Annotated in this window: 54 protein-coding genes (2 of these 54 running past the window's edge); 41 read left to right on the top strand and 13 right to left on the bottom strand. The window is 47.5% G+C overall.

Going from position 1 to position 57,671, the window contains the following annotated elements; genetic code table 11:
- Positions 1 to 3 carry the 5' portion of an Rrf2 family transcriptional regulator gene (locus ACHWTJ_RS10790; protein ID WP_023467786.1) on the bottom strand. The gene continues 438 nt to the left of window position 1, outside the view, so 3 of the gene's 441 nt are visible here — the first part of the coding sequence; it begins with the start codon at positions 1 to 3; its stop codon lies beyond the left edge, outside the window.
- A gap of 140 nt (positions 4 to 143) precedes the next feature.
- On the opposite strand from ACHWTJ_RS10790, the gene ACHWTJ_RS10785 reads away from it, so the two are divergent.
- Positions 144 to 941 (top strand): hypothetical protein, encoded by a 798-nt coding sequence (locus tag ACHWTJ_RS10785; RefSeq protein WP_294747276.1) that lies wholly within the window; start codon positions 144 to 146, stop codon positions 939 to 941.
- Positions 942 to 1,002: 61 nt separating this feature from the next.
- Here the strand turns inward: ACHWTJ_RS10785 and ACHWTJ_RS10780 are convergent, their stop codons facing one another.
- The gene (locus ACHWTJ_RS10780) at positions 1,003 to 2,247 is read right to left on the bottom strand and encodes an MDR family MFS transporter (RefSeq protein WP_394679701.1); all 1,245 of its coding nucleotides are present in this window, start codon (positions 2,245 to 2,247) and stop codon (positions 1,003 to 1,005) included.
- Between the two features lie 402 nt (positions 2,248 to 2,649).
- Between ACHWTJ_RS10780 and ACHWTJ_RS10775 the strand changes: the two genes are divergently transcribed.
- From ACHWTJ_RS10775 to ACHWTJ_RS10765, 3 genes are all read left to right on the top strand, one after another.
- Complete coding sequence (locus ACHWTJ_RS10775) at positions 2,650 to 4,230, top strand: peptide chain release factor 3 (RefSeq protein WP_035408673.1); 1,581 nt, start codon at positions 2,650 to 2,652, stop codon at positions 4,228 to 4,230.
- 125 nt (positions 4,231 to 4,355) lie between these two features.
- Positions 4,356 to 4,829, top strand: coding sequence for a general stress protein (locus ACHWTJ_RS10770; RefSeq protein ID WP_394679700.1), 474 nt, complete (start codon positions 4,356 to 4,358; stop codon positions 4,827 to 4,829).
- 119 nt (positions 4,830 to 4,948) lie between these two features.
- Entirely contained in the window at positions 4,949 to 6,037 is a 1,089-nt protein-coding gene (locus ACHWTJ_RS10765) for an MBL fold metallo-hydrolase (RefSeq protein WP_394679699.1), read from the top strand.
- A gap of 165 nt (positions 6,038 to 6,202) precedes the next feature.
- Here ACHWTJ_RS10765 and ACHWTJ_RS10760 read toward each other — a convergent pair whose 3' ends face one another.
- Positions 6,203 to 7,441: a purine/pyrimidine permease gene (locus tag ACHWTJ_RS10760; protein ID WP_394679698.1), complete on the bottom strand. Its 1,239-nt coding sequence runs from the start codon at positions 7,439 to 7,441 to the stop codon at positions 6,203 to 6,205.
- Between the two features lie 107 nt (positions 7,442 to 7,548).
- On the opposite strand from ACHWTJ_RS10760, the gene ACHWTJ_RS10755 reads away from it, so the two are divergent.
- Genes ACHWTJ_RS10755 through ACHWTJ_RS10745 form a run of 3 tightly spaced genes read left to right on the top strand, consistent with a single transcriptional unit; the run spans position 7,549 to position 10,214 of the window.
- On the top strand, positions 7,549 to 8,370 hold the full coding sequence (locus ACHWTJ_RS10755; RefSeq protein ID WP_294749938.1) for a LysR family transcriptional regulator: 822 nt from the start codon (positions 7,549 to 7,551) through the stop codon (positions 8,368 to 8,370).
- A 32-nt stretch (positions 8,371 to 8,402) separates the two neighbouring features.
- A complete protein-coding gene (locus ACHWTJ_RS10750) occupies positions 8,403 to 9,587 on the top strand; it encodes an RtcB family protein (RefSeq protein ID WP_394679697.1) in 1,185 nt (394 codons plus the stop codon).
- A 27-nt stretch (positions 9,588 to 9,614) separates the two neighbouring features.
- A complete protein-coding gene (locus ACHWTJ_RS10745) occupies positions 9,615 to 10,214 on the top strand; it encodes a hypothetical protein (protein WP_394679696.1) in 600 nt (199 codons plus the stop codon).
- A 34-nt stretch (positions 10,215 to 10,248) separates the two neighbouring features.
- On the opposite strand, the gene ACHWTJ_RS10740 is transcribed toward ACHWTJ_RS10745, so the two are convergent.
- The gene (locus tag ACHWTJ_RS10740) at positions 10,249 to 10,743 is read right to left on the bottom strand and encodes a hypothetical protein (protein ID WP_294742347.1); all 495 of its coding nucleotides are present in this window, start codon (positions 10,741 to 10,743) and stop codon (positions 10,249 to 10,251) included.
- A gap of 257 nt (positions 10,744 to 11,000) precedes the next feature.
- Between ACHWTJ_RS10740 and acnA the strand changes: the two genes are divergently transcribed.
- The 10 genes from acnA to ACHWTJ_RS10690 all read left to right on the top strand — a co-directional run bounded on the left by acnA (position 11,001) and on the right by ACHWTJ_RS10690 (position 22,280).
- The gene (acnA, locus tag ACHWTJ_RS10735) at positions 11,001 to 13,727 is read left to right on the top strand and encodes an aconitate hydratase AcnA (RefSeq protein WP_023467797.1); all 2,727 of its coding nucleotides are present in this window, start codon (positions 11,001 to 11,003) and stop codon (positions 13,725 to 13,727) included.
- 55 nt (positions 13,728 to 13,782) lie between these two features.
- Positions 13,783 to 14,253 (top strand): DUF3939 domain-containing protein, encoded by a 471-nt coding sequence (locus ACHWTJ_RS10730; RefSeq protein WP_394679695.1) that lies wholly within the window; start codon positions 13,783 to 13,785, stop codon positions 14,251 to 14,253.
- A 186-nt stretch (positions 14,254 to 14,439) separates the two neighbouring features.
- Positions 14,440 to 15,147 carry a hypothetical protein gene (locus ACHWTJ_RS10725; RefSeq protein WP_294742344.1) on the top strand — a complete coding sequence of 236 codons (708 nt, stop codon included), beginning with the start codon at positions 14,440 to 14,442 and terminating at the stop codon, positions 15,145 to 15,147.
- Positions 15,148 to 15,223: 76 nt separating this feature from the next.
- Complete coding sequence (locus ACHWTJ_RS10720; RefSeq protein ID WP_394679694.1) at positions 15,224 to 17,467, top strand: AAA family ATPase; 2,244 nt, start codon at positions 15,224 to 15,226, stop codon at positions 17,465 to 17,467.
- Positions 17,468 to 17,479: 12 nt separating this feature from the next.
- Complete coding sequence (locus tag ACHWTJ_RS10715; protein ID WP_294742340.1) at positions 17,480 to 17,917, top strand: thioesterase family protein; 438 nt, start codon at positions 17,480 to 17,482, stop codon at positions 17,915 to 17,917.
- A gap of 237 nt (positions 17,918 to 18,154) precedes the next feature.
- On the top strand, positions 18,155 to 19,186 hold the full coding sequence (locus ACHWTJ_RS10710) for a D-alanyl-D-alanine carboxypeptidase family protein (RefSeq protein ID WP_394679693.1): 1,032 nt from the start codon (positions 18,155 to 18,157) through the stop codon (positions 19,184 to 19,186).
- Between the two features lie 17 nt (positions 19,187 to 19,203).
- A complete protein-coding gene (plsY, locus tag ACHWTJ_RS10705) occupies positions 19,204 to 19,818 on the top strand; it encodes a glycerol-3-phosphate 1-O-acyltransferase PlsY (protein ID WP_294742338.1) in 615 nt (204 codons plus the stop codon).
- A 191-nt stretch (positions 19,819 to 20,009) separates the two neighbouring features.
- The gene (locus ACHWTJ_RS10700) at positions 20,010 to 20,774 is read left to right on the top strand and encodes a DeoR/GlpR family DNA-binding transcription regulator (protein WP_056060593.1); all 765 of its coding nucleotides are present in this window, start codon (positions 20,010 to 20,012) and stop codon (positions 20,772 to 20,774) included.
- A gap of 25 nt (positions 20,775 to 20,799) precedes the next feature.
- Positions 20,800 to 21,462, top strand: coding sequence for a copper homeostasis protein CutC (locus ACHWTJ_RS10695; protein ID WP_294742337.1), 663 nt, complete (start codon positions 20,800 to 20,802; stop codon positions 21,460 to 21,462).
- A gap of 182 nt (positions 21,463 to 21,644) precedes the next feature.
- Positions 21,645 to 22,280, top strand: coding sequence for a DUF975 family protein (locus ACHWTJ_RS10690; protein ID WP_294742335.1), 636 nt, complete (start codon positions 21,645 to 21,647; stop codon positions 22,278 to 22,280).
- Between the two features lie 51 nt (positions 22,281 to 22,331).
- Here the strand turns inward: ACHWTJ_RS10690 and ACHWTJ_RS10685 are convergent, their stop codons facing one another.
- Positions 22,332 to 23,213, bottom strand: a complete 882-nt coding sequence (locus ACHWTJ_RS10685; protein WP_294742333.1) for an NAD(P)-dependent oxidoreductase — start codon at positions 23,211 to 23,213, stop codon at positions 22,332 to 22,334.
- Positions 23,210 to 24,955 carry an ABC transporter ATP-binding protein gene (locus ACHWTJ_RS10680; protein ID WP_394679692.1) on the bottom strand — a complete coding sequence of 582 codons (1,746 nt, stop codon included), beginning with the start codon at positions 24,953 to 24,955 and terminating at the stop codon, positions 23,210 to 23,212. Before ACHWTJ_RS10680 ends, ACHWTJ_RS10685 begins: the two co-directional genes overlap by 4 nt.
- Before the next feature lie 124 nt (positions 24,956 to 25,079).
- Between ACHWTJ_RS10680 and ACHWTJ_RS10675 the strand changes: the two genes are divergently transcribed.
- From ACHWTJ_RS10675 to ACHWTJ_RS10660, 4 genes are all read left to right on the top strand, one after another.
- The gene (locus ACHWTJ_RS10675) at positions 25,080 to 25,511 is read left to right on the top strand and encodes a YaiI/YqxD family protein (protein ID WP_294742328.1); all 432 of its coding nucleotides are present in this window, start codon (positions 25,080 to 25,082) and stop codon (positions 25,509 to 25,511) included.
- An 83-nt stretch (positions 25,512 to 25,594) separates the two neighbouring features.
- Positions 25,595 to 27,229, top strand: coding sequence for an ATP-binding protein (locus ACHWTJ_RS10670; protein ID WP_294742326.1), 1,635 nt, complete (start codon positions 25,595 to 25,597; stop codon positions 27,227 to 27,229).
- A 32-nt stretch (positions 27,230 to 27,261) separates the two neighbouring features.
- Positions 27,262 to 29,016 carry an EAL domain-containing protein gene (locus ACHWTJ_RS10665; protein ID WP_294751518.1) on the top strand — a complete coding sequence of 585 codons (1,755 nt, stop codon included), beginning with the start codon at positions 27,262 to 27,264 and terminating at the stop codon, positions 29,014 to 29,016.
- 61 nt (positions 29,017 to 29,077) lie between these two features.
- The gene (locus ACHWTJ_RS10660; protein ID WP_294742322.1) at positions 29,078 to 29,344 is read left to right on the top strand and encodes a hypothetical protein; all 267 of its coding nucleotides are present in this window, start codon (positions 29,078 to 29,080) and stop codon (positions 29,342 to 29,344) included.
- Positions 29,345 to 29,420: 76 nt separating this feature from the next.
- Here ACHWTJ_RS10660 and ACHWTJ_RS10655 read toward each other — a convergent pair whose 3' ends face one another.
- Together ACHWTJ_RS10655 and ACHWTJ_RS10650 are read right to left on the bottom strand one after the other, a co-directional pair.
- Complete coding sequence (locus ACHWTJ_RS10655; protein WP_294742320.1) at positions 29,421 to 30,386, bottom strand: DUF4003 family protein; 966 nt, start codon at positions 30,384 to 30,386, stop codon at positions 29,421 to 29,423.
- A gap of 54 nt (positions 30,387 to 30,440) precedes the next feature.
- Positions 30,441 to 30,956, bottom strand: coding sequence for a DUF1836 domain-containing protein (locus ACHWTJ_RS10650; protein ID WP_294742318.1), 516 nt, complete (start codon positions 30,954 to 30,956; stop codon positions 30,441 to 30,443).
- 112 nt (positions 30,957 to 31,068) lie between these two features.
- Here ACHWTJ_RS10650 and ACHWTJ_RS10645 point away from each other — a divergent pair, with 112 nt between their 5' ends.
- From ACHWTJ_RS10645 to ACHWTJ_RS10625, 5 genes are all read left to right on the top strand, one after another.
- Positions 31,069 to 31,716, top strand: coding sequence for a hemolysin III family protein (locus ACHWTJ_RS10645; protein ID WP_023467814.1), 648 nt, complete (start codon positions 31,069 to 31,071; stop codon positions 31,714 to 31,716).
- A gap of 118 nt (positions 31,717 to 31,834) precedes the next feature.
- Positions 31,835 to 33,559, top strand: a complete 1,725-nt coding sequence (locus ACHWTJ_RS10640; RefSeq protein WP_394679691.1) for a M3 family oligoendopeptidase — start codon at positions 31,835 to 31,837, stop codon at positions 33,557 to 33,559.
- A 42-nt stretch (positions 33,560 to 33,601) separates the two neighbouring features.
- Positions 33,602 to 34,300 carry a ribose-5-phosphate isomerase RpiA gene (gene rpiA, locus ACHWTJ_RS10635; RefSeq protein ID WP_294742312.1) on the top strand — a complete coding sequence of 233 codons (699 nt, stop codon included), beginning with the start codon at positions 33,602 to 33,604 and terminating at the stop codon, positions 34,298 to 34,300.
- A gap of 21 nt (positions 34,301 to 34,321) precedes the next feature.
- Positions 34,322 to 34,582: a hypothetical protein gene (locus tag ACHWTJ_RS10630; RefSeq protein WP_294742310.1), complete on the top strand. Its 261-nt coding sequence runs from the start codon at positions 34,322 to 34,324 to the stop codon at positions 34,580 to 34,582.
- Between the two features lie 2,502 nt (positions 34,583 to 37,084).
- Positions 37,085 to 37,639 (top strand): hypothetical protein, encoded by a 555-nt coding sequence (locus ACHWTJ_RS10625; protein ID WP_035408597.1) that lies wholly within the window; start codon positions 37,085 to 37,087, stop codon positions 37,637 to 37,639.
- A gap of 150 nt (positions 37,640 to 37,789) precedes the next feature.
- Here ACHWTJ_RS10625 and ACHWTJ_RS10620 read toward each other — a convergent pair whose 3' ends face one another.
- Genes ACHWTJ_RS10620 through ACHWTJ_RS10610 form a run of 3 tightly spaced genes read right to left on the bottom strand, consistent with a single transcriptional unit; the run spans position 37,790 to position 39,546 of the window.
- Positions 37,790 to 38,194 carry a DUF350 domain-containing protein gene (locus tag ACHWTJ_RS10620; RefSeq protein ID WP_023467822.1) on the bottom strand — a complete coding sequence of 135 codons (405 nt, stop codon included), beginning with the start codon at positions 38,192 to 38,194 and terminating at the stop codon, positions 37,790 to 37,792.
- Between the two features lie 13 nt (positions 38,195 to 38,207).
- Complete coding sequence (locus tag ACHWTJ_RS10615) at positions 38,208 to 38,375, bottom strand: hypothetical protein (RefSeq protein ID WP_197026221.1); 168 nt, start codon at positions 38,373 to 38,375, stop codon at positions 38,208 to 38,210.
- Between the two features lie 55 nt (positions 38,376 to 38,430).
- A complete protein-coding gene (locus ACHWTJ_RS10610; protein WP_294749716.1) occupies positions 38,431 to 39,546 on the bottom strand; it encodes a diguanylate cyclase in 1,116 nt (371 codons plus the stop codon).
- 242 nt (positions 39,547 to 39,788) lie between these two features.
- Between ACHWTJ_RS10610 and ACHWTJ_RS10605 the strand changes: the two genes are divergently transcribed.
- From ACHWTJ_RS10605 to ACHWTJ_RS10585, 5 genes are read left to right on the top strand one after another with little or no spacing between them, the layout of a single operon-like run.
- Positions 39,789 to 41,228 (top strand): GntP family permease, encoded by a 1,440-nt coding sequence (locus ACHWTJ_RS10605; protein ID WP_294742301.1) that lies wholly within the window; start codon positions 39,789 to 39,791, stop codon positions 41,226 to 41,228.
- 25 nt (positions 41,229 to 41,253) lie between these two features.
- Entirely contained in the window at positions 41,254 to 41,955 is a 702-nt protein-coding gene (locus ACHWTJ_RS10600) for a CoA transferase subunit A (RefSeq protein ID WP_394679690.1), read from the top strand.
- A 13-nt stretch (positions 41,956 to 41,968) separates the two neighbouring features.
- Positions 41,969 to 42,631 (top strand): 3-oxoacid CoA-transferase subunit B, encoded by a 663-nt coding sequence (locus ACHWTJ_RS10595; protein ID WP_035398057.1) that lies wholly within the window; start codon positions 41,969 to 41,971, stop codon positions 42,629 to 42,631.
- 5 nt (positions 42,632 to 42,636) lie between these two features.
- Positions 42,637 to 43,413 (top strand): 3-hydroxybutyrate dehydrogenase, encoded by a 777-nt coding sequence (locus ACHWTJ_RS10590; protein ID WP_394679689.1) that lies wholly within the window; start codon positions 42,637 to 42,639, stop codon positions 43,411 to 43,413.
- A 13-nt stretch (positions 43,414 to 43,426) separates the two neighbouring features.
- Positions 43,427 to 44,617, top strand: a complete 1,191-nt coding sequence (locus tag ACHWTJ_RS10585) for an acetyl-CoA C-acetyltransferase (protein ID WP_294742295.1) — start codon at positions 43,427 to 43,429, stop codon at positions 44,615 to 44,617.
- Between the two features lie 58 nt (positions 44,618 to 44,675).
- Here ACHWTJ_RS10585 and ACHWTJ_RS10580 read toward each other — a convergent pair whose 3' ends face one another.
- Complete coding sequence (locus ACHWTJ_RS10580; protein WP_394679688.1) at positions 44,676 to 45,608, bottom strand: DUF2268 domain-containing protein; 933 nt, start codon at positions 45,606 to 45,608, stop codon at positions 44,676 to 44,678.
- 281 nt (positions 45,609 to 45,889) lie between these two features.
- Between ACHWTJ_RS10580 and brnQ the strand changes: the two genes are divergently transcribed.
- The 10 genes from brnQ (at position 45,890) to ACHWTJ_RS10530 (ending at position 57,314) form a co-directional block, all read left to right on the top strand.
- The gene (gene brnQ, locus ACHWTJ_RS10575) at positions 45,890 to 47,230 is read left to right on the top strand and encodes a branched-chain amino acid transport system II carrier protein (RefSeq protein WP_394679687.1); all 1,341 of its coding nucleotides are present in this window, start codon (positions 45,890 to 45,892) and stop codon (positions 47,228 to 47,230) included.
- Between the two features lie 153 nt (positions 47,231 to 47,383).
- Positions 47,384 to 47,704, top strand: coding sequence for an antibiotic biosynthesis monooxygenase (locus tag ACHWTJ_RS10570; protein ID WP_394679686.1), 321 nt, complete (start codon positions 47,384 to 47,386; stop codon positions 47,702 to 47,704).
- Positions 47,705 to 47,835: 131 nt separating this feature from the next.
- Positions 47,836 to 49,314 carry an AraC family transcriptional regulator gene (locus tag ACHWTJ_RS10565; RefSeq protein WP_394679685.1) on the top strand — a complete coding sequence of 493 codons (1,479 nt, stop codon included), beginning with the start codon at positions 47,836 to 47,838 and terminating at the stop codon, positions 49,312 to 49,314.
- Between the two features lie 328 nt (positions 49,315 to 49,642).
- The gene (locus ACHWTJ_RS10560; RefSeq protein WP_394679684.1) at positions 49,643 to 51,337 is read left to right on the top strand and encodes an IucA/IucC family protein; all 1,695 of its coding nucleotides are present in this window, start codon (positions 49,643 to 49,645) and stop codon (positions 51,335 to 51,337) included.
- A complete protein-coding gene (locus ACHWTJ_RS10555) occupies positions 51,294 to 52,919 on the top strand; it encodes an IucA/IucC family protein (protein WP_394679683.1) in 1,626 nt (541 codons plus the stop codon). The genes ACHWTJ_RS10560 and ACHWTJ_RS10555 overlap by 44 nt, the downstream gene beginning before the upstream one ends.
- On the top strand, positions 52,906 to 54,102 hold the full coding sequence (locus ACHWTJ_RS10550) for an AMP-binding protein (RefSeq protein WP_394679682.1): 1,197 nt from the start codon (positions 52,906 to 52,908) through the stop codon (positions 54,100 to 54,102). Before ACHWTJ_RS10555 ends, ACHWTJ_RS10550 begins: the two co-directional genes overlap by 14 nt.
- Positions 54,090 to 54,341, top strand: coding sequence for a phosphopantetheine-binding protein (locus tag ACHWTJ_RS10545; RefSeq protein WP_294749707.1), 252 nt, complete (start codon positions 54,090 to 54,092; stop codon positions 54,339 to 54,341). The genes ACHWTJ_RS10550 and ACHWTJ_RS10545 overlap by 13 nt, the downstream gene beginning before the upstream one ends.
- Complete coding sequence (locus ACHWTJ_RS10540) at positions 54,334 to 55,332, top strand: DUF6005 family protein (protein WP_394679681.1); 999 nt, start codon at positions 54,334 to 54,336, stop codon at positions 55,330 to 55,332. The genes ACHWTJ_RS10545 and ACHWTJ_RS10540 overlap by 8 nt, the downstream gene beginning before the upstream one ends.
- A complete protein-coding gene (locus ACHWTJ_RS10535) occupies positions 55,280 to 56,107 on the top strand; it encodes a sugar phosphate isomerase/epimerase family protein (protein WP_394679680.1) in 828 nt (275 codons plus the stop codon). The genes ACHWTJ_RS10540 and ACHWTJ_RS10535 overlap by 53 nt, the downstream gene beginning before the upstream one ends.
- Positions 56,108 to 56,201: 94 nt before the next feature.
- Complete coding sequence (locus ACHWTJ_RS10530; RefSeq protein WP_394679679.1) at positions 56,202 to 57,314, top strand: glycerol dehydrogenase; 1,113 nt, start codon at positions 56,202 to 56,204, stop codon at positions 57,312 to 57,314.
- Positions 57,315 to 57,477: 163 nt separating this feature from the next.
- Here the strand turns inward: ACHWTJ_RS10530 and ACHWTJ_RS10525 are convergent, their stop codons facing one another.
- Positions 57,478 to 57,671, bottom strand: partial view of a peptidoglycan DD-metalloendopeptidase family protein gene (locus ACHWTJ_RS10525; protein WP_394679678.1) — the 3' portion only. Its footprint extends 544 nt past the window's final position; the window shows 194 of its 738 coding nt (coding positions 545-738); its start codon lies off the right edge, out of view; the stop codon is at positions 57,478 to 57,480.

Below are 57,671 nucleotides of genomic sequence, written 5' to 3'. Positions count from 1 at the left end.
CATTTTCATCACCTACTTAACACACATACTAGGGGGGGGCGCAAGCATTTACAACTTTCAATGTGCAAAAAATAAGATGCATTTTAGAGATTGTTTTTGAGAGTGGATTCACGCATAATGGACGGTGAAAGGTAGGTTAAATTATGCATTTCGATCAGGCATTACACCTTTTGCAACAGCTCGGTCCATCGATGGAGCAAAAGGGATTGCGGATCGCGACGCGCTTCTATGACTCGCTCGAGGCGACGTACGAAGAAGAATTGCGCGCGCTTCGAGAAGCGGGGGCTCAGGACGGAACTCGCGCATTACGGATTTTACGCCTGAGTCAATTATTGAATCAGATTACAAACCAGCATGAATCGAGTGAACTGTTTAAATTGATTTTACTGAATGAAATCGATCAGACGAAATCGTTTCTGTTGACGTACCCTGACATCATCAGTCGTGAAATTCTTCAAGCTATTCAAATCGAATATGACCTTAAAGAAGATGCACCTTTACTTCAAGCATGGGCAATTGTTCACCATCAACTCGTCGATACGTGTCGGCATTTTTGTAAATACCGTCATGCTGAAAACTGGCGTCAACAAGATATTTTGTTGATTGCAGAAGAGCATCATCTCGGAGCCGTCATCGACGAAGCTCGGCATGCACTCCTGACCGGTCGAAAAACGACATTGTTACATGTCTCAGCTGAGGAACTGGCAGAACGAATGTTAGCGAATGTCCTTTCTTTGACGACGAAAGGAATGGTCGTCCATCATATCCGTCAAGACGGTTGGGAACAACAGATGCACGAATTCTTGACGATGATCACGGCGAATGATCCGATCGTCTTCGTCAGTGGATCAACGAATTTCATTGAAGAAATCCAGCAACGACTTGATCCGTTACCAGTCCTCTTCGGTCCGTTCGTAGCGGCAAATCAATTACCATCTTAACGAGAAAAGCGATGTGTAACGCTCTGACAAAAGTCGGAGCATGACACATCGCTTTTTTTTTTTAGGCGGATTTCGTTAAGCGTTTCGCGCGTTGGATCGACCGGTCTAGTGCGAGATAGACCCCACCTGATACACAGCAGAGCAGTCCGACGAATCCGAGCGCAAAGTCACCTTTTCCAGTATCAAGGAATAACGATCCGAGAAGCGGTGCGGTGACGCCGCCGATTAACCACTGGAGACTCGCAGCACCGTTGTACGTTCCGCGGAGATGTTCTGGTGCAATCAAAGCGATGAACGTCATCTGCACAGGGGACATGATCATCTCACCGAGCGTATAGAACGCATAAATCGCAAGCAATACCGTCACGAGCACGACATAATTCGTTCCGAGTGAGAACAGATAGGACGGCACGAACGCGAGGAAAATCATACCGATGCCGAAGATCGAGGCGCCGAGCAACATGACTTTTCCGAATGCTTTCCCTGATAAGCGAGCAGCGATTGGGAACTGGAATAAGACGACCATGATCCCGTTCAGTGCCATCAAGTAAGGAAACGGATTTTGTTTCGTCGGCAAGCCCGGTAGTGCCTCTTTCAAAAAGACCGGTAACATACTCTCGACGAGGGCGAATCCCATCGAGATGAAGACACCCGCACCGATGAAGATTAAAAAGACATGGTCTTTCCGTAATACGGTGAGTGGGGACACTTTGACTTCGTCCGTCTTTTCGATATACTCCGGTTTCGTTTCTTCGATGAAAAAGTAGAGAACGAGTCCGTACAGGAAAAAGACGAAAGCGGCAGAGTAGAAGATGAGTGAACGGTCGACGAACAGGACGGCACTTCCGAGAAGTGGACCGAATGCGGCCCCGACGTTATGTCCCATCCGGAGCAGACCGAACGATTCGTTCAGGCGTTCTGGTGGTGTGACGTCCGCGACCATCGCGCTTGCCGCGGGATGAAACAATGAACTCGATAAACCGAGCAACGCGTTCAACGCGAGAAGCGGTCCGAATGAATCGGCGAACGAGAAACCGATCAAGGCAATGACGTCACCGATGATCGAGAGGACCATCAGTGGTTTTCGACCGAATTTATCAGCGAAATGACCACCGAGGACGGCGCCGACGAGTGACATGATCGGTCCGGTCGCCATGATGACACCGACCAAGAAGTAGGAATCGAGTCGATCCGCGTAATAAAGAACTAAAAATGGTGCGATCATGAACATCATGATCCCGGTGATCGTTTCCCCGACGAACCGGATCCAGATGTTGCGATCGAGCTGTTTAAGTGCGTTAAACATAGTGAAAACCCCTTATATTCCGTTTTTAGACAATAGAAAAGACGGATACGCACAAATATGGGCATACCCGTCCTGATATAAGAGGGCAGCATGTACGTATACGCATACGCACACCCTGCTTAATTAAAAATTAAACGATTGGGTGACGTACAGTTGTAGCCGATACAAAGACAGTGTGGACAGATGTCCGAGCTTGATGGAATACCATTGTACGTCTCCTCCTTCTGTAATAGTGAACTTCCTAGTCATCGTAAAGAAGAAGTAGAGGAATTGTCAACTTTTAATCTGAAAATTAAGTCAATGAAGTGAAATGGACGAGACCTTGAAAATTCGGTATGATAGACTAGTTGCGAAAAAGATTGATCGGACTTTTGAATATATCGGTGAAAGGAACTACCATACATGACAAACATTCTACAAACGGAAGTCGAAAAGCGTCGGATTTTCGGCATCATTTCCCACCCGGATGCGGGTAAGACGACATTAACTGAAAAATTCCTCCTGCACGGAGGAGCGATCCGTGAGGCAGGTTCTGTCAAGGCACGGAAAAACTCGAAATTCGCGAAATCGGACTGGATGGAAATCGAAAAACAACGCGGAATCTCCGTTACGTCTTCGGTCATGCAATTCGAATATGACAAAAAGATCGTCTCGATCATGGATACACCAGGTCACTCGGACTTCGGTGAAGATACGTACCGGATCCTGACAGCGGTTGACTCAGCGATCATGGTCATCGATGCGGCGAAAGGGATCGAGTCGCAAACGAAGAAACTGTTCCAAGTCTGTCGGATGCGCGGAATTCCAATCTTTACGTTCATCAACAAGATGGACCGTCAAGCGCGTGATCCACTCGAATTGATGGAAGAACTCGAAGAAGTCCTCGGTATCCCATCGGTTGCTGTGACGTGGCCAGCTGGTTCAGGTCAACAGTTTGAAGGGGTCTACGACCGCGTCAAAGGACAATTCCATTGTTTCAAGAACGATCGTAAGACGATCGAACTCGGCGAGGAAGGTCTCGCAAACGAAGAACTCGCGACGACGATCAACTCGGAAATGTACGAGACGTTGATGGATGAAGTCGACTTACTCGACGGCGCAGGTAACGAATACGATGAAGAATTGATCGCAAAAGGTGAGTTGACTCCGGTCTTCTTCGGATCAGCACTCGTCGATTTCGGTGTCACACCACTTCTTGAACATTACTTGAACTTGTCTCCTTCACCGACACCACGTGAGTCGAACAAAGGGAAAGTCGAACCGGCACAAGACTTCTTCAGCGGTTTCGTATTCAAGATTCAAGCGAACATGAACCCGAACCACCGTGACCGGATTGCGTTCGTCCGGATTTGTACGGGTAAATTTGATCGTGGAATGGATGTCGTCCTGACACGGACAGGCAAGAAGATGAAACTGTCGCAATCGACACAATTCATGGCGGATGAGCGGGAAACAGTCAATGAAGCGTTCGCAGGAGACGTCATCGGGTTGTACGACTCAGGCAACTATCAAATCGGTGATACGATCACGAACGGTGATCCATCATTGCAATATGAAGCACTACCAACGTTCGCGCCAGAACTCTTCTTGAAGGTCTACACGAAAAACGCCTTGAAGTCGAAACAGTTCCAAAAAGGTGTTGAACAGCTCGCGCAAGAAGGTGCGATCCAGGTCTACAAAACGGAATACAACGAAATCATCCTTGGAGCAATCGGACAACTCCAATTCGAAGTCTTCGAGCACCGGCTCAAAGGTGAGTATGGCGTTGACATCTTGAAGGATGCTGCGAACTTCCAAGTCGCGAAATGGATCAAGCCGGCTGAAGTCGCTGCCGTCAAACAATTGACGGATTCACGGACGGTTCTCGTCTACGATCGTTGGGAAAATGCCGTGTTGTTATTTGCGAATGATTTCGTCTACGAGCGATTCGTTCAGAAAAACGAAGGAACAATCACGCTGGTCGATTCACCGCAACAACTCTAAGTTTTTGACGGACTACTTTTCGAAGTGGTCCGTTTTTTCGTCCCTGAAATCTCGTTTGATGGCAAGCGAACAAGGGTAAAAATAGAGCGTGTTTGAATTCATATGAAAAAGGACGGTGTCATGTGATGGCGAAACGGTTTGTTGGAATCTATCAGGATCAATCGAGTCTGGAACGAAAAATCGAGGAATTGAAACAACAGGGGCATCATGATTCGGATTTTTCTGTCGTCGGTCGAGATGATGCGGCAGACGAAGCATCGGGTGCAAGTTGGATCGATCAGGTCAAATCAAAATTTTCTAAAGAACCACCGCTCCGCGAGACATTAAAACGTGTCGGACATTCGGACGATGAGGCAGAACGGCATTACGCAGAAGTCGAGCGTGGCGGTCTTGCATTGTTCGTCAAGGATCGAGATCACGATCACGATCATGACCACGACCATGACCACCATAATCACCATGACCACGATCATGATCATGACCATCGGCACGATGATAACAAGGTTGAAAATCCGGGGAACAATGCCTATGAGAGCAATCACCGCGGGGACGGTGAGAAGAGCGACCGGGCGAAATGGAAAGCAGACGATCTCGACTAATACCTAGAAGTGAAGGCGCCATACCGGTGTTCTTCACTTTTTTTCGCACTTGGAGTCGTAGGGCAAGATGTGTGAGGAATCGAGGTGCTATACTGAGAGCATCGAAGAGGTGATAAGACATGAAAAAAATAGTGACAGCTCTAGCAGGAATCGGTCTTGCCAGTGCTTGGTTCATCAACCGATACCCGGTATTCGGGAAACGACCAAGCCGTGCAGAGCGGCGGAGTTTTGAGCGATCAGATCGTTTTGTCGACGGGAAATTCAAAAATGAGATGGATTTCCAGTTGAAGATGGAATGGGACTCGATGAAAAGCATCTTAAAGGATTACGGACGAAATATTCCGAATCTGCGTCCTGTCAAAGCGTTACCGACACTTCCGTATCAGCGGCGGCAAGACGATAGTGAAGCACCACGTGTCACATGGTTCGGACATTCGGCGTTTTTACTCGAACTTGACGGGCAAACAATTTTCTTTGACCCGATGCTCGGGCGCGCACCGTCACCATTCCCGAAACTGGGTGGGGGACGTTTTCAAATGACGCAGACCGTCGATCTCGAACGCCTTCCGTTAATCGATGTCGTCGTGTATTCGCATGATCATTATGATCATCTCGATTATCCATCCGTCCTCGCCTTGAAAAATCGAGTTGGTCACTTTATCGTACCGCTCGGTGTCGGCAGTCGTCTCCGTGGATGGGGCGTTTCAGCGGACCGGATCACGGAACTCGACTGGCATGAATCGACGCAAGTCGGTGGTGTTAAACTGACAGCCGCTCCGTCGCGGCATTATTCAGGGCGAAATGGTCTCGATCAGTTTTCGACACTGTGGGCGTCATGGGTCATCGAAGGCTCGCAAAAAGTCTTCTTTAGTGGTGATAGTGGATACGGTCCACACTTCAAAGCAATCGGCGAACAATATGGTCCGTTTGATTTGACGATGATGGAATGCGGGCAATACGATGTCCGGTGGTCCAATTCGCATATGTTACCGGAACAAACAGTTCAAGCACATCGTGATGTCAAAGGTCGCGTCTTGATGCCGATTCACTGGTCTGCATTTATCCTCGCGTTTCATGCCTGGTTCGAACCGGTCGAACGGTTGCTCACGGAAGCGAAACGCGATGAGATTCCGGTTCTGACACCAATGATCGGGGAGAGTGTGACACCCGAGAGCACGACACGAAAATGGTGGCGGGAAGTGCGTTGAGTAAAATAGCTTTTTGATTTTAATTGAATGAAATAAGAAAAAAGCAGCCTTTTCGAATCACATCGAAAAGGCTGCTTTTTTAAATGAATAAACAGAAGAAATGTTCATCCTCGACTCTTACAGGAAAGCGAGGATGATGATATCGTCTGGATCGTACAATACTCTTTAGCTCGCCAATCGATCTGCTTGTTTCGCGCGACGAGAACGTACTTTTTCGATGATCTCGAAACCGAGCACAAGCATCGTTCCGACGAGTAATCCATTACTGAGGAACGGACGAAGTGTCAAAGGCAGAACTTCCGCGATGACGGTTGATTGTAACAAGATACTGATGCCGATGACGGCACTGATCGCAAACGCATGGCGGCGACGACTGTTCTCCATGTTACTTTCCGCTGACTGCCAAGCAATCAGGAACATGTGCGGCAATGTCGCAAGCAACGCGGCACTCGCAACGCTACGTGGTAAGGTCGCGATGATTCCGATCAAGCTTGGGAAGAAACCGATTAGTGCAATGACGAGCGAGGCAATCAAGAACGGACGACGTTTCCGGCTTCCCGTTTGCGCGATGAACCCGCTCGTAATGGGTAACGGAACTGGTACGAGCGTCGAGAATGTAGCAGCGAGTAAATGAATGACGCCTTCGATTGATAACCCTTGGTGCAGACGTCCTTGTTTTTGAAGCGTTGCTTCGACGGCGCTTAAAGCGGCAATCAAATTGACGACGAGCAAAATCGCGAACGGAATCGCGACAAGAAATGCACTACCATCAAACTGTGGCCATCCAAACGGTAACGCTTGCGGTGGTGCGAACAAATTAGACGACGCAGGAAGCGACGGACGGCTGACGAGCCAACCGACGATGATCCCGATCATCAAGGCGAACGGACGTAAGCGACTCGGTCCGAATTGGCTGAGTCCGAGCACGAGCAAGAACGTAATGATACCGGCGAGACGTGTTGCCTCGACGGCGAGGACGGCACCGAGCATGACACCTGTCAATTGAATACATAATAAGAGCAAAAATGTTCCGCTGACGAGCGGTGTGAAGACGGGTAATAAGTATTTCGTCCATCCTGTCAAACCGAGGATGATGAGGACGACGCCAGCAATGACGACGGCTGCCATCGCAATTGTAAAGGCCGTTTTTGAATCGACCGGTAGTGCGGCAATGACGACGAAGATGCTGACCCATGATCCGGCAGGTCCCGATACGATCGGAAGCCGGTGGCCGAAGGCTCCGTGTAGGAAACAGGCAATCCCGCCTACAAAGAACGACCGTTGGACAAGGGCAGCTGTCTCGACTGAAGAGAGGTCGAACAGACTGGCGACGACGATTGGTAAGGCAATCGTGTTCGCGAGTAAAAAGACGATCCACTGGAAGGTAGAAGTCGTTTGTTTCATGAAAAAGCTCCTTTCTTAAACTTCAGATATTCCTGCATCATAGCATATGATTGATGTTATGATTCATATATCTTTATACATGAAAACATATGAAAGAGATGATGAATATGGATTTACGCCAGTACCGCTATTTTTGTGCGGTCGTCGAGGAACAATCCGTCACGCGGGCGGCGGAGCGCTTGCGGATGGCGCAACCAGCCTTGACGCAGCAAATCCGGCGGATGGAAGAAGAGCTTGGCGTTCGTCTGATTGAGCGGGCAGGACGCGGGATCCGGATTACACCGAGCGGCAACCGCTTATATGAACGAGCAGTTTCTTTACTACAGTTCGAGCAGGAGACACGGATGGAAGTGAGCGACATCGAAGCCGGGCGAACAGGGATTTTGCGAATTGGTGTCAACACCTTATCAGCCAGTCGGCTCGTCGAATGGATTGAACAGATGAAACGACGACATCCTGGCATTATCTTACAAGTCCACCAAGGAGAATCGAGTGCGCTCATCGAACGGTTGAAAGAGCGGTCGCTTGATGCAGCATTCGTCCGTCTGCCGATTGATGCGCAAGGGATCTCGATTGAATGGATGGAAGAAGAACCGTTTCATCAAGTCTGGCATCCGGATCACCCAACTGCGAACCTCATCATTCCGAGTCAAGAAGGACTCGGTGTCTTTCAGACGTTAAGTCAACGGCTCGGCGTCGTATCGCAAGAGACGTGTTCCGATGTCTTGACGCTGATTGGTCTTGTCCGCAGTGGACAGGCGGTGACTGTATTGCCGGAGAGTACGTTGCGGGAACTGGATATGACAGGACTGCACCAGACATACTTATCCGGTGCTGCAAGTACGACAGCCTTCGTCTGGTTGACGGAGACGGGACCGACGACACTGACAAAACAATTCATTGAAATCATGCAAGAAACAGCAGAATAACTAAATGGATAGGACAAGAAAGGAACGATCGTATGAAAACGATTCAAGGCACGTATGGGGAAGCGAAGATTTTCACAGATAACGTCGACGACCTGACGATTAAGCAGGTCGCAGCTATGTTAGAGGAACAATTTGCGACAGACAGTCGCGTTCGAATCATGCCGGATTGCCATGCTGGAAAGGGATCTGTCATCGGAACGACGATGCATGTGACGGACGAGGTCGTACCAAATCTCGTCGGTGTTGATATCGGTTGCGGCATGTTATGTACACGACTTGCTGAACAAGAACCAATCGATTATGCGAAACTTGACGCGACGATTCAGCGTCTCGTTCCAAGTGGCATGTCGGTACGGCAAAAAGCCCATCCATTATCAGAGCAGGTACCGTTTGATCAAGTACTTGCACCGTTCAACGAGACACGGGCACGATTATCGATCGGTACACTCGGTGGAGGAAATCACTTCATCGAACTGAATCAGGATGCAGCAGGACAGCGCTATCTCGTCATTCATTCTGGTAGTCGCAATCTTGGAAAGACGATTGCCGAACATTATCAAGCAGAGGCGGAAACGGCACGCTTCCAATTTGACGCGGACCAAGTCATCGCCGAATTAAAACAACAAGGGCGCGAGTCGGATATTCAGGTGACCTTACAGCAATTGAAGGAAAAGCGGTCTACGTTTAACAAAGATTTAGCATCTGTTTCCGGAGAAGCGATGAAGCGCTATCTGCATGATCTCAAGATTGCGCAACGATACGCGGCACTGAACCGTCAGGCGATGACTGAAGTTATTTTTGAAGCGATGGGGTGGACGGCTGCGGATCAGTTCGATACGATCCACAACTACATCGATCTTGACGCGATGATTCTACGAAAAGGTGCCATCTCTGCAAAAGCCGGCGAGCGGGCAATCATTCCGATGAACATGCGTGACGGCTCCTTGATCGTCGTCGGAAAAGGCAATCCCGATTGGAACTATTCCGCGCCACATGGAGCAGGTCGCATCATGTCGCGGTCAAAAGCATTCAAAACAGTTGAACTGGATGCGTTCGAAAAGGCGATGACCGATGTCTGGTCAAGTTCAGTCGTCGCATCGACACGTGACGAGTCGCCGTTCGTCTATAAACCGATGGACGAAATCATTCGCAATACGAGAGAGACAGTCGACGTCGTCGAGATCATTAAACCGCTGTACAACTTTAAGGCGAAGTGAAGTATTTCGCCATAGGAGGATATTTTTATGAAACGTCGAGTGAGAATGTTAATTCTGTTTTCAAGTTTGTTTTTAATCGCTGGATGCACGGATGAGGAGGGCACGACGGAACAGAAAAAAGTAGAAGTCCAAACTACTACGCATACGAATCAAACGAAACACGCCATCTTAAATCCAGCTCAGTATGAGAGACTGTTCAAGTACATGAATGAACACTTGGCGATGGAGCAGTTTCAGTTGAAGGCAAGTACTATTGGTGCAGATTTCACGGTTGTCGATCAATCCTTGAGTTTTGGGAAGAGACGTTGGTTAACGGTTGACGGAACGATTGATACGCCGTCGACACAAGAAACACTTTATTTTGAAAATCAAAAACAAGATACGCAGTTAGTGATTCATTTTGCGTATACAGATCAATACATAGGCAATGATGTGGTTCAGTATCAATCAAGCGATGGTTACAAAGGGCTCAATCAAAAGCTGTCGAATCAATCCGATCTCATCATCATCAGCTACAAAAATATCCTCATATCCGTACAACAAAATTCTTTACAGAAAGTCGATTCAGACACGACACAGGAAGCAGCAAAACAGGTGATTCACGAATTAAAAAACGCTCCCGTTTAAACACGAGAACGTAAAGACGACAACTTTGATTTGATTAGACCGTACCATCCGGCAAAGTTTCACCTGTCCGGCGAATCGTCGCTCCGAGTTCAGCGGCGATCGCATTGACGGCTTCTGAATCTTCGTTGACCTCACTGATCAAGATGACACCGTAATGGTTGGGGTTGATCTGATTCAGCGTCCGGTTGAATAAATCAAACGATTCCCGTTCGTTCTTTTCATCCCGGTTCGCACCAATCAAATAACCAGCAACGGAACCGACGAGCATACCGAACGGACCACCGACGACACCGATCGCCATGCCGATCAATGAGCCTTTGAAGGATTGGTCCTGTTGCGTGAAGTCGATCGCATCGATGAAAGAGAAGCCCTCTGCTTCGTCACGTTTTGCGAGAACCATCTGATCCATCTCGATTTCCTTGATTGCTTCGAGATCCTTAATCATCGCAAAACCTGTTTTTGCTTTTTCTAAATCACTAAAAATGATTGTCGTAATAACGTGCGTTGCATCGCTTTTATATTTCGCCATAATAAACGCCTCCACAAGAATCGGATATCGTACTACACTTTTTAAGTACCCTGAACATTCTAAATGGAAACGCGAGACTGGAAATATGAGAAAAACAGGACAACAGAATAATTTTCTAATATCAGCAATAAGCAAAACTTATCGAAAGTCTTTTGTTCTTTCAAATTGTAACGGAATCCATATTATACTATGATAGAACTGTACAAGTAAGCGGTATCAGGGGCTTGATGTCGTGAACACTTAAAGGGGGAATCACCATGAAGCAAACAGATGTGTCGCAAGATGTCTTTGGCGCACGCCGTTCGTTTGAAGCAAACGGTAAGAATTATCAGTACTATAGTCTTGAAAAATTGGAAGAGCTCGGATTGACGGAAGTCAAACGTCTTCCATACTCGATTCGTGTCCTACTCGAGTCAGTACTTCGTCAACAAGATGGTCGTTCGATCACACGTGAACACGTCGAGAACTTGGCGAAATGGGGAACAGCTCAAGTTTCGAACGATGTCGATGTTCCGTTCAAACCGTCACGCGTCATCCTTCAGGATTTCACAGGTGTTCCAACGGTCGTTGACCTCGCGTCACTTCGTAAAGCGATGCAAGATCTCGGTGGAGACCCATCGGTCATCAACCCAGAAGTACCAGTAGACCTCGTCGTTGACCACTCTGTTCAAGTCGATGCTTACGGTTTTGCTGGTGCACTTGCAGAAAACATGGATCTCGAATTCGAACGTAACGAAGAGCGTTACAAATTGCTTCGCTGGGCGACTTCGGCATTCGATAACTATCGTGCTGTACCACCCGCAACAGGGATCGTCCACCAAGTTAACCTCGAGTACTTGGCATCTGTCGTCCTTGAAAAGGAAACAGCAGACGGTACAGTTGATGTGTATCCGGATACACTCGTCGGAACGGACTCACACACGACGATGATCAACGGTCTTGGCGTCCTCGGTTGGGGAGTCGGTGGGATCGAAGCGGAAGCGGGCATGCTCGGGCAGCCATCGTTCTTCCCAGTACCAGAAGTCATCGGTGTACGCATCACAGGTGAGATGCACCCAGGAACGACAGCAACAGACGTTGCTCTTCGTGTAACGGAAATGCTCCGTCAAGAGAATGTCGTCGGTAAATTCGTCGAGTTCTTCGGTCCATCACTCCACTTGATGTCACTTTCTGACCGGGCAACAATCGCGAACATGGCGCCAGAATACGGTGCAACATGTGGATTCTTCCCAGTCGACACAGAAACATTGACGTACCTTCGTCTGACAGGTCGCGATGAAGAATTGATCGAAAAAGTCGAGAACTACTCGAAAGCAAACGGTTTGTTCTACACGCCACAAAACGAAGATCCAACATTCACGAAAACAGTCGAACTTGATCTTTCAACGATCGTTCCTGCCCTTGCTGGACCAAAACGTCCACAAGACCGGATCGATTTGACGGATGTTCATACATCATTCAAAAAAGCGTTGACGGCTCCACAAGGAAACGCTGGATTCGGCTTGGCGGAAGAAGAAGCGAACAAAGTCGCTGTCGTTCAGTTCGAAGACGAAGCAGTTGAAATGCGTACTGGTGACGTCGCAATCGCTGCGATCACGAGCTGTACGAACACATCAAACCCATACGTCATGATCGGTGCGGGACTCGTCGCGAAAAAAGCGATCGAACTCGGTCTTTCGGTTCCGAAATACGTCAAGACATCACTTGCGCCAGGATCGAAGGTCGTTACGGATTACCTCGAGAAATCAGGACTCCAAACGTACCTTGACGAACTCGGCTTCAACACGGTCGGTTACGGCTGTACGACATGTATCGGGAACTCTGGTCCACTTGACCGCGCTGTCGAAGACGCGATCCTCGGTTCAGACTTACTCGTTTCGTCTGTCCTCTCCGGTAATCGTAACTTCGAAGGTCGTGTCCACCCGCTCGTCAAAGCGAACTACTTGGCTTCACCGCCACTCGTCGTCGCGTATGCACTTGCAGGAACAGTCGACGTCGATATCATGAACGCGTCACTCGGAACAGGCAAAGACGGACAAGAAGTCTTCTTCGCTGACATCTGGCCATCACGTGATGAGATTCAAACGATCATCAACACGGTCGTCACACCAGAAAGCTTCCGTGCAGAATACGATTCAGTCTTCACAGGAAACGAACGTTGGAACAACCTTGATGTGCCAACAGGAGATCAGTACGACTTCGACGGTGAGTCGACGTATATCCAAAACCCACCGTTCTTCGAGAACTTGGCGAAGGAAGCTGGTCAAGTCGAAGCCCTCAACGGACTCCGTGTCTTCGGTAAGTTCGCTGATTCGGTCACGACGGACCACATCTCACCAGCCGGTTCATTCTCGAAAACGACACCAGCCGGTCAATACCTCGTCAACAAAGGGGTTGCACCAAAAGACTTCAACTCATACGGTTCACGTCGTGGTAACCACGAAATCATGATGCGCGGAACGTTCGCGAACATCCGGATCCGTAACCAAGTCGCACCAGGTACAGAAGGTGGCTTCACGACGTATTGGCCAACAGGCGAAACGATGGCGATGTACGATGCTGCGATGAAGTACAAAGAAGATGGCACAGGTCTCGTCATCCTCGCTGGTAAAGACTACGGTATGGGTTCTTCACGTGACTGGGCAGCAAAAGGAACGAACTTGCTCGGCGTCAAAGCCGTCATCGCGGAGAGCTTCGAGCGGATTCACCGTTCAAACCTCGTCATGATGGGTGTTCTTCCACTGCAATACGTGGCAGGCACGACAGCTGAAACACTTGGTTTAACAGGTGAAGAAGCGATCAGCATCGCAATCGATGAGTCTGTTCGTCCGCGTGACATCGTTAAAGTCACGGCGACAGCGGCAGACGGAAAAGTCACTGAGTTCGAAGCGATTGCTCGTTTTGATTCAGAAGTCGACATCGATTACTACCGTCACGGCGGGATCCTTCCAATGGTCCTTCGTGAGCGTCTCCAACAAGCATAAGGGGATCAATTAAAGGTGGGGGAAACCCCGCCTTTTTTGACGAGAGGAGAATACGATGAATCGATTCAAGAAGTGGTTTCAACCAAAGAGTGAGAATCCGTTACCTATGCGTGACGTGACGCTAGAAGAAGTGAAGCAGGCGACGCATAAGTTTGAATCTGAACTACCGAAAGGAACGAATCGGACGGTTCTCCTAGATGCTGAGCAGCGAATCGATTTGACTCAATTGGAACATTTACTAAAAGCGCGCTCGACACAAGTGTTCTATATGTCACGGGAAACGTTTGCTATCATGGAAGCAAAAGACCGTGAACTCGTCTATGAGATGGATCATGTCCAAATCGCTGTGGATCAGTACTTACACCACGTCAAGAAGTTGCCACTTAAAGCCCATACGAAGACGATGCAGGTTGATTGTGCGAAACTTTTTCAAGAGGGTTATTTGCGTGAGATGCCGCATCATAGTTACTATCTCGTCGATGATTCACTCATCGTCTCATTGACACCAAAAGCACCAAGACCATGAGAGAGGACGGACCGAATCGATTCGGTTCGTCTTTTTTTGATGATCACGACGATTTTTGTCATTTGTTCAAAAGTCTGACGAATTTACTCAGAAATCGTGAAATCTTGGACAAACCCTTTGTATTTCCCCTTTAAAACCGATACGATGATAGGGAATAGAGACTTGAGCTAGGAAGGTGTACATGGCATGACGAAACGAACGAGCACGTGGATTGCAGTAGCAATCGTGGCAATGGCGATCCTCCTTGCCTACAATTTTTATCTCTTGAACAAGACGCAGACCGCAAGCGATGAAAAAGCCGCGACGGTCAAACCGTTTTATACGATGACACGCATTCAATATGTCGAGAAGAAACTCGCGACGAAAAAAGATGAGCTCGAAGCCCGGACATATGAAGTCGTCTTTGACGACAAAGGGCATTTCCGGACGGAAGTCGTAGACGGACCTTCGAAAGGATCGCTCGCGATCTGGAACGGTACGATGTTCCGTGAGTATGATGCGACAGGGAAGTTAGTCAATGAGACGAAAGCGGGTAAGAGCGTCAGTGCGCCGCGTCCGTTCCTCTCTCGCGGATTCAACGAACAGATTCTCGCCTTCATCAATAAAGGTGACTTTGGACAAGTCGAGGGAGAGGCAGACATCGCAGGGATGGCTGCGGACGTGTACGTGAAAAAAGAACCATCGAGCACAGTTCCGGAAGAATGGATCAAACAATATCCATCAATCTTCGATAAAGAAAACAACCAGGAACAAGCGACGTATTATGTTGCTTCCGACCGTTCGAAAGTACTCGGTGCGGAGTCACGCAATAACGGTAAACTGTTCTACTCTGTCAAGATGAAGAGTTTTGAGACGATTGATACGTTCGATAAGGATTGGCTAAAAGCAAAATAAACAAGAAACGACCGGCGATGACGCTACGAAACGGTAGCGGACAAAGTCGGTTTTTTCGAGACGCAGGAGGTTCAACATGGAAGCATTCTCGAAAGAGGAGATGTTCAATCAAATCAAGGCGTGGGAAGAGGGCGCGAAAGTCGAGGAGGTGCTTGCCTTACGTTATGCTCAAAGTAGTCGGCTACTTGGAGAAACGGAAGCACTCGTCCGGATCTTAGCGTTACTCGTCGAGCATCGCTATATCATGACAGGACGACTGGACGCCTTAGCTGAGAGCTGGATGCAAGAAATCCGTCAGCATGGTCGCTTGCCAGCTCGTCTGGAGCAGTTATTGACGGAACAACAACTACAAAGTACGTATCAGCGACTCGTCGCGCACACGTTCCCGACAATCCGTGAGACGGACAATGCGAACGCAAAACGCTCGGCGACGAAGGAACTGATTCTCCAGGCGAGCCAAATCGTCGAGGAGACGGAACAAATTGTCGAACTAACGGAGCGATTACGCCGGTTAGATGCCGGACGCTGGACGGAACTGTTCGAGGCTGGAACGGCATTGTTGCGTTCGAGTGCAACGCTTGAGCAGACGGCGCAGACGTTCGTCGACAGCTTACAAGAACGCTTCTATTCCCGGGAAGCATTCCGTGAGATGACGGAATTAAAGGCGACGACGATTCAGGATCTCAAGCGTGTCGTTGCCCTACTTCCCGTCGAAAGTAAACAAGTCGAACGGTCAGCACTCGAAGAACTCGACGCAATGATTGGCCTTGAAGACATCAAACAACGGGTCCACCATATGTATCGTTTCTTGAAGTACCAACAAAAACGATCGGAAGATGGCTATCGTTCAAGTGATCAACCATCGCTACACATGATCTTAATGGGAAACCCGGGAACCGGAAAGACGACGCTTGCTCGTCTGATGGCGAAAATCTATCACGAGCTCGGACTACTCGAACGCCCGGAAGTCGTCGAGACGGACCGTTCGTCACTCGTCGGTGCGTTCGTCGGACAGACGGAAGAACAGGTCATGAGTAAAGTTCGTGAAGCCGTCGGAGGGGTGCTCTTCATCGATGAAGCCTATGCTTTAAAACGTGCCGGACAAAGTGGGAACGATTATGGTCAGGCCGCGATTGATACGCTCGTCGCAGCGATGACGAGTGGGGAATATGCTGGGCGATTTGCGGTTGTGCTTGCCGGTTACCCAGAAGAGATGCGGGATTTCCTGAAGGCGAATCCTGGACTCCGGAGTCGTTTCCCGGAATCAAATCATTATCTACTCGCCGACTATACGGATCAGGAGCTGCTCGCCATCGGACGCTCGATCGCGACCGCAAACGATTACGTCTTGACGGAACAAGCAGAGCGGGCGTTGCTCGGACGGCTTGAGCGAGAGCGCGTCGACGCCAGTTTCGGAAATGGACGCGCCGTCCGTAATATCGTGCTTGATGCGATCTTCAAGAAGGGATCAAGCCTTGGAGAAAGTGCCAGTCACGAAGACTTTGCCTTACTCGAACAAGAAGATTTCGAGATGGTGCAAGAACCTGACGCAACCGTTGAGGAACGGATCGCTTCGCTCGTCGGATTGTCTGATCTCAAAGATGAACTCAAACAAATTGAAGCGTTGTTATCGATGCAAAAACGCCGTCGGGAAGCAGGATATAAGGTGTTACCGGTCGAATTGCACGCAGTCTTTAGCGGCAATAGTGGGACCGGGAAGACGACCGTCGCCCAGCTTTATGCCGATGTCTTACGACAATGCGGCTATTTAAAACGCGGGCACTTGAAAGTCGTCAGCCGGGCGGATCTCGTCTCCGGTTATGTCGGACAGACAGCGCAAAAGACGCGTGACGCGATTCGAGATGCCCTAGGTGGTGTCTTATTCATTGATGAAGCGTATGCGTTAAACGGTGGAGCGAATGACTTCGGGAAGGAAGCAATCGATACGCTTGTAGATGAAATGACGAAACATCAAGACAATCTCGTCGTCGTTCTTGCAGGTTACGAGCAACAGATGAATGCCTTGCTTGCGAGTAATCCAGGATTAAAATCTCGCTTTAAGCGATCATTCCACTTCCCAAATTATTCGCCAGACGAGTTGATTCAAATCATTGAAGGATACGCGGCACGGTTCGGATACGAGCTGACGGAGGACGCACGATCGACGCTTACTGAGAAGATTGATGTCGTTCCGAACGGAAACGCACGGGCGGCAATCACGATCGTTGAACAGGCGATTGCGAAACAATCGATGCGATTAATTGACAAAGTTAGCTTGTCCGGTTCAGAATGGTCCTATCTTGAAAAAGAGGATTTTTAAGGGGGAAGCTACATGCATACGATTGAAATACCTGTCCGATACGCCGAGACGGACATGATGGGCATCGTCTATCATTCGAACTATCTCGTCTATTTGGAACTCGCACGGACGGAATTGATCCAGTCTTTGGGTCTTGATTACAAAGAGATGGAAGATGCAGGTTACGTCTCCCCGGTCACGAATGTCAATCTCGATTACAAACGCTCGTTGACGTACGGTGATACGGCGGTCGTGACGGTCTGGATTGATCATTATGATGGACTACGGACGATTTATGGGTATACGGTCAAGCATCCGGACGGGAAGCTGGCAGTATCCGCGAAAACGACACACGTCGTCGTCAAGAAGGAAAACTTCCGACCGATTCGGTTGCCGAAAGTGTTCCCGAACTGGCACGCCATCTATGAGAAGATGAGCGAAACGGATGCAGCTCTGTTGACGGAGGCGTAAGATACAATGAAAGCGGGATCGATTTAGTGAATCGGTTCCGCTTTTTCGATTTAATAATAAAGTCAATCGATAATTTTTAGTACTTGGTACTAAGGACCGATGACAAATCGAATATCATTTGCGAAAATGAAGAAGCTAGAGTAGGATGTGGTCTAATCCATTCGTCTGAACAAGGGTCGACGGATAAAGCGATTAGCGGTAACATAGAGAAGCATAAAAAGAAGAGGGGTCTTACTCATGAAAAAAATCGTAACCGTTAGTACGTTAGCGCTTCTCCTTGCAGGATGTAATCCTGGGGATCAGCAAGCGGACGATACGACGAAAACAGAACAAAAGTCAGATGAGACAAAACAATCAAACGAACAAACGAAAAAAGAAGACACAGCAAAAGACACAAACAAAGACGAAACAAACAAAGATGAAACAACGAAAGATGAGACGTCAGAAGAAGCAAAACAAGAAGACAAATCATCCGAGGAGACGACACAAAAGGACCAAGGGTCTTCGGATGAGACGACAAAGGATGAGGCAGAGAAAAAAGATGATTCTGCAACATCTGAGAACAAGACAGAGGACAAAAAAGACGAATCGACGGATAAACCGGATAGTTCGTCTCAGGATCCTGAGCAAGAAAAACCATCAAAACCAGAAGATGAGACACCGGACGTCGATAAATCTGCAGATGCTAAAGCCGATCTTTCGCTTGGAATGCTCGTCGTCGTCAACAAGAAATATAGCTTGCCGATCGACTACAAACCGTCGGATCTCGTCGTCCCGAACGTCAGCTTCTCATACTCAGGTGTACTTGAGCAGAGCTACATGCGAGCTCCAGCTGCGAAACAGATGGAAAAGATGTTTGCCGCTGCTAAAAAAGAAGGCGTGACATTAAACGCTGTCAGTGGATTCCGTTCCGGCGCACGCCAAAAAGTATTGTATAATAATTATGTCGCACGTGACGGTAAGGCAGCTGCCGATCAGTATTCGGCGCGTCCGGGTCACAGTGAACACCAGACCGGTCTGACATTTGATATCTCGTCACCGAGCGTGGGCAACGGATTAACGGCTGCTCTTGGCGATACGAAAGAAGGAAAATGGATCGCGAACAACGCAGCGAAGTACGGATTCATCGTTCGCTATGATCGTGGATTCCAATCCCGAACAGGATACACGTATGAACCATGGCACATTCGTTATGTCGGTGTCGATGTCGCGACACAAATTAAAAATAACGGACAGACTCTTGAGGAATATATGAAAGTCGGTCACTAAGAGGTTGGAGGTTGACTATGATTGAAATCATAGGGATTTTGGTTCTTGGCTATCTGCTCGGTTCGATTCCGTTCGCATTACTTGTCGGGAAATGGGGACACGGAATCGATATTCGTCAACACGGTAGCGGGAATCTCGGAACGACGAATACGTTCCGTGTCTTGGGGAAAAAGGCAGGAATCATCGTCTTGATCGGTGATCTTGGAAAAGGAGCCGTCGCGAGTCTTGTTCCAATCTTAATGGGCGCGGATGTGCATCCGCTGTTTGCTGGATTAGCGGCTGTCGTCGGTCATATCTATCCGATTTTCGCAAAGTTCAAGGGCGGAAAGGCAGTTGCGACGTCTGGTGGGATGTTGCTCGTGACGAGTCCGATTCTCTTCATCTTTCTGCTCGTGTCCTTTTTGACGACACTTCGCCTGAGTCGGATGGTGTCGCTCAGTTCGATCGTAGCAGCAAGTGTCGGGATTGTTGTTTCCATCACCATCGGCGTCTTGACGAACGACTGGATCGTTCCGACGTTCTTTACGGTTCTTGCGTTGTTCGTCATCTTCAAGCATCGTGATAACATCCAACGGATTCGCCAAGGAACAGAGTCTAAGATTCCACTCTTTGCAAAGAAATCGTCTGAATGAACGAATGAAGACGCGTCTGCTTCTCACTCATCGAGAGGCAGACGCGTCTTTCGTTTGATGAAAAGTCGGATAACGGACGAATTCAACGACATTTCATAGGAACTACACGTTTATTTACACCGGATTTACAAGACCTTTACAGACGTTCGCTACACTAGAACTAGAACTTGTCTGTAAAGGGGGAAGCGCACGTGTCGTTGTTAGGAGAAGAGCGGAAATCACGCATCATGGAATGGCTGGAAGAGGAAGGGAAAGTCATGACGAAGGATTTGATCGAACGTCTCGATGTCTCGGGAGAAACGGTACGACGCTACTTAGAGGAACTGGAACGCGAACGGCAATTGAAGCGCGTCTATGGAGGTGCCATCTATCAAGGAGGAAAACGGGAGACACCGATCTCGCGGCGGACGGATCAGTTGTCTCGTCGTTTAGCACGCTATGCGAAAGGGTGGCTCAGTGATTATTCCTGCATCTTTCTCGGGCGAGGCGAACCGGTTGAGCACTTGTTACCTTATTTAACGGGAAACGCGACGATCGTCACGAATTCACTCATCGTCGCCAGTCACTTGGAGCAGTGCCGTAAGACGGGACCGTTCACGGGGGAAATTCGGTTGTTAGGTGGAACAGTCGATGCATATGGGCAGACGGTCGGGGTCGAGGTATTGCAAGCGCTGGATGCCTATGCCTTCGATGCTTGTTTTTTGTCGTTTGATGGAGCGGAAATCGAACGGGGATTCGTCAGTGATGATATCGAGTCGTCACTCATCCAAAAAGCGGTCATCAGCTGTACGAAAGATGTCTATGCGTTCTTGGCCAATGACGAATTCCAAGGAAACCGAAAATATAAGGTGGCGGAGTTCCGACGTGCGAAAATCGTCCTTAGTCCAGCTTCCTATCCGCCATCATGGGAGATGAAACTGTTCAACGAACGCGTGAACTGGATGGTTGTCTCATGATACACTGATGCGGGAGGGATGTATCATGTTAGAAATCATCGCATCGACCGTAGAAGAAGCGGTCGCAGCAGAACAAGCCGGTGCACAGCGAATTGAGCTCGTATCTGCCTTATCCGAAGGGGGATTAACTCCGAGCTACGGACTGATTCGCCAGGTCGTCTCGACGGTTGAAATTCCAGTTCACGTCCTCGTGCGCCCACACAGCAAATCGTTCGTCTATTCGAAATCAGATGAGGAGACGATCATCACGGATATCGATTTGATCCGTGAACTCGGCGCAGCCGGAATCGTCGTTGGCTCATTGACTGCAGACGGTCGCATCGACGAAGGTTTCCTTGGTCGTATTATCAAACATAAAGGGGAGCTGTCATTGACGTTCCACCGGGCAATTGACAGCAGTCGTGATATTTTCGAAGCGGCAGAAGTGCTCGCTGATTTTCCGGAAGTCGATCGGATCTTAACGTCAGGTGGCCAAGCGACGGCACTAGAAGGTAAAGAGACGATTGCGCGCTTGATCGAGGAACATCCGGACCTGATCATCTTACCGGGATCCGGTATCACACTTGAGAATGCAAAAACGCTTCTTGAGGCAACGAAGGCGTCCGAGCTACATGTGGGATCGGCTGTCTTACAAGACGGTGTCATTCAAAAAGAAAGTGTCAAGGCGTTGACGCGACTTCTGGGCTAATCCTATATCGCACGAATCCATTTTTCAAATCTGATGAGATGAGAGAAATGGATTTTTTGCGCTCGTGACGACTTTTCGACGATTCGCTTCAAGCAGATGAAAAGCAGAGTGGGATAACTAGGTTTTTCAAGGAAACTGGGCTAAAATCAAAAGTGGAAATAGTGGATATGAAGGAGTACGACATGAACCCTAAACAATTGAAACAAGCTGCTCTTGGTACGTTAAAAGGACGTTGGTTGGTCGGATTAAGCATCTCGATCATCTACTTCCTCATTTTTGCACTCGCTGCAAGCCGGATGTCATTTGACCAAGATAACATTGATAGCATGGTGCGCTTCATTGCTCTGAATATGGTCGTAACGATCGTCCTTGCACCGGTGACAGTGGGACGAACAATTGCGTACTTACGTTTCACGCGCGGAGAGTCCGCGGGAATCGGAACGTTATTCGAAGGATTTTCTTCGTTTCGACGTGCCTTCCGGACGATTGCCGCGTATGCAATCGTGACGGTATTGGTTTATGTCGGATCATTTTTGATTTTACCGGCATTGTACTTTTATCTAGCGTATCGCCTCGTTCCGTACATTTTGGTCGATCGACCGGAATTGTCGTTTTGGCAAGTCCTTGGTGAGAGTCGTCGGATGATGAAAGGACATAAGCGTGAACTGATCATGCTTTACTTGAGTTTCATCGGCTGGGGTATCCTCGCATTACTTAGTACTGTAGGTGTCATCTTCTTGACGCCGTACTTCGATACGACGATGGCACACTTCTATGAACGCTTGAAACCAACACGTCAATCATCCGTCGAGGGATGAACGTAAAAAGCCTGTACATTACGTCAGTAGACGTAGCGTACAGGCTTTTACTTATTCCACGGAAGCGCGTGAACGCTCGGCGAGCAACAGATAAAGTGCTTGTGTACCAGAATCGGCATGACCCAGCTCAGCAAGTTGTTCATATAAATCCTTCGTCAGTGCAAGACCAGGTGTCGCGATGCCCATCTCAGCGCCGCGTTCGAGGGCAAGACGCATATCCTTGATGAAGTGCTTGACGAAGAAACCAGGTGAGTAGTTTTCAGCGATAACGCGTGGAATCAAGTTTTCAAGACTCCAGCTACCCGCTGATCCAGATTTGATCGTCTCGATGAATTGCGTCGGATCAATCCCGGACCGCGTGACGAACAACAGCATTTCCGCTGTTCCGATCATCGAGCCGGCGATCGCGATTTGGTTAGCGAGTTTCGCCGATTGTCCTTTACCAGGGCCACCGAAGAGTGCAATCGATTTTCCCATCGCCTCAAATAATGGCTTTGCTTGTGCGAACGCCGCTTCTTCCCCACCGACGAGAATGGCGAGTGTCCCGTTCTTCGCACCGAGGTCACCACCCGTGACAGGTGCGTCCAGTGCCTGAAGACCGCGTGCTGTCGCTTCCTGCGCGATTCGTTCTGCAAGAGCCGGACTTGATGTCGTCATATCGATTAGAATCGTTCCGGGTGCCGCATGATCGAGAATTCCGTCTTCGAAGTAGATTTGTTCGACGTCTTGCGGATAACCGACGATCGAGATGACGACGTCGACATCCGTGACGACGTCTTGAATCGTATCGACGATTTCGACACCATCTGCTTCAAGGACGAGTCCTTTCTCTTTTGTGCGATTGTATCCTTTGACTGTAAAACCTGCCTTGCGCAGATTGCGGACCATTCCTTGTCCCATGACACCTAATCCGATGAAACCGACTGTCTTCATACGTGATTCCCCCTTGCACGTTCCGTGCCGATGAATTGTTGCGTTACGAGCTTATTATACAATGGATTGTCGACGACGAGGCGATCATGTGTCCCGATGCCGGAAATCTGACCGTCTTCAAGGACAATGATTTGCTCGGCATGACGGACCGTCGCGAGACGATGGGCGATGACGAACGTCGTCCGTCCGACCATTAATCGCTCGAGTGCCTCCTGAACGACCCGCTCGGACTCGGAGTCAAGACTAGATGTCGCTTCGTCAAGCAACAGGATTTCTGGATCACGCAGGAGTGCGCGTGCGATCGCAATTCGTTGGCGTTGACCACCGGACAACTTGACACCCCGTTCTCCGATTTCTGTCGCATACCCCTCCGGAAAACGTTCAATGAACGTATCGGCATTCGCCATCCGTGCAGCCTCACGGATTTTGTCTTCACTGACGTCTTCTGCAAGACCGTAGACGAGATTGTCACGTATCGTTCCTGATAAAACAGGTGAATCTTGGGCGACATAGCCGATCGCTTGGCGCCAAGACGATAACGTCAAATCAGTGATGGATTGATCTCCGAGTCGGATCTGCCCGGACGTCGGTTGATAGAATCGCTCCAGTATCGCGAATAATGTCGTCTTCCCGGATCCACTCGGACCGACGATCGCTGTCGTCTTGCCGCGTGGTAACGTAAAGCTGACATCCTGTAGGATAGGCGTCTCATTGTATCCGAATGATAGGTGATCGACCGTGACGTCCGTAAACGGACGCGGCGCAACAAGCGCTCCAGGCGCTTCTGGTGTCTCATCGAGAAGCTCGATGATTCGCTCGGTTGCTCCACGTGCTTTCTGTAACTTCGTGATGAATTCAGTCATCGTCACGAGCGGCGACATGATTTGGAATAAATAGAGCGAGAAGGCGACGAGTTCACCTGCTGTGATTTGGTTCGTCGCAACGCGGTAAGCACCAAAGCCGATGATCAAGATCAACATCGTCGTCAAAGTGACGTTAAAGATCGGCAACAAGAGGGCTTGAATTCGTCCTTCCTTGACGCCATAATAATAAAGATTCTCAATTCGAGTTTTCCCACGGTCGAGCTCATAGGGTTCAGTCGCTTGCGATTTGACGAGTCGGACTTCACCGAGCATCTCGGCAAAAAAACCGGATAACCCTGCGAGTTCCTTCTGAGTCTCACGAGATATCTTATGCAGCTTCCGCACGAGCGGGATGATGATTAGTAACGTCACGGGTACAGCGATGACCATGACGAGTGTCATTTGCCAGTCGAGGAAGAATAGGACCGTGATCGCCCCGATGATCGAGACGAGTGATGTCAGCAGGCGGACAAGTTGCTCCGACAGCAATTGTTGAAGAGTCGTAGCATCACTATTGAGTCGCGAGACGAGTTCACCAGATTTCGTCTCATCATAGAATGGAATCGATAGCGTCAGTAGATGCTTCCATAAAAGCGTTCGTAAATTGGCGACGATCCGTTGACCGACGATCTGTAACCAATAGATTGACAAGGCATTCGCGACGACTTGGACGACGAAGACGATCACGAACAAACTGATCAGCTGTGGAGTCAGTCGATCGACTGTAAACCCGTCAATCAACGTTTTTAAGAACCAAGGAATGGCGAGGGCAGCCAGCGCTTGGATGACAGAGACGGAAACGGCAGCGGATAATAATCCGATCGGGGGTTTCGTTTTTTTCAATAACAGGTAAAAAGATTGGAACGTCGCAGCGTTCATTTCAACACATCCTCTCTTTTCCATTGTCCGAAAGAACGAAGAAACGGTCAAATGGGAAACGCGACTTGACAAGAAATCTTTTGGTTTGTGACACTGATAGTGGAAACAATAAGGGAGGATTCAGATGTCTATTTTCGTAGATGCGGACGGATGTCCCGTTGTCGATCTAGTCGTTCGACACCGACAGGGACGTGACGTCTTTTTAGTTTGTGATACAGCACATCAGATGATGCGGGAGGGGGCGACGACGATCACGGTCGGACAAGGACCAGATGCCGTCGATTACGCAATCGTCAATCGGATGAAACGCGGCGATCTCGTCGTGACGCAAGACTACGGTCTAGCCGCACTCGTTTTAGCGCGAGGGGGGCTCGCGCTCGATCAAAATGGTCGTCAGTTCACGAACGATAATATCGATTTATTGCTCCACACACGCCATGTCGGACAACAAATCCGACGAGCCGGGGGACGGACGAAAGGACCGAAAAAACGGACGCGCGATGCGGACCGCGCATTTGAAGAAGCATTTCGTACATTAGTGCAAACCAGCATATAAGCAAGACAGTAATCGAACTGTCGATCAAATAGGGACCATGCTATAATTTGTAACAGGAATGAATTTAGAAAGGAGGATACACGTTGAAACGAATCTTACGCGACCACTCGAAGGACCGTCCTTACCGATTGCGCCAAGGAACGGTTCCAGCATCAGCTGAGGCACGACTCACATCACTCGATCAACGTGAAATCAATCGATTACAACAGAATTTACGAGAAGTCGAACTGAAATTAAAGCAACGCAATGAAATCATGGAAGCGTTAGCGACGCAAAATGTCGAAGCGGCTTGTGAAACTGTCTTGACGATTCTGTTGCAACTGCTTGATGTGGAAGAAGGGGCCATTCTCTTGTACCGTCGCGAACAGTTGAATCATTTCGTCGCGCAAGGCATCGACGAGATGGAGTTGATTGAAAAAGATCTCGATCAATATTCAGTCTTACGCCGGGCGTTCGTCATGCGTAAATCGGTTCAATTACCACTTGGCGATCAGTTCGAATCGGCGATCCCCGTCCAATCTCCAAGTAACGGACAAGTCGTCGGGTTACTTTATATTCGTCATGCTTTTCCTCAGTTCAACCTAGAGCAAGTCGGGGACTTACTTGATCTATCACGAAAACTCGGAATGACGCTTGAACGCCATCTCCTGTTCCATCAGATGGAGCATGAAAAGATCAAGACGTATCAGCTACTGGACTCGATTCGGGAAGCTGTCCTATACATCGAGAGTAGTGGGGAACAGATCTATGCGAACCAAGCTTTGTTGAACATGTTTCCACCGAAGCTCGTCAATCAGGCGCAAGGATTCCGCCACGCCTACGAACGGGCGACGTCGTTGTTTGAACATGTCGATCAGCCAGACGCACTCCATGACTACATCGGTCAACTAATGAATGGAGATATTCCGGGAGAAACGATCGAACTATCAGCATTTCGGGGAAACTTGCTCCTCAGTGCTTACGCTGAGCGGATTGCAATCGCGAACGTCGAATGGGGCATGATGCTCGTCTTGCGTGATGTGACGAAAGATAAGGAACTCGACCTCAAGCAGGCAGAGTTCGTCTCGATCGTGTCGCACGAGTTGCGGACACCGCTCTCTTCCATCATGGGCTTCACTGAATTATTGATGAAACGAGAAGTCGATCCGAAGCGACAAAAGCGGTATTTGCAGACGATTCATTCAGAAACCGTTCGTTTGGCGGAATTGATCAATGACATCCTGGAAATTCAAAAAGGAGAAGACTCGACACATGGCACACAAAAAGAACCGCTTGATGTGAAACAATTGATGTTCGAGATGAAACCACTGTTTGATCTCGCGAGTCGCGCACATCGTATCAGTGTCCAATTTGATCCGGGATCCTATACGATTTCAGCAAGCAGTGAAAAGATGAAACAGTTGTTCACGAACTTGATCATGAACGCGATTAAATATTCACCTGAAGGTGGCGCAATCCGGATCAAAGGGTCAAACCAGTCGGATCAATTACGGATTGAAATTTCAGACGAAGGGCTCGGTATACCAGAGAAAGCTTTACCTTATATCTTTGACAAGTTTTACCGAGCAGATAACTCGGATACACGTAAAATCGGTGGAACCGGCTTAGGGCTCGCGATTTGTCGCATGATCGTGCTTGATCATGGGGGAGCGATTTCCGTCCAATCGACGGAAGGAGAGGGCAGTACCTTTATCATTCAACTCCCGCTCGACGCATGACCGACAATCGACTGAGAAAGGAGGAAGACACGGTGAATAACTCACACATTCGTTATGAAGCATTGCATCCGCTCGTCGAGGAAATTCTTGAAAAACTCAGTGAACGGATCGGCGTCAATACGTTATTTTTTGCATTAAATGATTCATATAGCAACTTTGTCGTCAAGGCCATCAATCAAGAGCGACAATTGATTGAAGAAGGCTCGACCCATGTCTTCCAACACGTTCTCTGTAAGCTAGTCGTCGATGAAACGGATGGAAAGGTTTCAATCAGTGAATTGCTCAATGACCCGTTGACGGTCAATCATCCGGTTACGAAAGCACTCGGGAACGGAAGTTTCATGGGAGTGGCGATCAAGAATGCTGAGAATGAGAAGATCGGGACGTTATGCGCCTTCGACGATCAACCATTTGACTTCAAGGAGCAGGATATTGCACTTGTGGAACATTACGCTGACATCATTAGTAAATCAATCAACGTTGAAACGTATGTCATCAAAGACGCTTTGACAGATGTCTATAACGAACGCTATATGAATCGTTTAATTTCGAGTGTGACGATTCATCCAGCTTTCTTGATGGTCTTGAACCTCGACCGTTTTCATGCGATCAATGCTACGCACGGTTACCGGATAGGGAATGAAGTGTTGCGTGAAATTGCAAGTCGTCTAAAATATGTACCGTTACCGAATCATGTCGTCGGACGGATGGATGGTAATGAGTTCGTCGTATTGGCAGAACTTGAGCAAGAGCAAGAATTCGAACAGCATGCAATAGACTATGCCCGCATCGTAACGGAAGCGATCGAGCAACCAATCGTTGGTGTCGCGGACGAACCGATTCACGTGACGGCATCGTCTGGTGTCAGTCTCTTGACGGGTGACATGGCGAGTCGTCAGACGCAGATTTATGCAGCGGAAGCTTTGATGCAACAAGTCAAACACGACGGAAAACGACGGACTTCGTTCGTCAATCCAAACCGGCATGCGGAACAGCACCCGTTTGCATCGGTCCTTGAATCAGAGCTGTCGCATGCACTGGAACGGGGGCAGTTCGAGCTTTATTACCAATGGATCGTCGATGCGAAACAAGAACATTATGTCGCGGTTGAAGCACTTTTGCGCTGGAACCACCCAGTGCTTGGCTTCGTCAGTCCGACGGATTTCATTCCGATTGCTGAGAAGATGGAGATTTTTCCGGACATTGGTCGATTTACGATCTGTCAGGCAATCTTGGATCAACGTCGGCTAGAAGAAACGTTTGGTCGTAAGATTTCGGTCGCCGTCAATCTATCGGCAAATCAGTTCGAGTCGGATCAACTCTTTTCCGAGTTAATTCGACTAACAGAAGAGTCTTACTTCCCGGATGAGCGTCTCATTCTTGAAATTCGTGAGGAAGTACTGCAAACACGTCGTCGTTTTGCGATCAAACGCTTGGAACAGTTACGCCAAGCAGGCTATCGTCTGACCGTCGATCATTTCGGTAGTCATTATGCGTCACTCAATTCGTTGTTACGCTTGCCTGTCCAAGCGGTCAAACTCGATCCAATCTTTACGCGTCGTCTCGTTCAAAATCAGTTGGAGCGCTCGATGATTCGCTCTGTCCATTCCTTGACGTCGACGTTGAACATCGCGCTCGTGATTCAGGAAGTCGAAACACCGTCACAGCTGCAGCACATTCAAACGTTAGATGAATTGTTGTATGTGCAAGGATACGAGGTCCATCATCCTCAACCGATCGATCAACTACTTGTTGAGGATATTATACGAGGACGTGCTGAGGTTTAACCGTTCTTCAGTCGGGAATACCTTAAAAGGTAGAACAAGTACATTTTAAGGGGGATGCCAAATGGCTGATCAACACGATAAAGAAACGGATCCGATTACTTCAGGTAACCGAATGACGAAGGATGAGATTGCGGGGCGTGATCCGCAAAACCATGCGGAGGTTCCAGAAAAATCGAAGGATGAAGAGGAATCGAAGCATCAAGAGCAAGAAGCAGATCAATCAAGTGAAGAAGCTTCGAGTGAAGAGGCACCCGATTTGTCCCATGCTTCAGATGAAGATGGCGATGTCCAGCCGTCTGATGATGACAACCAACAAGATAAAGAATGACTAAAATGAAAGGCAATCGACGTTCGGCAGTAATGCCACGCGTCGATTGCCCTTTTTGCTGTATTGTTTTTGAATTTTATTCGCCACCCCCGCCGCCGTCACCGCCACCATCAAATCCTCCGTCGATCCCGCCGTCCGTCGCATGGGACGTATCGGTCAAATCAACAGGGAAGAGTAAGAACGGCATCACATCGGCACTGTCCGGCGGGAGAATTGAAGATGGGAAGAGCTGTTGCAGGATCGTTTGTTGACTCAAGTATAATCGGATTGCCGTCAAGTAGACTAAGTCCTTCCGATACTTAAAATGTAAATCAGACCGTAACGCCTCTGCCATTTGTTCGAGTGACGAAGCGTGAACGGTTGGATCACCGAGTAGCGCGAGCATACCATGAAAGGACAGGGGCACGTGATGCTTACGATGTAATTTACGGGACGCCTCTAATTGCGCGAGATAACGATCCCACTCATCCTCTGGTAATAAAGCGAATAACAAGGCGACGATATACGTCTGTTGGGCGCGACCGAATCGTCGTTTCAGTCGTTGATAGACTGTTTCGATACGCGAGGCGAGTTCGTCTAACTCACCGCGTGTCGCGGCGTGAAAATAGACGAAGGAGGTCAATAGCGGTGACACGATGAAACGATGCTGTTTTTTGAGACGAGCATATAACTGAGCGGTCCGCTCGAGTACCGCGTCCTGTGGAGAAAGACGACTGATGAACAGGGCAGTGGAGTATGCATTCAAGGGATGCGACAAACGATGCGATTTAAAATAGCCATGAATCGACATCATCTCAGCAATCCGGCTCGGTGCATGAGTGTCAAAGGCATGGATTTTCGAAGCGAGCAGTAATGCTTGTGTCGTTTGCGTACGTAGTCGTGCCGTTAAATCGTCTGCCGTTTCAAGTAATGCGCTTGCGGAAACCTGCTCTGTGCCGATCGTCCGATCAAATGCCAGTTCGATTAGAATGCCATCCTGATACGTTCTGAAGTCTGGTGCGATATGATCCAGCTGTCGCAAGAAAGTCGTCGCGATCTCCATGACTGTTCCTCCTTTGCCTTTTCTTCTAGTGTATCACGCAGTGGAAGCGTTCTCTTATTTTTTCAGTTGAGTGTCAATCAATCGTTCTGCTGCACGCCGGTACAAATTACTCATATGAGCCAACGCTAAAATCTGTTCCAGTGGGTCGGTCGTCGAGGCGGTCAGAGCGTCTTGTTCGGTGACGAAGCGGGCTGTATTTCGTTCCGTCAGTTCGAGGTAATTGCGATAAAACCCTTCAAGATCGAGTTGATCCTGTTCGATGCCTTCGTTTAAGGGAGTAAGCATCGTCTTGATATCATTGATCGAAAACGAACTTTTCAATTGATAAATCAAGCTGATCAGAATCAAGTGTTCCTTTGTATACTTTTTATTCGTGACCGGAAAGAATAATTTCTTTTTGGCATAATTGTTGATCATCGTCTTCGTCAAAATCGTCTCGTCTGCACTTCGCGTCGTTTCCTCAAATGTCCGCTCGAACAGTTGGATGACTTGATCCATATAAAGATCGATATTCGGGATATCTTCGAGCCGTAATTGACGATCTTGTCTCGTGTCGTCAGAATGTGTCATAAAAAAACCTCCAAAATCGCTAAAATAGGACTTTCTACTTCTCCATCATATGATAGAATACGTATATAACGCCATGTAGTATTCAAAACTACATATCAGGGGAGGAACGAAAGTGAAAGCTTATATGAGAGAACCGATTAATGGATTAACGCACCTTGGAGGGGCTGTCTTTGCTTTTGTCGGGTTACTGGCACTTGTCATCAAGGCATCGTTAGAACGGGGGGCATCACTTGCGATTGTTGCAGCGATTATTTTTGGGGTCAGTATGATGGCGCTCTATGCCGTCTCAGCGACCTACCATATGGTGCTTGCGAGTGACCGGGCGATCGCGATCTGGCGTCGGTTGGATCATTCGATGATTTATTTGTTGATTGCCGGGTCTTACGCACCGTTTTGTCTCGTCAGTCTGAACGGTCCGACCGGTTGGGTCTTGTTCAGCATCGTCATGTTGATTGCAGTCTCTGGAATCACCTTTAAATTGGTTTGGTTCAACAGTCCACGTTGGTTATCAACGACGCTATACATCGGAATGGGTTGGATCATGGTATTTGCGATCACACCACTCGCGCAAGTCTTATCACCGCTTGGTATCGGATTATTGTTCCTTGGTGGTATCTTCTATACGATTGGTGGCATCATCTATGGGCTGAAGCCACGTATCTTATCGTTCAAACATCTTGGATTCCATGAAATCTTCCATATTTTCGTACTACTTGGTAGCCTAGCGCATTTCCTATGTGTCTACTTCTTCGTCTTATGAGGATGTCCTCCTTCAGTCAATAGCTGAAGGAGTTTTTTTGTGTCTGATGGAAAATACAGGAGAAGTCGAGTGTCCTCACGAATGAAAGAACGAATAGATCACGCATAGGAGGAAAAGCATGAAACACACACGATGGCAATTAGAAAAACTCTACACGATTAACGATGTCAAAGCAGGAATTGCTACGATACAAGCGGCGTTGACGAAACGTCCGGCAAATGTGGCAGAACAGGTCGAGCGTTATCAGCAAGTCGCGCGCGACGTCGAGGAATGGAGCGACTTTATTTATTGTCTGTACGCTGAAGATGTCTCGCGCTCAGAAGTCCATCCATTGCTCGAAGAGATTGAAATCGTACAAGCGATGGTGCGCAGTGAGGCAGCAGCACTCGATACGAAGATCGCCGCACTGTCACAAGAAGAGTGGGAGGAGCTCGTCACGGGTTCACCATACGTCTTTTTCTTAAACGAACGCCGTGACATCCAGTCCCGTCGTGCACCACTAGTGCAGGAACAATTATTGCAGGATCTCGGTGTGGATGGGTTCCAAGGCTGGGGACAGCTTTACAAACAGCGTTTCATGGCATTACGCGTCGACTTGGACAAAAAGCAGGTCACGATCGGTCAAGGGCTACACGAAGCGATGTTCGCACCTGACCGTTCGGCTCGTCTAGCGGCAGCGACAGCAGTTGACACCACTTGTGTCGAAGAAGCTGACCTGTTTGCGACGATTCTGAACCGGATTGCCGGCTTCAGATTGCAATCCTACAAGATGCGGAACTGGGAGCAACCATTGACTGAGTTGCTTGAGCAGAACCGAATCTCGGAAGCGAGCCTAAAAGCGATGATGGAAGCACTCGATCAACACCGCGACCTCTTTCACGCCTATTACGCCCGAAAGATTGCCCAAGCAGATCGGGTGACGGGAGAATGGCATGATTTTGAGACGAACACCTATCGCTCCGCGCGTCACGTTCCGTTTGAGATGGCACAGTCGATTGTAACCAAACAATTCAAACGATTGAATCCGCAGCTTGGCGCCTTCGCGGAAAACGTGTTTAGTGAGGGATGGGTCGATGCAGAGAATCGTCCTGGAAAAGCAGAGGGCGGATTCTGCGCTGCCTTTCCGATTGCCAAGGAGAGCCGGATCTTTATGACGTACCGCGACAGTTATCCGGATGTCGCGACGCTCGCTCATGAATTTGGTCATGCCTATCATAATTATTTACTGCAAGACGAACCCTATTTAAATCAAATCAAAGGAACGAGCATCGCGGAGACGGCTTCGACGTTCATGGAGAATCTCGTGCTCGATGCTGCCATCAAAGAGACGACGGAACGAGAAGAAGTACTCGCTCTCCTAGAGGTCAAGATCCGAGAAGGGCTGAAATATGCCAGCATCGTTCCCGGCATGTTCCGGTTCGAGCAACGTTTTTATGCGGAACGTCAACAAGGGACGGTCAGTGCCGAACGGTTAAGTGAACTCCTGCAAGAGGAAGAACGGTTAGCCTATGGTCCAGTATTGCCTGAACCGGCGCGATATAAATGGATGTACATCAGTCATTTATTCAATCCGAATCTTGCGTTCTATAACATTCCCTACACGATCGGTTATCTGCTCAGCAATAGTCTGTATCAGACGGTTCAAGCGGATCCGAGTCAATTTTCGGCAGTCTTTGAAGCGGTCATGCATGATTCCGGTCAAGCGACGATCGATGAGATCGTTAACCGTCATCTCGATGCTGATCCGACATCTGTCGCGTTTTGGATGGAAGCCCAGCAACCGCTCGTCCAGGCGATTGAGCAGTATCTGACGTTAACGGAATCCTCTCTCTCCGTCGATTGAAGACGAATCGAAACGGGAACAGAAATGTAGGGAGGGATGCGGATGTATGAACAGGAGAAACAATTAGTCGCTGAGGCAGCACTAACTTACGTGAAAGACGGGATGATAGTGGGTCTTGGGACGGGCTCGACGACGGAACGGTTCATCGAGGCGCTCGGTCCACTTGTGCAGGCAGGTCTACAGATTCGGGGCGTAGCGACGTCACTTGCGACGGTACGACTCGCGGAACAGTTACACATTCCGTTGATTGATTTGGAAGAGGGAATGGAAATCGATGTGACGATCGATGGGATTGATCAGATTGACGGACGCTTTCAAACAATCAAAGGTGGTGGCGGTGCATTATTTCGCGAGAAAATCGTCGCACTGATGAGTCGGGAATTGCTCTATCTGACAGATTCCTCGAAGTTCGTCCATCATTTAAGCGGACCGTTACCGGTCGAACTGGATCCGTTTGCGTTACCGTATGTACGACAACGGTTGCGTGATAAGCATGTATCCGCAACGTTGCGGCTGAAAGACGATCGTCCCTTCGTTACAGATGGAGGGCACGTGATTCTTGACGTAGACTTATCAGCCATCTCGGACGTCCGATTGTTCGCAAAAGAAGTGAAGAGCTGGTCTGGTGTACTCGAGACGGGTTACTTCGAGCGACAGCCCGATCATGTCCTGACGGTCGAAGAGGGAAAGGTCAAACGTATCGCGCATCCACGACTACGTGACGGCGGTGGATTGGTTTAAGGGAAGAAAGAAGGAAACCGTATGGGCTTGAAAAAACGGTATTTATTCGGAGCAGGTGTCATTGCCGGTGCGAGTCTACTGTTATACAGGAAGCGGGAACAGGGAACACAGACAGATGCGTTACGTGACTATTTAGCGCATCTCGATCAGGATCCGAGTCCAGATGCTGCGAAGGACCCGGATGAGGTCGGATTGACGAAACTCGATTCGATCTATCGAGCCGAGTGGCAAGCGAATGGTTTTCCACGTTCGCGGACGGAGCTAGAGGAACTTGAAAAATAACAGCAATTAGCTATGAGGTATTTAAACGGCTTAAGTCCAGGATTTGAACGGGCTCTAGCCGTTTTAATTGTAGTTGCAATAACATAGCCGTATATTTAGAAAAAGTTTTTTAAGAATATGAAAGTTTTTTTAATGAGTTAGTAGCTCTTTAAACGAAGAAAATCAATTCGTCTAACTTCTCCTTTAAGGATTTCAGAGTATACATCGGATCATTAGACATCAAGCGAAACGTGCCATATACGTCTTCCGAAATAAGAACTTTAACACGTTCCCTTTCGCTGTTCTCAGTTATAAAAAATCTACCATCTGTTATAAGGGCTTCACCAATCGGAATCTCTAAATTATCGCTTACCGAAAATAACGTGACATCTCCCATGCGTTCAGTGATTAAATTGATTAAGAAAAAACATTTTTTAAATTTTTGAATGGTATCAACGTCTATTTTAGCGAATTTATAGCTATCTCCTTCACCTATCCAGCGGATAGATAAATTCTGATCTTGGCAGTACTCTGTGACATTTTCTCGATAAAATAATGAAATCTCATGTAGAAATACAACATATTGATTTGCATTTTTTTCGAAATGAACTGTAGCGATGTTTCATCCATGTTTCCTAAAAGATCCGCGTAATAGGTTTCAGGAAAAGAACTGTTACATTTGATTGGTATGTATTGATGAGTTTCGATCCCATTTAATGTTTGCAGCTTAATTTTCATTCATTTCTCCTCGCGTATATTTAGTTAAAATAGCGATATGTTATATCAGGATGTAGCTCTTTTATTCGAAAAGAAAAATAAAAGCATACGTATGGAATCTATAATGTATAGTATGAAAAAGGAAATAATCATGCTGATCCGTGAGGTGGATATGTGAATAAAGGACTATTAATACGATGTTATATTGCTTGTTTTATACTGTTTATCACGACAATGCTAATTGGTCGCTATGAACTCAACACAAATATTTTTATGATTTTAACATTTGGAGTTATTCTGCTCGTACTTAATTTACCTATCCGGCAGTTGGATCGGTATAACAGACAATCGTTATCTTACTGGGCATTTGTTTTCAAAATGATAACAGGTGCTATTTTAGCGGCTGTTGTATGTTTTTTCGTTATGGTGATGATTACTCCGTAAAATCATTTTACGTATCTATTCATTACAACGATGTTTGAAAAGCTTATCATGTACTGTGCAGATTGAATTCGTTCCTTACTCGAAACACTCATCTCAATAGCGTTAAAATGACCTGATTGCTACATCAGGTCATTTTAACGCTATTATTTTATTCTAATAAAAGCCCAGAGATGAGTACAGTCGCACATACTAGGAAAGACCAGATTAATATGTTTCTAAGTCGATTAGTTGCGATGTCATAGGTTACAAATAATATCATATAGATACTAATCGAGAGTGTTTTTACAAACGTGCTATATGTGGCACTATCTTTAAGTATAAAAAGCACGATACTTACTATAACAATAGATAGATTGACACCAATTACTAGTACTCGAAAATTTGGTTGCTCTACTTTTTTTGTAAAGGAAATAAGGATCGTAAGACTTGCAATAGCAAGATTGGTATACATTAGTATTTCGTTCATACTGTCTCCCTTAGTTAGATTTCATCGATAATTAACAAAATTGAATGTTTGACAACACTTTAGGTACAACGATATAAGATGCAGTCTTTAATTAATATATCATTTTCATTCCATAGACATCTAAGGATTCTAGTTTATTGAACGACACATTAGAAGTGTGTCATTTAATAGACGTACAAAGGAAGAGTCTTGACCACGATTTAAAAGAGAACTATCTTACTTTAAATATTAAAAAAAGTGAAAAACAGCACTCAAAATCTCTTTTCCTAAAGCACGGTCTGGTAAGATGTGGATTGTATCAATCATGATTCAAGGAAAAACATTGTTTTCGAAAGGAGATTCATTGAATGAAAACCTTTTTTAAACATCAACATAGCTAGTTTTTTATATGCCATCGCTTTATTCGTTCCATTACAATTCATGCTAAATATCAATCGAATCATAAGACTTACTGATATGTCTTCAAGTATGTTTTGGACTCTGAATATCATGATCGGATGCATCACTCTAATCAGTATTCCATTTTTAATTAGACGGATCACCTTCAAGTCCACTCTACATAAGTCATTTGAACGAATCATCTGTCTTTCCTGGATCGTCTATTTTGTTTTATTCACATATCTCATAAGTAGGATTATTCCAGTCACGAATGAGGGAGACATGCCAAGCCCTGGTTTAGGCTTCATTTTAATCACCATTGTATTAACATATCCACTTTTTGTAATAGTTTCTAAATTTCTTATAGTGGATCAAAAGTCGATGAAGGATTGAAAAATTAGCAATTTGAAAGAAAGGAATGATGTTATGAGGAGTCTACTGCTCCCGAACATTTTTTACAGATCTTAATAGAAGGATGTAAGATACATAAAATTCCATAGCATTAAGGAGAGCGTATTTTGAAAAAACGATATTTATATTTCTATTCGACAGTCATTGTATTAATCGGGGGAAGCTTGTATTCGTATCAAGCAGGATATATCCCTTATACAACACCTTATATAGATAAAGAGCATGAGAAGTTGATGGATGCTAAGACCGTCAATTCAGTCAATCGAAAAGACTACATCGATAGATCGATGCGAGATATGGCTAACTTTGCACCTTATTCGACGGGTGATTCCATTACAAAGAATGTGACCATGAATGAACTGAGGTCGAAGATTGATACGATGCACCACATCGAAAAATCTTTCCAATTCAAGTCGAATGATCCAGAATCAAAATCCTTACAAAAAGTAGCGAAGAACTATACTACTTATATTGAGGCGCTTGAATATGTTGCAAGCAATATGCATCGTAAGGAATCGATGAACGTCGATCAAGCAAACTATCTGAAGAGTGCTTGGAATGAGGTCGTCGCACCTGTACATCATATAAAAGATGAGGTCGATCGTTCTCAAGAAGGAGAGGCCGTCATGTTTGAAAAAGAAATCACTTCAGTTTGGAATTAATATTGATGGGGTTTAGGATGGATAAATTTGAACGTTTCGAATGACACAGTTAGATTACGACCTTATAAAGCTAGAATCTATAATATGGATTAAATGATATACAATCTAAACAGCCCTAGATATAATGATCCAGGGCTGTTTTCATGCGTTTTAATATGTAAGCGACCCAGCAATGATCAAACCGATCGAAATCGATAAGAAGAGGAGCAGCAAGCCGACTGCTTCGTTGTTCGCATCAATCTCTTTCGTCATGCTCAAACGTGGGATTAGTAAATCCGCGAGATAGAATAAAACGATTTGTAAAACGATCGCAAGTGCACCCCACAACACCATATCGAGAATGCTGACAGAGTTCGAAATACTCGAATAGAGGACGATGGCGAGACCAAGAATACGTCCACCGAAGGCGTAGACGGCCGCTTTCTTCCCGTTACGGATGAGTTCGAGTTCCTTCGATTTCGTCGTCACCTCGAACAGGACAACACCGATGGCAAGGAGTACGGTCGCGACACCGATATACGAGAGCGTTGAAAGGAATAGATCACTGAATGTCATGCTGGTACCTCCATCATGATTTTTTATTTTTTTTGCGTTGTTCGTATGCAACATACAATTCAAGCAGTGCTCCGACGAGAATACCTGCTGATACATACAAATAGAAGTTGTCACCAATGAATCCGAACACGAGTCCTAAGAGAAGACCGATCAGGATATAAGGACCTTTTGTTAACTTCATATCAATCACCTGCCTCTACTTTAAAGGTAGCGGATTTTAGAGGTGACGTCCATCGTTATTCTTGGAAGCTGACGGCAGATTCTGCTGTTGCTGAAAACAGGATGACCTGGTTTCGCCCTTGTTGTTTTGCTTGATAAAGTGCGGCATCCGCATCCGGTAAGAGCTGATCGATTTGAGAGGTCGTCTCATCAAAAGCCGCTAAACCAAACGATGCCGTGAGCGGCAGGTCAGTCGTCGTTAATCGAAACGGACTGGAGGCGATCCGTTCACGTAATTGTTCTGCTAAAGGAATCACTTCAGAGAGTGGCACGCCCTCAAACAGGACAGAGAATTCCTCGCCACCGTTACGGGATAAATACCCGCTTTCTGCCACTCCATCGCGCAGTCGATTGGCGAACTGCCGTAGCACTTCATCACCTGCTTCATGACCGTACGTATCGTTGACGTGTTTAAAATGATCGATATCGATCGTCAGTAACACGATGGACTGTTTGCTCAGGATCAATCGTTGTTTGACATCTGTGAAGTATTCATTGAAGGCGCGTGAATTATTTAATCCCGTCAAAAAGTCGAGTTGTGCTTTTTGCTTGAGCATCCGTAACGACTGTTTCGTTAGGCGGATATCACGAATGATCAGCAGGGCAAGCCAACTGCTGATGAACGATGCAGGAATGACGACTGCCATCACTTCGAGTAAGAGAATTTGTTTTGGTAAGACGATCCATAAGACAAGGGCGTGCAAACTCGTCGCATATAGTGTCACAAGTGTGAACGTCCGTTTTGCATAGGAGGGCATTTCGCGAACGATTAAGCTCGTTCCTAAAGCAACGGCGACAATGAAGCCGAATGCGGTGAAGGCTGCTAGATTCGTTCCTAAACTGAAACGATAGATAATGATTGCAATCGTCACGATCGTTGTCGGGATGGCGCCACCAAAGTAGGCAGCGACGACGACCGGAATATGACGCAAATCAACCATGACGCCAGGTGCTGCTTCAATCGTCATCTGCATGAGTAGTAACGAGATGACACTTAGAGCAAGACCGTACAATACGCGTGTCAGCCGTGGGGAGTCACGTGTGATCGGGAGCGGTGATAATTTTCCGAGCAGATAGAAACCAGCCATTAATAGCGTCACGTTATGCAAAACGTCAAAAAGGATGCTTTTCATGAAATGTCCATCCTTTCAAATAAAAGTGCGTACTTAAGAGATACATACGCCATAAAAGGGTTAACTCCTGTTTGCCGAAAAAATAAACTCGACAAATTAATTGTGTCTATAATGTGAACTTATGATTTCTATAAGCTGAGCTTATAGTTTAACGGAATTTAATTGACCTCCTTGATACTGCATTGTTAAATGATGAAGAAGCGATATGAAAGCGCTTACTAAATTTGAAGGAGATCTTACTCATGGAACTTGTCATCATTCTTCTTGCCTTATCCTTATTGATGTTCGTTGCCTATCGTGGTTTTTCGGTCATCCTATTTGCTCCGATTTGTGCCTTGTTCGCCGTCTTACTAACAAACCCGGACTGGGTGTTACCCTTCTTCTCGAATATCTTCATGGAAAAGATGGTCGGCTTCATCAAAGCGTACTTCCCGGTCTTCCTCCTCGGAGCGATTTTCGGAAAAGTCGTTGAGATGTCCGGCATCGCGGAGTCGATCGCAAAGACGATCATCCGTATGATCGGTGCGAAGCGCGCCATCCTTGCTATCGTTTTACTCGGCGCCATTCTTACATACAGCGGCGTCAGCTTATTCGTCGTCGTGTTCGCTGTCTATCCGTTCGCTGCGAACTTGTTCCGCGAAGCGAACATCCCGAAACGCCTCATCCCGGGAACAATCGCACTTGGTGCGTTCACGTTCACGATGGATGCCTTACCAGGAACACCTCAGATTCAGAACGTCATCCCAACGACGTTCTTCAAAACGGATATCTACGCTGCGCCGATCATGGGCTCAGTCGGTGGATTGTTCATCCTAGTCGTCGGCATGTGGTATCTCGAGTCACGTAAGAAAAAAGCCCATCAAGCAGGTGAAGGATACGCTGGATTTGAAGCAACGGCTGCCAGTGCCGCACCGCAGATGGAGTTGAAGAATGAACCAGAAATGACGCTCGAGACGGATCGTCAACCGGTCTATCGGCAAGTTCTTGCCTTCGTTCCACTCGTCCTTGTTGCCGTTATGAACAAAGTCTTCACACTTTCGATTCCGAAATGGTATCCAGAAGGATTCGATTTTTCGGCGATTGGTCTAGAAGCATTCGGAAAAATCGAGACACCAGCCGTTCTTGCGATCTGGTCCGTCCAAATGGCGTTATTGATCGGAATTCTCGCAGCCATGCTCTATGATTTCCCAAAGATCAAGACGAACTTCCAAGCTGGTCTGAACATCAGTATTGGTGGTGCGCTCTTAGCGGTCATGAATACAGGTGCTGAGTATGGATTCGGTGGCGTCATTGCGGCGTTACCAGGATTTAAATCCGTCTCAAGCGGAATCTCGGAGACATTCACGAATCCGCTCGTCAACGGAGCCGTTACGACGACGACGCTTGCCGGCGTCACTGGTTCCGCATCGGGTGGGATGGGGATCGCGTTAAGTGCGATGTCAGATAAATATACGCAGGCGATTACATCGGGTGGCGTACCACCGGAAGTCATGCACCGTGTCATCTCGATGGCGTCCGGCGGAATGGATACGTTACCGCATAACGGTGCCGTCATCACGTTACTTGCCGTTACGGGGCTGACGCATCGTCAGTCGTATAAGGACATCTTCATGATTACGATTCTCAAGACAGTGACGGTCTTCTTGATGATCGGATTGTATAGCTTGACTGGTTTGTACTAAGTATTTTTAAAGGGGGCATCATCAGATGAAGCAGGGGAAAGTATACGCATCATTCGCGGAAGCAACAGCAGACATTTTTGACGGGGCGACGCTAGTCGTAGGGGGCTTCGGACTCTGCGGAATCCCGGAAAAATCCATTACCGCGTTACAAGAGAAGGGCGTCAAGGATTTGACGGTCGTCAGTAACAATTGTGGCGTCGATGATTTTGGACTTGGTCTCCTCTTGCAGACGCGACAAATCAAGAAGATGATTTCGTCGTATGTCGGGGAAAACAAGACGTTCGAACAACAATACCTCAGTGGCGAGATTGAAGTCGATCTCGTCCCCCAAGGTACGCTTGCGGAACGTATCCGTGCCGGTGGAGCTGGTATTCCTGGTTTCTATACACCGACTGGCGTCGGCACACCGATTGCCGAAGGAAAGGAACAAAAGGAGTTCGATGGGAAAACATATCTCCTTGAAGAAGGGATCGTCGGCGATTTTGCGATCGTCAAAGCATGGAAAGCAGATCGTCTCGGGAATCTCGTCTTCCGGAAGACGTCACGTAACTTTAATCCGATCGTCGCGACAGCCGGAAAAATAACGATCGTCGAAGTCGAAGAACTGGTCGAAGTCGGTGAACTTGACCCGAATGAGATTCATACACCTGCTGTCTACGTCCAGCGCATCGTCGTCGGAACGGATTATGAAAAACGCATTGAACGCCGGACTGTCCGGGAAGCTTGAGGAGGAGATCGATATGAAAACGACACGAGAGATCATCATTGAACGCGCGCTTCAGGAAGTTGAAGACGGGATGTACGTCAACCTCGGGATCGGGATTCCGACATTGATCGCCAATGCGATTCCGGACGATATGCATGTCATGCTGCAATCCGAAAATGGACTGCTTGGCATCGGACCGTATCCGCTTGATCATGAAGTCGATGCCGACGAAATCAATGCCGGTAAAGAAACGGTCACGGCACAATCTGGAGCTTCTTATTTCGATAGTGCCGAATCGTTCGCGATGATTCGCGGTGGGCACATCGACCTCGCGATCCTCGGTGGGATGGAGGTTGATCAGAACGGTGACCTCGCGAACTGGATGATTCCGGGCAAGATGGTCAAAGGCATGGGCGGAGCGATGGACCTCGTCAACGGAGCGAAACGCGTCGTCATCATCATGGAACATGTCAACAAACACGGCGAATCGAAAGTCAAACAGGCGTGTACCTTGCCGTTGACAGGACGCGCCGTCGTCAACCGTCTGATTACGGATCGGGCCGTCTTTGATTTCACACCGGACGGGATGGTCTTGATCGAGACGCTGAATGGTCATACGGTCGAAGACGTCAAACAAGTCACGGAAGCACGATTCACGGTCAGTCCGGAACTCGAGCGCGTGACGGTAGGGGAGTGAAGCAGATGGTTCAAGGAGATATCGTACTCGTCACAGGTGCAGGAAGCGGAATTGGTCTTGAAATCTCAAAGGCGTTCGCTGAGGCAGGAGCGAAAGTCGTCGTAACGGACGTTCGCGCGGAAGCAGCAGAGGAAGCTGCGGCATCGATTCGCGGAGCTGGTCATGAGGCGGTCGGCATGACGCTCAACGTCACCGATGAATCACAGGTCGAAGCCGCCTTGAAGCAGACGGTCGAACAGTTTGGTCGACTTGACGTCTTGATCAATAACGCGGGTCTTCAACACGTCTCACCAATTGAAGAGTTTCCGACGGAGAAATTTGAATTGATGATCAAGATCATGTTGACGGCACCGTTTATCGCTATCAAACATGCTTTTCCAATCATGAAGGAACAAGGCTACGGACGGATTCTTAACATGGCATCGATCAATGGTTTGATCGGTTTTGCTGGGAAAGCGGCGTATAACTCGGCGAAGCATGGATTGCTCGGCTTAACGAAGGTCGCAGCCCTTGAAGGAGCGGAACACGGAATCACCGTCAACGCGATTTGCCCTGGTTACGTCGATACACCACTCGTCCGCAATCAGATGGAAGACTTAGCGAAGACGCGTCACGTCGAGCTTGAGAAGGTACTCGAGGAAGTCATCTATCCGCTCGTTCCACAAAAACGTTTGCTCGCCGTCGAGGAAATCGCGGATTATGCATTGTTCCTCGCGAGCCGCAAAGCAAAAGGGATCACGGGACAAGCGAACGTACTCGATGGAGGATATACGATTCAATAAGGAGATGGAGCAGATGAGTGAAGCAGTCGTCATCGTCAGTGCGACGCGCACGGCGATCGGGAATTTCAATGGGAGTTTGAAGGACGTCAAAGCAACGGAACTCGGTGCGACAGTCATCCGTGCGGCACTCGAAAAAGCAGGTGTCGCTGGGAATCACGTTGACGAAGTCTTTTTCGGTAACGTCCTCTCAGCAGGACTTGGTCAAAATCCAGCACGGCAAGCGGCACTCGCTGCCGGATTACCAGAGACATGTCCAGCGATGACCGTTAACAAGGTCTGCGGATCCGGTCTCTCAGCCGTCCATCTCGCGTATCAGGCGATCAAGTCGGGCGAAGCCGATGTCATCGTTGCTGGTGGAATGGAGAACATGAGCCAAGCGCCATATGTCCTATCGGGCGCACGGTCTGGACTGAAGATGGGTGACCAACCGCTCGTCGATACGATCATCCAGGATGGACTTGAGTGTGCGTTTAATGACTATCACATGGGAATCACGGCAGAGAATTTAGCCGACGCCTATGAACTCTCCCGCGAAGCCCAGGATCAGTTCGCGGCGACGAGTCAGCAAAAAGCGCAGACGGCATTAGCAGAAGAACGGTTCGTTTCGGAAATCACGCCAGTGTTGATTCCACAACGAAAAGGCGATCCAATTCGTTTTGAACAAGATGAGTTTCCGCGCGCGGGCACGTCTGTCGAAACACTCAGTCGTTTGCGCCCGGCATTCAAAAAGGACGGAACGGTCACGGCAGGCAATGCATCTGGCATCAATGACGGAGCTGCCGCACTTGTCATCATGTCCGCGACAAAGGCACAAGAACTCGGCGTGACACCACTCGTTGAGATCGTCGCGAACGGAACGTCTGGCGTCGACCCGAGCATCATGGGAATCGGTCCCGTCCAAGCGGTCCAAAAGGCACTCAATAAGGCGGGATTGACGCTTGAGGAGATCGATGTCATCGAAGCGAACGAAGCGTTCGCGGCACAATCTCTCGCGGTCGATGCGGAGCTACAGTTCCCGCATGAGAAGCTCAACCGCAATGGCGGTGCAATCGCGCTCGGTCATCCAATCGGTGCGAGCGGGGCGCGGATTCTCGTTACGCTGATCCATGAACTCGAGCGGACGGGTGAGACGCATGGTCTTGCGACGTTATGCGTTGGGGGCGGTCAAGGGGTGGCGACGATCGTCAAAAAATACGAAGGTTAACTAATAAAGCACGAGACGAAGGAGATGCATGCTCCCGTTGTCTCGTGCTTTATTGATTTTAGCGAATCGTTAATTTTTTCTTGTAACTGCTTTTTTCAAGAATTTGCACAGATGACATCCGTGACCATTTCTTCAAGGAGATCTCCGGATGTTGTTTTACGAAGTCGGAGACGATCATGTAGCCGAGTCTGTATTTCGTGAACGATGGAATTTGTTTTTCGTAATTTCCAAAGAACAGATCATCCGTCGTCAATCGTTCCGCATTCAGCTCCGAAATCACATGCTCCAAGGAATGGTCAAGTAAAGGGGCAATCGCTTCCGATGATTCCATTGGATAAAGCTTATGGGCAAAGAATTCCGCTTTTCCTTCGAGGATGATGTAATCGAGCATTGTCGCACGATTCGGCTCATCGAGTGCAACGGTGTGATGGTATTCATGCGCCGTCGTATTGCGTAATGACTTTTTCGAAAAATCCTTTAAGAAGAACAGACTCATCGAATTGTTTCCTTGAGAGACACCGCTGACACCACCATAATGTTTGGCATCATCATGTTCGATTGGTGTCGTCGGGGAGACGAAGACGACGAGCTTCTCATCCCGTGGAAGTTGTTTCATCGAAGTCAGGAGACTGGACTTGATCTGTTTCATGATGCGCTGATGGTGTTTTTTCAAATATGTATTCATCAATTTTAAGTCCTTGATGTTTTCCGAAGGCTGTTCATAGAGGCTAGGAACAGGCATGGCTTGGAGCTGTTCTTTTTTGATGACGTCACTTTTAGCGCCCAATACATATTTTTTATATAGTGCCTCATTGTCCTCTGGATGTTTCAAAACCGCTTGAATATAATTGTCATATGCCTTATACAAGGGAATGATTTGAATCATTTGTTTCTCGTGCGTAAACGAGATGTCATATGTCTCTGGTTTTTCGGCAGCCGGGGAACAACTACCAAGTAAAAGGGTGGCGCTAAGAAGATAGATCGATTTCATGGGAAAAACCTCCTGTTTAATTATCCATATATTTACTTTATCCAAAGGTTGTTATTTTTCCTACTACGTCAGATGAACTTATGAATCCGGTTTCATGCTTCGACGCACAGACGTAACAAATTCTTTAAACTAAAGTTCCATCAAACTTCCTCTTTAATTTTCAGAATATTCTCCAGATAAACTCCTAGCACGAGCTCTTAAACGTATGTTATCCTTTCGAACGAAGTACTTTATCTGCTTAGGGAGCGGATGAAGTCGGAAATCATCAGTGGGGGTTTATTATGTCTAAAACTGTTCCAACATCATTTATCATCGTCATCGGCATGATGCTCTTCGCCTTATTCTTCGGGGCAGGAAATCTTATCTTTCCGCCGATGCTCGGACAGCTCGCAGGGGAGCATGTCTGGGTCGCTAATGCCGGCTTCCTTGTCACCGGTGTCGGTCTACCATTGCTTGCGATTCTCGCATTCGCGTTTTCAGGGGAACGCGATCTACAAGCGATGGCGTCACGCGTTCATCCTATGTTCGGAATCGGGTTCTCGGTCATCCTCTATCTTGCAATCGGACCATTCTTCGCGATTCCTCGTGCCGGAACGGTCTCGTATGAGATCGGAATCAAGCCGTTCTTCAGTGAGTCGACGAGCCACTGGCCGCTGCTCATCTTCACGGTCTTGTTCTACACGGTTGCTTGTCTCTTATCGTTGAATCCAACCAAGATCGTCGATGTCGTCGGGAAAGTACTGACACCGATCAAGATCACGTTCATCGGTCTGTTGATCGTCGTCGCTGTCCTTCATCCGATCGGAAGTTTTCAGAATCCTTTGAAGACATATCAGTCAAATGCCTTCTTTAATGGTTTCCAGGAAGGATATATGACTCTCGATGCGCTCGGTGCCTTCGTCTTCGGGATCATCATCATCGCAGCGATCAAGGAAAAAGGTGTCATATCAAAGCGGCAGTTACTCTTGATTTGTACGAAAGCGTCATTGATCGCAGCAGCCTTGCTAGCAATCACGTATTCGGCGCTTGCCTTCATGGGTGCTTCAAGTGTCTCGGAAATCGGACAACTGGCGAACGGCGCAGAGATCTTGTCGGCTGTGTCGGATCATTACTTCGGTGAGTATGGGGCAATTTTGCTCGGTCTGATGATCACGGTCGCCTGTATGACGACAAGTGTCGGTTTGATCACGGCCTGTGCATCGTTTTTCTCGGCACTCGTGCCAAAAATCTCGTACGTCAAATGGACGATTGGTCTATCGGTCTTCAGCGCACTCGTTGCGAACATCGGTCTGAATCAATTACTTGCCGTCTCAAAACCAGTCTTGATGACACTTTATCCACTGGCAATCTGTCTCATCTTCCTGACATTCTTGCATCCACTCTTTAAAGGTAAACCAGCCGTCTATCAAGGGGCGCTTTGGATGACATTCGTTGTCAGCTTGTTTGATGGATTGAAGACAGCAGGGATTAACGTCTCAGCTGTCACGAAAGTGTTCGACGCGGTATTACCGTTTGCTTCCGTCAGTCTCGGATGGGTCGTACCAGCCATCATTGGTGGAGTGATCGGAGCTGTCGTCGGTAAGAAAACAGCGGAGACACAATCGTCGTCGCGTGTGGCTTAAATTAAATCCCTTCACTCAGATTACACTGGGTGAAGGGATTTTTTTGTAACGATGAAACGTATTCTAACAACAGTTGTTGACAAAAACCGGTGGAATAATGCTATAGTGTTAACGAAAATGATATTCATTATCAATTAGAAGGGGTGATAGGTGATGTTCATTCAATTAAAAACATTCAAAGTCAAAAGAGGAAGTGCTGTTGAAATGATCGAGCGTTTTTCAGGAAAGGGAATCATCGAGCAACAACCAGGATTCCTCGATTTAAGTGTCTTACATAAGAAGCGTACAAAAGAGGAAGAAGAAGTTCTTGTCCTGATCCGCTGGGAATCGGAACAAGACTGGAAAGCGTGGGAAACGAGTGAGGTACACCTTGCCGGTCACCGAGAAAGAAGGGGGCAACCAGGTCCTTCCTTCATTCTTGACGGTCAGCAACATTACTATGATGTGATTGGATTTAAGACAGCAGATCTATGATCGACACAACAATAAACAATCACGTAGGCAAGTGACAGAAAAGTATCTCGAAGACTTTCTTTCATATTGATTAAGATTGAACGGACACGGCAAAGCGTCAGATGGTACATGTTTTTTAGGAGTGAGTTGAAATGACAGAATCACTACATACATTTCGAGTTAGAAAACAAGCTTTACAGAAAGGAGGACAATTAGCGATACGACCGGGCTTGATTGTCGTTATACAAGGTGTTGGCTTTACCTACACGGAAAGAAAACGTTTAGAATCGGGCGAAGCTTGTTTCATTATAAAACCAGGTGAACGATTTATCGTTCAGGAAGGGCATTGTTTATTGTATCAATTAGAGGTTACATTGACGCCATTTCCAGTCTATCGTCAACCAACTGATGAACTAGTAGAGTGTTTAGAACGAATGCGCGGATGTCCAAACACAATGACCGGTTCTCTTAGACAGCATCGTTATCTGTATCAACTGCTCGAGCAATTAAGTGAACGTCGTCATGAGCAGACGTTTGAGGAAGTGACGTCCCAGTGGTTAGAAGAACTCGGAAAATCACGAACAGTCAGTGACTTGGCAAATGAGTTGAACATGTCACTGCCGACATTTTCCCGCCAATTCAAAAAGCACTACGATCAATCACCAAAGGAACTGATTCATCAATTGCGGATGCAACGGGCGAAGGAGTGGATGATTGCACATCCAGATTGGACGATTGCTGAGATTGCAGAACGTGCATCAATCAATGATGAATTTTATTTCAGCCGTCTCTTTAAAAAACGTGAGGGACTATCACCAAGTCAGTACCGGAAACGGTTGATTCCACGGGTCGGAATCTGGAGTCAAGCGTTGTTACAAGATCACTTATTGGCACTTGGCATTCAACCTGTCATCGCACCGTCTTTTCCGACACAATATCGTTCGAACGGTGTGCCAGACTATTTAAATGAACTCGAAGGTACACGACTATACGACGCGTCAGTAACGATTTTACCAGAATGGTTCGAGACCTCAAATCTCGATCTCGTTTTACGGACACCGATACGAGGTGAATCACCACCTATGTTGACGTCTTGTTCGGTCATCGATATTTCGAAACAAACTTGTTGGAAGGATTACTTATATGCTGTTGCTACGGCAACCGATACGCTTGAGCGAACGACTGACATCATCAACGAAGTCGAGACGCTTGAAACAATTGTGAAGCAGCAGTTCGAATTCAATCGGAATGTGACATGGGCAGTCATTTGGATCAGAGACTCAGAAATCCGACTGTACGGACGAACAGGACATACGATGTTAGATTTTCTGTTCAGTGAAATCGGTTTACAAGCCGTGGAAGGACTTCCGCACACCGTCTACATGACAATCAGCTTAGAAATATTACAGCAGTTGGATCCGGATGGTTTGTTCATACTGTGGAGTCAACCTGCAGATGTAGAACGAATTCGAGGAACGGCGGAGTGGCAAACCCTTCGTGCCGTTAGGACTGGGCGTATATTTTACCCAGACAGTGTCGATTGGGATCCGTGGGGACCACTTGGGAGAATGCATATGTTACGTCAATTGCATAATTATATCAGCGATAGTAACTGTATTGTTTGTCCATGAAGAATGAAAAGAAAATCCATGTCACTCACCATTGATAATGATTATCATTACAGATGGAGTTCATAATGAGGCAGAGAATGCTGATTAATGAACCTAAAAAGTCGTTGCCTTGTTGTATGGATGTTAGAAAGGATCGTTTGTTTGATTTTGTGTTAAATCTTACGACGATATGTGACTTCTGGCATTTAATCGATTATGAAAACGGATTGAAGGAACTTGAAAACGTTTTACTTAGAATAAGTGCGTATACGCACCATCAAAAACGGGGAAACCCGTTTTTCTATTGATGTGGAATGAGAATGATTTTCAATAAGAGGAGGAGTAGAGCGTGCGAACATGCGAAGAACAAATCAAGCGATTAGCGACCGAGGTGACGCTTCAATCGTTCATGAACAGCTACATCAGAGAAGTGAACCTGGGCGAATGGGTCAACGAACGACCGTTTGATGTATCTGAGATATCCTCTTTTTATTGGATGAAACCGTATCTCATCGAAATCAAACGTCGTTCCATCATCGGACGTCACGAGATTGGAAGGATCCGTGAAGAGACAAGTAACGGATGGCGGGAAGTTTCAGCCATGTCCTGTATCATCACTTGTTGCATCAAGCTTCAACAAAAAGACCCGAATCAAACGGACTTACTCTTTCGCGTTCTTGACAGTCACCGGACAGTACAATTGATTTTAGAGGAACAACTGGACGCACAAGAGCAAGAGACGTTCATCGATTATGAACAACGCTTGTGGTGTGGTCATTGGTTCCATCCGACCCCGAAAAGTAGAGTCGGTATGACCGACTGGCAACAAAAGGCGTATGCGCCTGAATTCCGTCAACCGTTTCAACTTCACTATTTTACAGTACATGAGACATTGGTCGAAGAACGTTCAGGTAGCTACGAGACAATCAGTCAGCTGATGGAAAATCAACTGGGTGATTCGATTCAAGTGACAGCGCAAGAGCGACTCGTTCCGATTCATCCACTTCAAGCCGAGTATCTGTTGCACCAGCCGACAGTCGAGCAATGGATTGAGAAAGATATTATTCGTTATCATGGCGCATCTGGACCACTCTATAACGCAACTTCGTCGATCAGGACCGTCGAAGCACTCGACCGAAGTCATATGTTGAAGTTATCCATCCCTGTCCAAGTGACGAACTCAAGACGCGTCAACAAGCGACACGAATTAGAGGCTGGTTATCTGATGTATCGCTTGTTTTGTCATCTGTCTCTGCCGGATACGTTTGACCTTATTCACGATCCTGCATATTTAGCGATCCGGACTAAAGAAGAGACCGGATTCGAAGTCATTTTGCGAGAGCCAGCACCTCACGCGGTAAATGTTGCGGTACTCGTCCAACCGGCATTACCGAATTCAGAATCGCTCCTGCTGCGGCTCATCCGGCAGTCGGGATCAATCGCATCGAAACATGTCACTCGGTGGTGGAAACAGTACCTGGAGTTGACGTTAGGAGCGATCGTTACACTGTATGAGGAACAAGGAATCGGACTCGAAGCGCATCAGCAAAATAGTCTCATCACATTCGAAAACGGATGGCCGGTTCGATATCACGTCCGGGATAATCAAGGCTATTACTTAGCAGACACGAATCGAGATTCCTTTACTCTGCTGGAACCGGAACTGAAGCATACGACGTTGTTCTACACAGAAGAAGTCATTGCTGAGCGTTTGACGTACTACATGATTTGGAACCACCTAGCGAGTATCATCGACCGATTGGCAGCAGACACATTATTAAAGGAAGAAGTTGCTATCGCGTTACTGCACGAATGGTGTCAAGTACGAGTTAAAAGTCTAGAAGGGCGAGGCAAAGCTTGGCTTTTGATGTTGTTAGAATCGCCGACACTTCCATACAAGGCGAATTTACTAACACGCCTACAAGGACTCGATGAACTCGAAGTCGAGGGAGAACGGGTTTGTTTTGTCGACTTGGATAATCCGCTACGGGAGGGCAACTATGCTTTACGACAGCAAAACACGCATCTGCAAACAACTTCTTGAGAGTCTGTTTTTTGAGCGGATTCTTCCTTTTACTGAAATGAACAACGGAACGAAGCATCGTTTTACATTCCACATAAAAGATAGTGAAGTGACAGTTGAAGGAAAACGCGGTCCTTTTGATCGAATACGGCTCGACATCAAGACGTTACGCTCATCGAAGTCATCTGGCGTCAACGACTGGTTTGAGCATCTCTTGACGCAGTTGCCGATCTCGGATGACTTTCAGGAAGAGTTACGACGTACACATGATTTCGATGACTTGTCGCAGCGATATCGTCTACCAATCCACCGAGCAGGCTTGAATTTTGAAGAGTTGGAGCAGACCATCATCGAAGGGCATCCCTATCATCCTTGTTATAAATCAAGGATTGGCTTTTCGCGAGCTGATCACGAAGCATACGGACCTGAAGCGGGCAATCGATTTCAGTTGCACTGGATTGCCTTGCCTTCTACGCTCGTTCAAGGCAATGGAATCCTACCTATTCCACTGATCCTTGGAAAACCGCTTCTACATATGTTTTTAGTCAAACTGGAAGAACTCAATCAAACCGATTATCAGATTCTTCCTGTCCACCCATGGCAATGGTCACGTATCAAGCAAGAGGTGGTACAAGTCGGAGGTATCGACTTAGGCGAAGGCGGGGTATTCGTGCAAGCGACGCAGTCGATTCGAACCGTTTTTTGTCCAGGTCATCCCGAACTACCGCATATCAAATTGCCTCTCGACTTGAAGCAAACGTCAGCCGTTCGGACTTTTTCCGTGCCGAATGTCGTGGCTGCTCCTGCGGTATCGGATTGGTTGAAAAAACAGGCGAGTGAATTGCCGGTGACGATGCTATCTGAATTTGCTTCCTGCGTCAGCTCGAGCGGTCCACTTACAGGTCGGGTCGGTTGTGTCTTTCGAGAAAACGTCTTGACGTATGTTCACACGGAGGAACGGGTCATTCCTTTGACTGCACTTGCTCAAATCGAGGTGGATGGACGACATTTTTTAGGTCCGTGGTTGGAACGATATGGTCATGAACGGTGGCTTCGTCGATTCTTCGTCGTCTATCTCGAACCAGTCATCCGACTCGTGATCGAGAAAGGGATCGGTGTGGAAGCTCACGCTCAAAATACGTTACTTGTCTTACGGGACGGATGGCCGGAACGGATCATTCTCCGTGATTTTCATGACAGCGTCGAGTTCGTCACCGAGTTACTCGACGATCCATCGGATGTACCCGACTTTAAGAGGCTACATCCTGATTTTGATGCACCGCTCAACACCTATTACGAAATGTCACACCCGCTTGCCTTACGCGAGCTGCTGTACGATACATTATTCGTCTACCATTTGACGGAACTAGCGTATCAACTTGAACAGACGGAGAACTTGAGTCAAGCGACGTTCTTTGATTGGATTCATCAGACGATTGAGAGATTGCCGATTGATCGGGACCGATTAGAACGAATCGGATGGTACGAACAAAGAGTAACGGCAGAAGCCTTACTGGCACCACGGTTTGGTTTGACGAATCAAATTGATGTAAAAAATTCACTAGTTCAACGAGGAGAGGAAGTCAATCATGCTATGGATTGAGAAAGAATGGGTGACAGAAGAAGAATTGACGACACACGAACTGGTGAAGCAATCGTTCATAACGGAAGGGAAGACCGTAGCCATCTGTACGTCAGATACAAAAGCATGGTTAGCCCTCTGTCTTGCGATGCGACGTATGAATGGAACAATTCTTCCCATTCATCCGGAGACGCCTGTTTCTGGTGCTGAGCGTCTAGCGATACAAGCCGGATGTGGCTATTTGATTTATCAAGAGACCATCATTCCGCTTCCGGAAGCGGAAAAACGTGCGGGTGGATTGATTCAATTCAGTTCCGGTACGACGGGGCAACCAAAAATCATTCACCGGACATGGGAGTCGATCGAGACGGAACTGAATGCTTATACGAACAGTTTTCCGCTGACGACGAAAGCGACGATCATTGCTTGTCCGACGACGCACTCATTCGGATTACTGTGTGGAGTGTTCGCGACTTTAAGACGCGGAGCAACACCAGTCATCCTACAAGACTTCTCACCACGTCATGTGCTAGCAATCCATCGTTTGCATCCGGACGCGATCATCTATACGGCACCGGGACTGGCGTATGCGATGAGTTTGTTCCCGGAATCCGTTCACGCAGTGATGATTTCCGGGATGACATTACCAGAAAAGTGGTTCCGTTCGATTGAACGGAAGACACATCATTTGCTTCAACAATATGGCTGTTCAGAAATCGGCTGTATCGCACTTCATCCGAATCCGCCGAGTCCGCAAGCGATCGGCTTTCCACTAGATCATCTTGAGATTGAAACTGGAACGAAGGAAAAACCAGCAGAATTAGTCGTTTCGCAACAAGGCGTACGGATTGGTACGAAGGATTTAATGTACGTTGAAGACGGGCTGCATTTTCTTAGCCGACTCGATGAGATGATCAATGTGTCTGGCTTATCCGTCTATCCCGGGGAAGTCGAAGATGTCTTGTATCAGCTGCCAACCGTCGAGGCTGTTGTCGTCTTTAAACGAATGGATGCGTTCCAAGGAGAGCGCGTTTGCGCTCAACTCGTGACGACGGCATCGGAGGAAGATCTGAAACAACATTGCACGCAGCATCTCGCACCTCATCAACGACCGACGGAGTGGCAACTCGTTGAGCAAATCGAACTGTCTGCGAATGGGAAAGTGAGTAGAAAACGATTGGGGGAACAAACATGTCCCGTTTAACGATTGCGCAATTCGAAGATATACTGATCGAACAGCTCGAATGGTCATCATCTGTCGCTGTCTCGACAACAGACTCTCTACGAGATGATCTAGGACTGGATTCGATGCGCTTGATTCATCTGTTGCTTCACCTTGAATTGGAACACGGGTTAGTGATTCCCGATGAGCACATGTCAGCCCTGCCCAAAATGCGAGTAGAAGAGTTGATGTCTGTTTTACAGGAGGTCATTCATGATTAAAGTACACTGTCTCGTCAGTTGCGTCTGCGAGACGATCAAACGATCGGACGCGGACCACCGTCCCTATTACTTTGGCGTGTGGGATTCTTCGTTTTCCTTGTCAGCCGATTATGTCCTCTCGCATCATGATGAAACAATTAACCATCAGGAGATGCTTGTTTGGTATGAACGTCTTTACGGAATCCCAGTCGAAGAATGGTACGATCACAAACAATCAAAAGAAGAAAACATCACTCAGCTGATTCAACGGATTGAACAGAAAAATAAGGACGAGTCAGTGATCGTCATGTTGGATTTAGCTAGTCTACCTGAGCGCGAAAATAAATTTCACCATGATGTGTTTCCCCACTACGTCATGTTAGAGGCGACAGAAGATCCGGAAATATGGAACATGCTTGATCCTGATTTCCGGTATGAAGGTGAACTAGAAAGAGAACGTATTCTTGCAGCGGTACGCCATCCTGCTGTCGCTGGTGGATTTTCGTGTCGAAATACGGATGTTCGAATACCAGACGCGACGACGGTAAGTGCCTATTTCATGAGTTGTCTAAACGTACATCATCCATTGACTGAGGCAGTCAAACGTGTTGTGCATCACTATCGTGAACAGCCTGAGGGATTACCGAATGCCTTAAAGCAGTTACCTGTCATTGCCATTCGAAAATATGCCTATGAGCACGCATTTGCTTATTTATATGAGGCGATCGGACGCGACTTGCAGACATCTGATTTTGAAGAATGGACGGATGAGGTTGAAACACTTGTCAATCAATACTCTGTCATCCAACATCGGGCTGTCAAATATGCTGTAACGCGTCAACCGGAAGTGTATTTAGAAATCGAACGAGTGATTGAAGAACAATGGGCACGGGAGAGTGCCATTAAACGGCAACTCGTCGACACGTTCCATGCGTATCAACGACAGGAGGGGATTGAACATGAAACTCGCACTCTGTACGATCAGCTATCGGCATCATCTGCGTTCATTTAATGATTTGATCGATTTTGCTTCAGAAGAACACTTTGACGCTATTGATATTTGGGGTGTTCATGCTGAACATTTAAGAACGGAAGAAGTCGATCGGCTGAAATCGTCCCATCTGAATGTCAGTATGTTAAGTCATTATTTAAATTTAAACGCACCGATGTCAGAACTACTTGCGGAGACAAAACGACTCTCACGATTAGCGACACGAATCGGAACGGAGCGTATCCGCATCTTTGCGGGGAATGAGGCGAGCCATACCTTATCCGATGCCAAATGGGATCAACTCGTTTATCGGTTGAAGGGGATTTGCCGTGTCCTTGATTCTGCAGGACAGCGATTATTACTTGAATTTCATCCGAACACGGCAACAGATACGGTAGAGGCAACGATACGTTTATTACAAGCGATCAACCACCCGGCATGTCGGATCAACTTTGACGTTTTACACGTCATCGAATCAAAGGCAGATCCCGTCGAAGCATACTTCAGACTCGCATCGTATGTGGATCATCTACATTTAAAAACAGTGGCGAATGTTGATCAGTTCTCAGTCTTTGAACCGACGAATGTCTATGCGGCAAGCGGATCGCGGGAAGGGATGGTTCCATTGTTTGAAGGTATCGTCGATTATCACCAGTTCTTTGAAGACGTTTCAGGTCATCTCGATCACTTGACGGCAAGTCTCGAATGGTTCGGTCCTGATCCAGACAAGCGTTTAAAAAGTGATCGACTTCTTATTGTTCAAGCACTTGAAAGAGTACCCGTTTTGTCAAAATGATTCGACTTGATGGGGTTTAAACGTAAGCGGAAAAGGCAATTCCTCTACTGTATGTCATTGATCATCGTGTCCCTTACAGAAAGGATGTTGAAACATGTCAGAACGTGTCTTCATTAGTCCCTCAAAGTATGTCCAAGGAAAGGATGTCATTGACCGGCTCGGTACATATGTGAGCCCGTTCGGTGAAAAAGCGCTTGTCATCGCGGATGATGTCGTCTGGGAAATCGTCAAGGAACGTGTCGAGCATTCGTTGTCCGGCGAAAACGTCGGCATCGAGAAAGCGGACTTCAGTGGTGAAGCCTCACGGCATGAAGTGAAACGAATCGCTGAGCAAGCACAAGCGGCAGATGTCCGGTTCGTCATGGGTGTGGGAGGCGGAAAAACGCTCGATACGGCAAAAGCCGTCTCGGATGAGCTGAACGTGTCCGTCGTCATCGTCCCGACGCTTGCTTCGACCGATGCCCCGACGAGTGCCCTCTCGGTCATCTATTCTGACGAAGGGATTTTCGAAAGTTATCGCTTCTATAAGAAGAATCCCGATCTCGTTCTCGTCGATACGAAGCTGATCGCTCAAGCACCAGCGCGTTTCTTTGCGTCTGGAATTGCCGATGCGCTCGCGACGTGGGTCGAGGTCCGGAGTGTCGTCGCTTTTGGTGGACAGACGATGGCAGGAGGACGACCGACGATTGCGGCACAAGCGATCGCCAAACGGTGTGAGGAAGTCTTGTTCGAGCATGGACGCTTGGCGTATGAATCTGTTCAAGCGCAAGTCGTTACGCCGGCACTTGAAGCCGTCGTTGAGGCGAATACGCTCTTAAGTGGACTCGGTTTCGAGAGTGGTGGGTTAGCTGCAGCTCATGCGATCCATAACGGGTTCACGGCGCTTGACGGTGAGATTCACCACTTGACACACGGAGAGAAGGTCGCCTTTGGTACACTCGTCCAGTTGGCGCTCGAAGAACATCCACAAGAGGAGATTGAACGCTACATCGCGCTCTACACGGATCTTGGTCTACCGGTGACGCTCGAAGACGTCAAGCTAAAGGATGCTTCTCGTGAAGATATCGTCAAAGTCGGCGAGGCGGCGACAGCTGAAGGCGAGACGATCCATAGCGGTTTCAACGTCACAGCGGACGAAGTCGCGGATGCCATTATCGCAGCTGATCGCTATTCGAAAGCATATCATGCGAAACGGGCTTCTTCTTGATGACTTATTTTAAAATCACTTTTTCTTTTTAGAAAAAGTGATTTTTTTGTGACTCGAATTAAAATGATATAAGTATAAAATTGACAATATTAGATAGTGTTGGATATGATATAATGCCATGTACATATAAAAAGGTACCTCCAATGAGGTACCTTAAAAGTATTTATAGGAAAGCGAGTGGGTTAACACTGCTTGCTGCAGATGAACCGCTATAGACGTAGTTTCCACGGTGAATCTCGAAGTGCAAGTGAGATCCGAATGAGTTACCAGTGCTACCGACAGCTCCGATGTTCGCACCTTTCGGAATCGATTGACCGACGAAAACAGAACGTTTGCTAAGGTGAGCATACACAGTTG

It is taken from the genome of uncultured Exiguobacterium sp., assembly GCF_964277885.1.
Classification (GTDB): domain Bacteria; phylum Bacillota; class Bacilli; order Exiguobacteriales; family Exiguobacteriaceae; genus Exiguobacterium_A.
The sequence above is the reverse complement of the archived record's forward strand: the minus strand, read 5'-3'. Positions and strand labels throughout refer to the sequence as shown.

Coding starts and splice junctions, on each gene's coding strand:
- ACHWTJ_RS10785 (WP_294747276.1), top strand. CDS start 144: ATGCATTTCGATCAGGCATTACACCTTTTGCAACAGCTCGGTCCATCG.
- ACHWTJ_RS10780 (WP_394679701.1), bottom strand. CDS start 2,247: ATGTTTAACGCACTTAAACAGCTCGATCGCAACATCTGGATCCGGTTC.
- ACHWTJ_RS10775 (WP_035408673.1), top strand. CDS start 2,650: ATGACAAACATTCTACAAACGGAAGTCGAAAAGCGTCGGATTTTCGGC.
- ACHWTJ_RS10770 (WP_394679700.1), top strand. CDS start 4,356: ATGGCGAAACGGTTTGTTGGAATCTATCAGGATCAATCGAGTCTGGAA.
- ACHWTJ_RS10765 (WP_394679699.1), top strand. CDS start 4,949: ATGAAAAAAATAGTGACAGCTCTAGCAGGAATCGGTCTTGCCAGTGCT.
- ACHWTJ_RS10760 (WP_394679698.1), bottom strand. CDS start 7,441: ATGAAACAAACGACTTCTACCTTCCAGTGGATCGTCTTTTTACTCGCG.
- ACHWTJ_RS10755 (WP_294749938.1), top strand. CDS start 7,549: ATGGATTTACGCCAGTACCGCTATTTTTGTGCGGTCGTCGAGGAACAA.
- ACHWTJ_RS10750 (WP_394679697.1), top strand. CDS start 8,403: ATGAAAACGATTCAAGGCACGTATGGGGAAGCGAAGATTTTCACAGAT.
- ACHWTJ_RS10745 (WP_394679696.1), top strand. CDS start 9,615: ATGAAACGTCGAGTGAGAATGTTAATTCTGTTTTCAAGTTTGTTTTTA.
- ACHWTJ_RS10740 (WP_294742347.1), bottom strand. CDS start 10,743: ATGGCGAAATATAAAAGCGATGCAACGCACGTTATTACGACAATCATT.
- acnA (WP_023467797.1), top strand. CDS start 11,001: ATGAAGCAAACAGATGTGTCGCAAGATGTCTTTGGCGCACGCCGTTCG.
- ACHWTJ_RS10730 (WP_394679695.1), top strand. CDS start 13,783: ATGAATCGATTCAAGAAGTGGTTTCAACCAAAGAGTGAGAATCCGTTA.
- ACHWTJ_RS10725 (WP_294742344.1), top strand. CDS start 14,440: ATGACGAAACGAACGAGCACGTGGATTGCAGTAGCAATCGTGGCAATG.
- ACHWTJ_RS10720 (WP_394679694.1), top strand. CDS start 15,224: ATGGAAGCATTCTCGAAAGAGGAGATGTTCAATCAAATCAAGGCGTGG.
- ACHWTJ_RS10715 (WP_294742340.1), top strand. CDS start 17,480: ATGCATACGATTGAAATACCTGTCCGATACGCCGAGACGGACATGATG.
- ACHWTJ_RS10710 (WP_394679693.1), top strand. CDS start 18,155: ATGAAAAAAATCGTAACCGTTAGTACGTTAGCGCTTCTCCTTGCAGGA.
- plsY (WP_294742338.1), top strand. CDS start 19,204: ATGATTGAAATCATAGGGATTTTGGTTCTTGGCTATCTGCTCGGTTCG.
- ACHWTJ_RS10695 (WP_294742337.1), top strand. CDS start 20,800: ATGTTAGAAATCATCGCATCGACCGTAGAAGAAGCGGTCGCAGCAGAA.
- ACHWTJ_RS10690 (WP_294742335.1), top strand. CDS start 21,645: ATGAACCCTAAACAATTGAAACAAGCTGCTCTTGGTACGTTAAAAGGA.
- ACHWTJ_RS10685 (WP_294742333.1), bottom strand. CDS start 23,213: ATGAAGACAGTCGGTTTCATCGGATTAGGTGTCATGGGACAAGGAATG.
- ACHWTJ_RS10680 (WP_394679692.1), bottom strand. CDS start 24,955: ATGAACGCTGCGACGTTCCAATCTTTTTACCTGTTATTGAAAAAAACG.
- ACHWTJ_RS10675 (WP_294742328.1), top strand. CDS start 25,080: ATGTCTATTTTCGTAGATGCGGACGGATGTCCCGTTGTCGATCTAGTC.
- ACHWTJ_RS10660 (WP_294742322.1), top strand. CDS start 29,078: ATGGCTGATCAACACGATAAAGAAACGGATCCGATTACTTCAGGTAAC.
- ACHWTJ_RS10655 (WP_294742320.1), bottom strand. CDS start 30,386: ATGGAGATCGCGACGACTTTCTTGCGACAGCTGGATCATATCGCACCA.
- ACHWTJ_RS10650 (WP_294742318.1), bottom strand. CDS start 30,956: ATGACACATTCTGACGACACGAGACAAGATCGTCAATTACGGCTCGAA.
- ACHWTJ_RS10640 (WP_394679691.1), top strand. CDS start 31,835: ATGAAACACACACGATGGCAATTAGAAAAACTCTACACGATTAACGAT.
- rpiA (WP_294742312.1), top strand. CDS start 33,602: ATGTATGAACAGGAGAAACAATTAGTCGCTGAGGCAGCACTAACTTAC.
- ACHWTJ_RS10630 (WP_294742310.1), top strand. CDS start 34,322: ATGGGCTTGAAAAAACGGTATTTATTCGGAGCAGGTGTCATTGCCGGT.
- ACHWTJ_RS10620 (WP_023467822.1), bottom strand. CDS start 38,194: ATGACATTCAGTGATCTATTCCTTTCAACGCTCTCGTATATCGGTGTC.
- ACHWTJ_RS10615 (WP_197026221.1), bottom strand. CDS start 38,375: ATGAAGTTAACAAAAGGTCCTTATATCCTGATCGGTCTTCTCTTAGGA.
- ACHWTJ_RS10610 (WP_294749716.1), bottom strand. CDS start 39,546: ATGAAAAGCATCCTTTTTGACGTTTTGCATAACGTGACGCTATTAATG.
- ACHWTJ_RS10605 (WP_294742301.1), top strand. CDS start 39,789: ATGGAACTTGTCATCATTCTTCTTGCCTTATCCTTATTGATGTTCGTT.
- ACHWTJ_RS10600 (WP_394679690.1), top strand. CDS start 41,254: ATGAAGCAGGGGAAAGTATACGCATCATTCGCGGAAGCAACAGCAGAC.
- ACHWTJ_RS10595 (WP_035398057.1), top strand. CDS start 41,969: ATGAAAACGACACGAGAGATCATCATTGAACGCGCGCTTCAGGAAGTT.
- ACHWTJ_RS10590 (WP_394679689.1), top strand. CDS start 42,637: ATGGTTCAAGGAGATATCGTACTCGTCACAGGTGCAGGAAGCGGAATT.
- ACHWTJ_RS10585 (WP_294742295.1), top strand. CDS start 43,427: ATGAGTGAAGCAGTCGTCATCGTCAGTGCGACGCGCACGGCGATCGGG.
- ACHWTJ_RS10580 (WP_394679688.1), bottom strand. CDS start 45,608: ATGAAATCGATCTATCTTCTTAGCGCCACCCTTTTACTTGGTAGTTGT.
- brnQ (WP_394679687.1), top strand. CDS start 45,890: ATGTCTAAAACTGTTCCAACATCATTTATCATCGTCATCGGCATGATG.
- ACHWTJ_RS10570 (WP_394679686.1), top strand. CDS start 47,384: ATGTTCATTCAATTAAAAACATTCAAAGTCAAAAGAGGAAGTGCTGTT.
- ACHWTJ_RS10565 (WP_394679685.1), top strand. CDS start 47,836: ATGACAGAATCACTACATACATTTCGAGTTAGAAAACAAGCTTTACAG.
- ACHWTJ_RS10555 (WP_394679683.1), top strand. CDS start 51,294: ATGCTTTACGACAGCAAAACACGCATCTGCAAACAACTTCTTGAGAGT.
- ACHWTJ_RS10550 (WP_394679682.1), top strand. CDS start 52,906: ATGCTATGGATTGAGAAAGAATGGGTGACAGAAGAAGAATTGACGACA.
- ACHWTJ_RS10545 (WP_294749707.1), top strand. CDS start 54,090: ATGTCCCGTTTAACGATTGCGCAATTCGAAGATATACTGATCGAACAG.
- ACHWTJ_RS10540 (WP_394679681.1), top strand. CDS start 54,334: ATGATTAAAGTACACTGTCTCGTCAGTTGCGTCTGCGAGACGATCAAA.
- ACHWTJ_RS10535 (WP_394679680.1), top strand. CDS start 55,280: ATGAAACTCGCACTCTGTACGATCAGCTATCGGCATCATCTGCGTTCA.
- ACHWTJ_RS10530 (WP_394679679.1), top strand. CDS start 56,202: ATGTCAGAACGTGTCTTCATTAGTCCCTCAAAGTATGTCCAAGGAAAG.